The 57,671-nt window shown below is 51.0% G+C and carries 48 protein-coding genes and 1 tRNA gene (1 of these 49 running past the window's edge); 39 read left to right on the top strand and 10 right to left on the bottom strand.

Annotated elements, in window-relative coordinates; all coding sequences use genetic code 11:
* The 4 genes from HMPREF1246_RS08575 to HMPREF1246_RS08555 form a co-directional block, all read right to left on the bottom strand.
* Positions 1 to 821, bottom strand: partial view of an MATE family efflux transporter gene (locus HMPREF1246_RS08575; RefSeq protein WP_021737247.1) — the 5' portion only. The gene continues 574 nt to the left of window position 1, outside the view; 821 of the gene's 1,395 nt are visible here — the first part of the coding sequence; the start codon lies at positions 819 to 821; the stop codon falls past the left edge of the window.
* Positions 822 to 1,352: 531 nt separating this feature from the next.
* The gene (locus HMPREF1246_RS08565) at positions 1,353 to 4,409 is read right to left on the bottom strand and encodes an efflux RND transporter permease subunit (RefSeq protein ID WP_021737249.1); all 3,057 of its coding nucleotides are present in this window, start codon (positions 4,407 to 4,409) and stop codon (positions 1,353 to 1,355) included.
* Entirely contained in the window at positions 4,409 to 5,521 is a 1,113-nt protein-coding gene (locus tag HMPREF1246_RS08560) for an efflux RND transporter periplasmic adaptor subunit (protein WP_009015335.1), read from the bottom strand. The genes HMPREF1246_RS08565 and HMPREF1246_RS08560 overlap by 1 nt, the downstream gene beginning before the upstream one ends.
* Positions 5,518 to 6,147: a TetR/AcrR family transcriptional regulator gene (locus tag HMPREF1246_RS08555; protein WP_021737246.1), complete on the bottom strand. Its 630-nt coding sequence runs from the start codon at positions 6,145 to 6,147 to the stop codon at positions 5,518 to 5,520. The genes HMPREF1246_RS08560 and HMPREF1246_RS08555 overlap by 4 nt, the downstream gene beginning before the upstream one ends.
* Before the next feature lie 167 nt (positions 6,148 to 6,314).
* On the opposite strand from HMPREF1246_RS08555, the gene HMPREF1246_RS08550 reads away from it, so the two are divergent.
* The 3 genes from HMPREF1246_RS08550 to serA all read left to right on the top strand — a co-directional run bounded on the left by HMPREF1246_RS08550 (position 6,315) and on the right by serA (position 9,963).
* Positions 6,315 to 7,085: a C39 family peptidase gene (locus HMPREF1246_RS08550; RefSeq protein WP_021737274.1), complete on the top strand. Its 771-nt coding sequence runs from the start codon at positions 6,315 to 6,317 to the stop codon at positions 7,083 to 7,085.
* Between the two features lies 1 nt (position 7,086).
* Positions 7,087 to 8,070 (top strand): DNA recombination protein RmuC, encoded by a 984-nt coding sequence (locus HMPREF1246_RS08545; RefSeq protein ID WP_009015332.1) that lies wholly within the window; start codon positions 7,087 to 7,089, stop codon positions 8,068 to 8,070.
* 303 nt (positions 8,071 to 8,373) lie between these two features.
* A complete protein-coding gene (gene serA / locus HMPREF1246_RS08540; protein WP_009015331.1) occupies positions 8,374 to 9,963 on the top strand; it encodes a phosphoglycerate dehydrogenase in 1,590 nt (529 codons plus the stop codon).
* A gap of 63 nt (positions 9,964 to 10,026) precedes the next feature.
* Here serA and HMPREF1246_RS08535 read toward each other — a convergent pair whose 3' ends face one another.
* The gene (locus HMPREF1246_RS08535) at positions 10,027 to 10,974 is read right to left on the bottom strand and encodes a LysR family transcriptional regulator (RefSeq protein ID WP_021737263.1); all 948 of its coding nucleotides are present in this window, start codon (positions 10,972 to 10,974) and stop codon (positions 10,027 to 10,029) included.
* Between the two features lie 206 nt (positions 10,975 to 11,180).
* On the opposite strand from HMPREF1246_RS08535, the gene HMPREF1246_RS08530 reads away from it, so the two are divergent.
* Positions 11,181 to 12,587 carry a sodium:alanine symporter family protein gene (locus HMPREF1246_RS08530; RefSeq protein WP_009015329.1) on the top strand — a complete coding sequence of 469 codons (1,407 nt, stop codon included), beginning with the start codon at positions 11,181 to 11,183 and terminating at the stop codon, positions 12,585 to 12,587.
* 26 nt (positions 12,588 to 12,613) lie between these two features.
* On the top strand, positions 12,614 to 13,546 hold the full coding sequence (gene glsA / locus HMPREF1246_RS08525) for a glutaminase A (RefSeq protein WP_009015328.1): 933 nt from the start codon (positions 12,614 to 12,616) through the stop codon (positions 13,544 to 13,546).
* A gap of 67 nt (positions 13,547 to 13,613) precedes the next feature.
* On the opposite strand, the gene HMPREF1246_RS08520 is transcribed toward glsA, so the two are convergent.
* A complete protein-coding gene (locus HMPREF1246_RS08520) occupies positions 13,614 to 13,847 on the bottom strand; it encodes a helix-turn-helix domain-containing protein (RefSeq protein ID WP_014129168.1) in 234 nt (77 codons plus the stop codon).
* A gap of 318 nt (positions 13,848 to 14,165) precedes the next feature.
* Between HMPREF1246_RS08520 and HMPREF1246_RS08515 the strand changes: the two genes are divergently transcribed.
* The 5 genes from HMPREF1246_RS08515 to HMPREF1246_RS08490 all read left to right on the top strand — a co-directional run bounded on the left by HMPREF1246_RS08515 (position 14,166) and on the right by HMPREF1246_RS08490 (position 20,063).
* A complete protein-coding gene (locus HMPREF1246_RS08515) occupies positions 14,166 to 14,768 on the top strand; it encodes a DNA-3-methyladenine glycosylase I (RefSeq protein WP_021737273.1) in 603 nt (200 codons plus the stop codon).
* A gap of 23 nt (positions 14,769 to 14,791) precedes the next feature.
* Positions 14,792 to 15,670 carry a DMT family transporter gene (locus HMPREF1246_RS08510; protein WP_035224678.1) on the top strand — a complete coding sequence of 293 codons (879 nt, stop codon included), beginning with the start codon at positions 14,792 to 14,794 and terminating at the stop codon, positions 15,668 to 15,670.
* Between the two features lie 172 nt (positions 15,671 to 15,842).
* Complete coding sequence (locus tag HMPREF1246_RS08505; protein WP_009015324.1) at positions 15,843 to 17,138, top strand: O-acetylhomoserine aminocarboxypropyltransferase/cysteine synthase family protein; 1,296 nt, start codon at positions 15,843 to 15,845, stop codon at positions 17,136 to 17,138.
* A gap of 707 nt (positions 17,139 to 17,845) precedes the next feature.
* Entirely contained in the window at positions 17,846 to 19,255 is a 1,410-nt protein-coding gene (locus HMPREF1246_RS08495; RefSeq protein ID WP_014129164.1) for a WG repeat-containing protein, read from the top strand.
* A 367-nt stretch (positions 19,256 to 19,622) separates the two neighbouring features.
* A complete protein-coding gene (locus tag HMPREF1246_RS08490; protein ID WP_009015322.1) occupies positions 19,623 to 20,063 on the top strand; it encodes an Hsp20/alpha crystallin family protein in 441 nt (146 codons plus the stop codon).
* A gap of 82 nt (positions 20,064 to 20,145) precedes the next feature.
* Here HMPREF1246_RS08490 and HMPREF1246_RS08485 read toward each other — a convergent pair whose 3' ends face one another.
* A complete protein-coding gene (locus HMPREF1246_RS08485; RefSeq protein ID WP_021737269.1) occupies positions 20,146 to 24,414 on the bottom strand; it encodes an acyl-CoA dehydratase activase-related protein in 4,269 nt (1,422 codons plus the stop codon).
* 303 nt (positions 24,415 to 24,717) lie between these two features.
* Between HMPREF1246_RS08485 and HMPREF1246_RS08480 the strand changes: the two genes are divergently transcribed.
* The 13 genes from HMPREF1246_RS08480 to HMPREF1246_RS08420 all read left to right on the top strand — a co-directional run bounded on the left by HMPREF1246_RS08480 (position 24,718) and on the right by HMPREF1246_RS08420 (position 37,736).
* Positions 24,718 to 26,352 (top strand): polysaccharide biosynthesis protein, encoded by a 1,635-nt coding sequence (locus HMPREF1246_RS08480; protein ID WP_009015320.1) that lies wholly within the window; start codon positions 24,718 to 24,720, stop codon positions 26,350 to 26,352.
* 749 nt (positions 26,353 to 27,101) lie between these two features.
* A complete protein-coding gene (locus HMPREF1246_RS08475; RefSeq protein WP_009015315.1) occupies positions 27,102 to 28,064 on the top strand; it encodes a M23 family metallopeptidase in 963 nt (320 codons plus the stop codon).
* A 124-nt stretch (positions 28,065 to 28,188) separates the two neighbouring features.
* Positions 28,189 to 29,040 (top strand): NAD(P)/FAD-dependent oxidoreductase, encoded by an 852-nt coding sequence (locus HMPREF1246_RS08470; protein ID WP_009015314.1) that lies wholly within the window; start codon positions 28,189 to 28,191, stop codon positions 29,038 to 29,040.
* Positions 29,040 to 30,029, top strand: coding sequence for a hypothetical protein (locus HMPREF1246_RS08465; RefSeq protein WP_021737248.1), 990 nt, complete (start codon positions 29,040 to 29,042; stop codon positions 30,027 to 30,029). Before HMPREF1246_RS08470 ends, HMPREF1246_RS08465 begins: the two co-directional genes overlap by 1 nt.
* Before the next feature lie 51 nt (positions 30,030 to 30,080).
* Complete coding sequence (locus tag HMPREF1246_RS08460) at positions 30,081 to 30,548, top strand: peptidylprolyl isomerase (protein ID WP_009015312.1); 468 nt, start codon at positions 30,081 to 30,083, stop codon at positions 30,546 to 30,548.
* Positions 30,548 to 30,838: a GIY-YIG nuclease family protein gene (locus tag HMPREF1246_RS08455; RefSeq protein WP_009015311.1), complete on the top strand. Its 291-nt coding sequence runs from the start codon at positions 30,548 to 30,550 to the stop codon at positions 30,836 to 30,838. Before HMPREF1246_RS08460 ends, HMPREF1246_RS08455 begins: the two co-directional genes overlap by 1 nt.
* Positions 30,839 to 31,312: 474 nt before the next feature.
* Positions 31,313 to 31,510 carry a cold shock domain-containing protein gene (locus HMPREF1246_RS08450; RefSeq protein ID WP_009015310.1) on the top strand — a complete coding sequence of 66 codons (198 nt, stop codon included), beginning with the start codon at positions 31,313 to 31,315 and terminating at the stop codon, positions 31,508 to 31,510.
* 105 nt (positions 31,511 to 31,615) lie between these two features.
* Positions 31,616 to 32,356, top strand: a complete 741-nt coding sequence (locus tag HMPREF1246_RS08445; protein WP_035224673.1) for an SDR family NAD(P)-dependent oxidoreductase — start codon at positions 31,616 to 31,618, stop codon at positions 32,354 to 32,356.
* 69 nt (positions 32,357 to 32,425) lie between these two features.
* Positions 32,426 to 33,781: a branched-chain amino acid transport system II carrier protein gene (gene brnQ / locus HMPREF1246_RS08440; RefSeq protein ID WP_009015308.1), complete on the top strand. Its 1,356-nt coding sequence runs from the start codon at positions 32,426 to 32,428 to the stop codon at positions 33,779 to 33,781.
* A gap of 155 nt (positions 33,782 to 33,936) precedes the next feature.
* The gene (locus tag HMPREF1246_RS08435) at positions 33,937 to 34,542 is read left to right on the top strand and encodes an outer membrane beta-barrel protein (RefSeq protein WP_014129154.1); all 606 of its coding nucleotides are present in this window, start codon (positions 33,937 to 33,939) and stop codon (positions 34,540 to 34,542) included.
* 121 nt (positions 34,543 to 34,663) lie between these two features.
* Positions 34,664 to 34,987, top strand: a complete 324-nt coding sequence (locus tag HMPREF1246_RS08430) for a helix-turn-helix transcriptional regulator (protein WP_014129153.1) — start codon at positions 34,664 to 34,666, stop codon at positions 34,985 to 34,987.
* A gap of 100 nt (positions 34,988 to 35,087) precedes the next feature.
* Positions 35,088 to 36,452 carry an aldehyde dehydrogenase gene (locus HMPREF1246_RS08425; RefSeq protein WP_014129152.1) on the top strand — a complete coding sequence of 455 codons (1,365 nt, stop codon included), beginning with the start codon at positions 35,088 to 35,090 and terminating at the stop codon, positions 36,450 to 36,452.
* 108 nt (positions 36,453 to 36,560) lie between these two features.
* Complete coding sequence (locus HMPREF1246_RS08420; RefSeq protein WP_009015304.1) at positions 36,561 to 37,736, top strand: iron-containing alcohol dehydrogenase; 1,176 nt, start codon at positions 36,561 to 36,563, stop codon at positions 37,734 to 37,736.
* A 338-nt stretch (positions 37,737 to 38,074) separates the two neighbouring features.
* On the opposite strand, the gene HMPREF1246_RS08415 is transcribed toward HMPREF1246_RS08420, so the two are convergent.
* A tRNA-Arg gene (locus HMPREF1246_RS08415) sits at positions 38,075 to 38,151 on the bottom strand.
* 73 nt (positions 38,152 to 38,224) lie between these two features.
* The gene (locus tag HMPREF1246_RS08410) at positions 38,225 to 38,650 is read right to left on the bottom strand and encodes a flavin reductase family protein (protein WP_021737262.1); all 426 of its coding nucleotides are present in this window, start codon (positions 38,648 to 38,650) and stop codon (positions 38,225 to 38,227) included.
* 211 nt (positions 38,651 to 38,861) lie between these two features.
* Here HMPREF1246_RS08410 and HMPREF1246_RS08405 point away from each other — a divergent pair, with 211 nt between their 5' ends.
* A complete protein-coding gene (locus tag HMPREF1246_RS08405; RefSeq protein WP_021737271.1) occupies positions 38,862 to 39,287 on the top strand; it encodes a hypothetical protein in 426 nt (141 codons plus the stop codon).
* A 14-nt stretch (positions 39,288 to 39,301) separates the two neighbouring features.
* On the top strand, positions 39,302 to 40,258 hold the full coding sequence (locus HMPREF1246_RS08400; RefSeq protein WP_021737261.1) for a CYTH domain-containing protein: 957 nt from the start codon (positions 39,302 to 39,304) through the stop codon (positions 40,256 to 40,258).
* A 138-nt stretch (positions 40,259 to 40,396) separates the two neighbouring features.
* Here the strand turns inward: HMPREF1246_RS08400 and HMPREF1246_RS08395 are convergent, their stop codons facing one another.
* A complete protein-coding gene (locus tag HMPREF1246_RS08395; RefSeq protein ID WP_009015300.1) occupies positions 40,397 to 41,515 on the bottom strand; it encodes a hypothetical protein in 1,119 nt (372 codons plus the stop codon).
* 217 nt (positions 41,516 to 41,732) lie between these two features.
* Here HMPREF1246_RS08395 and clpB point away from each other — a divergent pair, with 217 nt between their 5' ends.
* The 14 genes from clpB to fusA all read left to right on the top strand — a co-directional run bounded on the left by clpB (position 41,733) and on the right by fusA (position 57,606).
* Positions 41,733 to 44,276, top strand: a complete 2,544-nt coding sequence (gene clpB / locus HMPREF1246_RS08390) for an ATP-dependent chaperone ClpB (RefSeq protein WP_035224666.1) — start codon at positions 41,733 to 41,735, stop codon at positions 44,274 to 44,276.
* Between the two features lie 158 nt (positions 44,277 to 44,434).
* Positions 44,435 to 45,001 carry a hypothetical protein gene (locus HMPREF1246_RS08385; RefSeq protein ID WP_009015298.1) on the top strand — a complete coding sequence of 189 codons (567 nt, stop codon included), beginning with the start codon at positions 44,435 to 44,437 and terminating at the stop codon, positions 44,999 to 45,001.
* A gap of 935 nt (positions 45,002 to 45,936) precedes the next feature.
* On the top strand, positions 45,937 to 46,935 hold the full coding sequence (locus tag HMPREF1246_RS08380; protein ID WP_014129146.1) for a hypothetical protein: 999 nt from the start codon (positions 45,937 to 45,939) through the stop codon (positions 46,933 to 46,935).
* A gap of 15 nt (positions 46,936 to 46,950) precedes the next feature.
* Positions 46,951 to 48,315 carry a phosphomannomutase/phosphoglucomutase gene (locus HMPREF1246_RS08375; RefSeq protein ID WP_009016323.1) on the top strand — a complete coding sequence of 455 codons (1,365 nt, stop codon included), beginning with the start codon at positions 46,951 to 46,953 and terminating at the stop codon, positions 48,313 to 48,315.
* Positions 48,316 to 48,327: 12 nt separating this feature from the next.
* Positions 48,328 to 49,314 (top strand): UDP-glucose 4-epimerase GalE, encoded by a 987-nt coding sequence (gene galE / locus HMPREF1246_RS08370; protein WP_021737258.1) that lies wholly within the window; start codon positions 48,328 to 48,330, stop codon positions 49,312 to 49,314.
* A 5-nt stretch (positions 49,315 to 49,319) separates the two neighbouring features.
* Positions 49,320 to 51,254 (top strand): ABC-F family ATP-binding cassette domain-containing protein, encoded by a 1,935-nt coding sequence (locus HMPREF1246_RS08365; protein WP_009016325.1) that lies wholly within the window; start codon positions 49,320 to 49,322, stop codon positions 51,252 to 51,254.
* Entirely contained in the window at positions 51,251 to 51,952 is a 702-nt protein-coding gene (locus HMPREF1246_RS08360; protein ID WP_009016326.1) for a uracil-DNA glycosylase, read from the top strand. Before HMPREF1246_RS08365 ends, HMPREF1246_RS08360 begins: the two co-directional genes overlap by 4 nt.
* A gap of 17 nt (positions 51,953 to 51,969) precedes the next feature.
* On the top strand, positions 51,970 to 52,734 hold the full coding sequence (locus HMPREF1246_RS08355; protein WP_009016327.1) for a threonine/serine exporter ThrE family protein: 765 nt from the start codon (positions 51,970 to 51,972) through the stop codon (positions 52,732 to 52,734).
* Between the two features lie 11 nt (positions 52,735 to 52,745).
* Complete coding sequence (locus tag HMPREF1246_RS08350; RefSeq protein ID WP_009016328.1) at positions 52,746 to 53,231, top strand: threonine/serine exporter family protein; 486 nt, start codon at positions 52,746 to 52,748, stop codon at positions 53,229 to 53,231.
* A 255-nt stretch (positions 53,232 to 53,486) separates the two neighbouring features.
* Positions 53,487 to 53,831, top strand: coding sequence for a cupin domain-containing protein (locus HMPREF1246_RS08345; RefSeq protein ID WP_009016329.1), 345 nt, complete (start codon positions 53,487 to 53,489; stop codon positions 53,829 to 53,831).
* Positions 53,832 to 54,274: 443 nt separating this feature from the next.
* Complete coding sequence (locus tag HMPREF1246_RS08340) at positions 54,275 to 54,529, top strand: ribosomal L7Ae/L30e/S12e/Gadd45 family protein (protein WP_009016330.1); 255 nt, start codon at positions 54,275 to 54,277, stop codon at positions 54,527 to 54,529.
* Between the two features lie 61 nt (positions 54,530 to 54,590).
* Complete coding sequence (gene rpsL / locus HMPREF1246_RS08335; protein ID WP_009016331.1) at positions 54,591 to 54,974, top strand: 30S ribosomal protein S12; 384 nt, start codon at positions 54,591 to 54,593, stop codon at positions 54,972 to 54,974.
* A gap of 41 nt (positions 54,975 to 55,015) precedes the next feature.
* Positions 55,016 to 55,486: a 30S ribosomal protein S7 gene (gene rpsG / locus HMPREF1246_RS08330; RefSeq protein WP_009016332.1), complete on the top strand. Its 471-nt coding sequence runs from the start codon at positions 55,016 to 55,018 to the stop codon at positions 55,484 to 55,486.
* Between the two features lie 35 nt (positions 55,487 to 55,521).
* A complete protein-coding gene (gene fusA / locus HMPREF1246_RS08325) occupies positions 55,522 to 57,606 on the top strand; it encodes an elongation factor G (protein WP_009016333.1) in 2,085 nt (694 codons plus the stop codon).
* Positions 57,607 to 57,671 lie beyond the last annotated feature (65 nt).

Genomic DNA, 57,671 nt, shown 5'->3' with positions numbered 1-57,671 from the left:
GCCATGAGGTGGTTTAAAAAGAGGTTTGATGTATCAAAAAGCAGGTTCGTAAGGGCTGAAGGAAAACCCACGGAAAGGACGGAACGAATCTTCTCCTTGCTGGGCAATCCTTCAGGAAAGGTATAGGCAAGAGAGCTTTTCTTTGCAGTTTTTACGAGAGATAAGAGAAAGTAGCCTAGGGAAATCAGGTTTGAAAGGAGGGTGGCAAGGGCCGCCCCTGTCAGTTCCTCTCCTTGAGGAAGGAGAACGAACATGAAGAGGGGGTCAAGGATAATATTGAGGATGGCTCCTAGGGAAAGGCCAAAACTTGCTTTTTTGGCAAAGCCGACGCTTCGGAAAAGCTGGGCCAAGGTGCCTGATAGGACGGTCGGAAGGGTACCTAAGGTGACGACAAGAAAAAGGTAGGTCTCCGTATAGGCGTAGGTGGCAGGGGATGCCCCTAAAAGAACCAAGATGGGGCGGCGCAGGAAATAGAGGGTGAGGGAAAAAACAAGGGCCCCTGCAAGGCTTCCATAAAGGGAAAAGGCGCTTACCTGACGGGCACTTTTTTCGTCTCCTTCCCCAAGACAGCGGGACATGAGGCTGCCTCCGCCGACACCAAAAAGGTTGCTCAAGGCGACTGTAATGGCAAAGACGGGAAAAACCAGAGATACGGCGGCAATCATATACGGATTGCCTGTACGGCCGACAAAAAAGGCATCGGCGAGATTATAGATAAGGGTAATAAGCTGACTGATAATGGTTGGAATGGCCATGGCCGCAAGGGCTTTTGGCACCGAGGCTTCTTCAAAAAGGGCCTGGTTTTGGTCACGAAGAGACATAGGGAACGCTCCTTTCAGGTTCAGCTCCTATTGTAGCATGGAAAAAAGAAAAGAGACTGCGGAAAAAATGAGCGGTTCATTCCTTCGCAGTCTCTTTTTGTGCCGTCTTAGGCTTCGCCAAAATACTCCTTGAGTGTTTCCATGCCCGTCCGGTAGGTCGGAATGCCGCCTATGGCCATGCGGGCGTGGGTCTTGATTGCCCAAGGGATAAAGGAGCGCCCTCTCTATGAAAAAAGAGCCTGCGAGAATAGGGGGAACATTTCTTCGCAGGCTCGCGTTTGTTTATTCATTATGGGTTTATTACGTTATTGGCAAGAACCGTGACTTTGATAACATAATGGTTATACAGCCTCAAGGTTTTTATTCCATTAGCTTCTTGCCTGATAGCTGGGCGCTGGAGGTGACGACACGTGGTTAGGAGGGGAAGCGCCCAGGCGTCAACTATCGTAAATCGTGAGACGGGCTATCGTACGATACGGCATGAGCCCCTTGCCTCATATCGATCCTTTTTTAAAGCAAGGGGCTCACGTGCTACATCAAATCGGAGCGATTTTTGCTTCGAGTGGATTTAATCCTAAAGACTGTGCAGTAAAGCGTCGGCAAAAAGAGCAGGGTGAGGGCCGTAGCTCCCGTAAGGCCGCAGGCCATGGCAATGGCCATGGCGTTCCAGAAGGGACTGGCAAACATGGGGACAAGACCCAGGATGGTTGTGAGCGCGGCCAGCATGATGGGACGGAAGCGCACCAGGGAGGCCTCGACAACGGCTTCGTAAGGTGTCATGCCAGCTTCTTCATGGAGGTCAATCTGCTGGATGATGACCATGGAGTTGCGGATGACCGTGCCAATAAGGGCAAAGGAACCTACTTCTGCCATAACACCCATGGGTGCATTGAAAAGGAGCAGTCCCAGGGCAATCCCGGTAATGCACAGGGGCGCCGTTGCAAGGATGACAAAGAGCTTGCGGATGTCTTTCATTTGGAACATGAGAAGGATCAGCATCAGCACGAGCATGCCCGGGATTGGTCCCAGAAGGTACTGGGTGGCCTGCGTGCTGCTTTCCAGTGGCCCATCGATGGCAATGGTAACGCCTGGCGGGAGGCTTTCCCGAAGGCCTTCCATATCTTTCCAGATGGTTTTTGCCACGTCATTTCCTGTAACCCCTTTGCCGACATCTGCACCGATGGTAATGGTGGGCTGCAGATTGCGGCGCCAAATCATGTTGTTTTCCATAGTCGGGGTGATACGGGCTACCTGCGAGAGCGGAATGGAGCCCGATGCGGTGGGAATGGTGATGGCCTCCATGTCGCTTAAGGAATTGCGGTCCTTTTTGTCAAGCTGGAAGACCAAGGGTCGGATTTGGTCGCCGTCATAATACTGGGCGAAGGAATATCCGGAGACATTGGCGTATAGGACACTAGCTACCGTACTTCTTGTCAGGCCCAATTGCTTGAGACGGTCATTATCGATTTCAATCTTGACCGCCGGGGCCTTTTCCATCCAGTCGAAGATGGTCATGGTGACATTGGGATTCTTTTCCATTTCATCCCGAACCTTAGCTGCATAGGTACGGCATAGATCCGCTGTCGGGGCGGAAACACGGAACATGACGGGATAATCCTTCGGCGGTCCGAGAGGAATCGACTTGGAATAGGCTGTTACTTCCGGCAGCTCCATTTTGATGATCTTATCAATCTTTTTGGCAACGCGTTCCCGGGCCTTAACGTCCTTTGCAACCGTGACGAGCTGGGCATAGTTGTCACGGGGCTGGACGGGATTTAGAACGAGAATGAAACGAGGGGAACTTTTGCCGATATAGGCCGAATAGTGATCGACATCAGGGTCACCGTCGATCGCCTTCATGAGGGTATTCATTGCACGGTCACTTTCCTTGATGCCGGCGCCTTCGGGGAGGTGAAGCTCTGTAATGACCTCAGGACGCACCGATTCGGGAAAGAACTCCTGTTTGACGAGGGAGAGAAGGCCTATGGACCCCAGCAGGCAGGTGAGGGAGCCGGCGATGACCGTCTTGCGGTGGGCCAGGCACCAATCGATGATACGGCGGAACTTATTGTAAAAAGGTGTGTCATAACTTTCCTGTTCAATCACTTTAGGCCTGATCCATTCATAGCCCAAGGTGGGGGCAACGGTTTGGGAAACAAACCAGGAGAACATGAGGGTCATGGTGATGACCGGGAAAAGGGAGCCCGCAAATTCCGATACATTTGAATTCGCAAAGGCAATAGGAAGAAAACTGGCACAGGTGATCATGGTCCCAAAGCAAAGGGTCATGCCGTTTGTCTTAAAGGCGTAGGTGGCTGCTTCAAGGCGGTCCATGCCTTCGCTCATCTTGACTTCCATGAGCTCGACAACGACAATCGCGTCATCAACGAGCATTCCAAGGGAGATGATCAGGGCCCCTAGGGAAATCTTGTGCAGATCGATTCCCATGAGGTACATCCCTACAAAGGAGCCCATAAGGACAAGGGGAATACAGACGGAAATGACATAGCCGCATTGGCGCCCCATGGAAAAAAGGCTCACAACAAGGACGATGAGGATGGCTTCATAGAGCCCTTCCGTAAATTCACTGATGGAGTCCTCAACAACCTTGGGTTGGTTAGCTACTTGGGAAAGATCCAATCCCAAGGGCAGTTCTGCCTGCATTTTTGCTGTCAGTTTTTCTAAATTATGGCCCAAGGTAATATTATTGCCGCCATCTTTCATGGAAATGGCGATGCCGATAGCTTCTTTGCCGTTGGCATACATCTTGGGTTCAGGCGGGTCGGGGTATTCCTGGGTTACGCTGGCAATATCCCCCAAACGGAAGGTCCGTCCGCCTTGTGTAATCAGGATGCTGCGGATTTCATCAAGGGCCTTTGTCATGCCTGTAACCCGAATCTGGACGTTGTCCCCTTTGGCATCGACAGTTCCTGTGGCCGCCATGGCCGTTTCACCGCGGATGGCGCTGGTGACGCTGTCAAGGGAAAGTCCCAGCTCGGCGAGTTTGGTATTGGACATGCGGATGTAGATGTTCATGGGCTGCTCACCAATGAGTTCCACTTTGGATACATCGGGAACGGTGTAAAACTGGCGCTTTAGCTCTTCAGCCTTGGCGCGCAGGTCTTCCTTGGAGAAGCTGTCAGATGTGAGAGCATAGATATTGCCGTAGACATCATCAAAACGATCATCGAAGTAAGGCCCATAGATGCCGTCCGGCAGTTCTGACTGATGATCGATGACATAATTGCGAACTTCCAGCCAATGTTTGCGAACCTCGCTGTTGGGGACCTGTTCTTTTAGGATGACGTTTACGACTGAAACGCCGGGGCGGGAATAGCTCGTAATATAGTCGATGTCCGGTGTGGCTTGGACCATCTTGTCCAGCTTGCTGGTCACAAGTTCCTGCATTTCATCCGCCGTGGCCCCGGGCCAGGCCGCGGAAATGACCATCTGGCGGACGACAAAGTTTGGGTCTTCACTGCGGCCCAAACTGTGGAAGGAAAAGATGCCGGCGATGAAAATGAGAACCGTAAAGAAATAGACGACTTGCCGGTGCTTGACGCACCAACGGGATAAATTGAAGTTCATCAGGTGTCACTTCCTTCCACTTTGACCTCCATCCCTTCCTTGAGTTTGCTGATGCCGCCCGTGACGATGCAGTCGCCTTCTGTCAGGCCATCGGTAATCGTAACCGTGTCATCTTCGTAACTGCCCAAGGTAACAGGATGCAGAAAGACGCGGCCATCCGTGACAACCCAGATGCCAGTTTTCCCGGCAGCTTCATAGAGGGCGGAACGAGGAACCATGAGGGCGGCTGTGCCTTTTTTCATTAAAGCCACTTTTGCGGTCATACCAAGCTGCGCCCCTTGAGGCATTTCCGTGAGGGAAACCCGGACCTTGTAGGTCTTTGTAGCAGGGTCTGCCATGGGGGAGATGTAACGGACCGTACCTGCTGCTTCTTCGTTATGAAGGGCCCAGAAAGTTACCGTGACGGGAGTTCCTGGTGCAATGGACGCAAGTCGGCTTTCGGGAACGAAAATCTCCACTTCCCGCTGTCCGTCCTGAATGACGGTTGCCATGGGGCTTCCCGCTGTGGCTACTTGTCCCACTTCGCCGGAAAGGGCGGCTACGACGCCGTCATGATCGGCCGTAAGTTCTGTATAGCTGAGCTGGTTCTGGGCCGTTTGGAGACTGGCTGATGCCTGGGAAAGGGCGGCACTGGCGGCTTCTTCCTCGGTCCGATACTGGTCCCACAAGGAGGCGCTGACGGCTCCCTCTTCATAGAGGGCTTCGTAGCGGCTGGCATTGTCGCGGGCAAGCTTGGCTCGGCTGGCGGCGGCATTTACGGCTGCTTCAGCGTTCCTGACCTGTTCCCTTACATCCTTTGGATCAATGGTCATGAGGACGTCGCCGGCTTTTACCGTATCGCCGAGGTTTACGAGGCGTTTGGTGATGCGCCCGTTTACCTGGAAGGAAAGGACGGATTCATATTTGCCTCGGACTGTGCCAGGATAGGTGTAGGTCCCACTCGTTTCATCCGTACCGACCGTTATGGTCCTTACATAAGGAATGGTCTTGGCGGTCTTGGGTGGGAAAAGGATCTGGTAGAGAGCGCGCCCCAAAAGGATGAGGAAGAAGAACGCGGCAATCAGGGCAATCCGTTTTTTATGATGGGCCATATAGGCTTTGATTTGATTCATGGCTTGGGACTCCTTTCTGCTCTTTTCATGGGTGTCATGACAAAATCGATGAGTTCATCGAGGACTTCTTCTGTTGGTCTTTGATCGGGGTTAAGGGGAGTTGCCCGGTCCTTGACAAGGTAGAGGGTTTCCGTAATGGATTCCACCGTAAAGACGATATGGGAAAGCGCCCTCTCATCGGGAAATGGGTTCAGGAGACCTTCTTCGGCAGCCTTTTGGAAAAGGGATTTCAAATAGTTCCCCATGGAAAGGATCCGCTGCCAAACCGTATCATCAAGAAGGCCCGAGGGCATGATGAGTTCCTTGTAGCAAAGATCGAGATGGCCTGACGGATCAAGCTGGGTACGGAGCAGGGCCTTTAGGAAATAATGAATTTTTTGCAGGGAATCAAGAGGGGTCTCTTTCGTTTCCTGCTTGAGGTCATCAATGATCGAGAGCTGTCGGTCCACGACAGCGCGGTATAGGTCTTTCTTGCCTCCAAAGTAATAGGAAATAAGGGCGGGACTGCAGCCGGCCTTTTCTCCTAGTTCCTTGATGGTGACGGGATAATACCCTTTTTGTGTAAACAGCGCTTCCGCCGCTGTAATAAGGGCCCTGATCGTAAGGCTGGGATCCCTTTTTTTCATGGCAATCTTCCTTTCTATTAATTGATTAATTAATTAATAGTATACCACTCCTTTTTTGTTTTGTAGAGTAGGAAAGAGGCTAGGGGCTACCAAAAATGAAAAAACTTGTTATAATAAAAAGGAATTTACAAACAAAAGTTTGAATAATGGAAAGAAGGCGACCTATCATGAAGTTACTACATCCAGCAGCGCTGTTTTTGACCTTTGTCCTTACTGCGGGAAGCGCGGTGGCTTTTGCAGCCCCGGATCTTACGGAAGCCCTAAAAAAAGACGGTGGCGGTCCAGCTGCCTATCTTCATCAATTCGATCAAAAGGATTCCCCCTATTATGTCCATCCTGATTTTTACCGGATGAAGTCTCACGGCTCATTGCTTCTCCTTTCCCACTACCGGACGCATCAGCAGGAGACGGAATATACCTGCGGCCCGGCAGCGGCACTTACGGTCGCTGACTATTATCTTGGCAAATCGCCTCATAGTGAAATGGAAATCGCCCGCATCATGGAAACGCATCCGTGGGGAATGGAAGATGTAGGAACAAATACAAGGGGAATGGTGCGTTATTTTACCGGTATGGGCTGGACGGTCCATTCTTCCCTCACGGATGGTTCCCCGGAAACCTATGAGGCCTTTGTGGCCTTTGTGAAGCAGAACCTTTCCCAAGGCATTCCTATTATGGTTGAAAATGTGGATTGGGGCGGTCATTGGCGCGTTATTATCGGGTTTGATTCCCTTGGAGATGACAAGGGGGCCAATGATGTCCTGATCATGGCCGATCCCTATGACACAACCGATCATTTGCAGGATGGCTACGGCATTGTCCCCAGCCAGCGCTTTTATTATACGTGGTTTGATGCTAAGCTTTTTCGCCCTGATGAAGCGGATCGGCAGTGGCTGACAGCTGTCCCGCCCCAAAAACTGAAGAAAGGAACGCATTGATATGGAATTGCTCCTTCTTGCCCTCTTGTTGGGGGCCCTCCTTTTTACCATCATCCTGCTCTTCCAGATGCAGCGTTCGCTCCGGGAACGGGATGCCTACGAGGCCGAGGTAGCCCGGCAGAATGCAGAACAGCTGCGTTCGAGCCTTGATCAGAAGGTGACCTTGTCCATGAGCGTTGTCAGCGACCGACTTCAGCAGGTGAGCCGCAGCTTGGGAACGCTCCAGAGCCTTTCCCAGAATGTAGGGGATCTTAAGAAGGTGATGGGGAATGTCAAAAATCGCGGCATTTGGGGTGAAATGCAGTTGGCGCGCCTGCTTAGCGATATGCTGGCCCCTGATCAGTATGGAACGAATGTAGCCATCCGGCCAAGAAGTCAGGAACGGGTGGAATTTGCCATCTGTCTTCCCGGGAAGGATGGAAAGACGCCTGTCTGGCTTCCTATTGATGCAAAACTGCCCCAAGAAGATTACCTGCGTCTTCTGGAAGCCCGTGAAACGGATGATGAAGATGCCGCGCAGCAGGCCTTAAAAGGATTGGCGGCCCGGGTAAAGCAGGAAGCCCGGGATATTCGGGATAAATATATTGCCCCGCCGTACTCAACGGATTTTGGCATCCTCTATCTGCCCCTTGAAGGGCTCTTTGCGGAAGTGACCTCTGTGCCCGGCCTTTTGTCGGAACTGCAGCAGAAATATCGCGTGACCGTGGCCGGTCCAACAACGCTTGCTGCACTCATCAACAGCCTGCTCATGGGATTTAGGACCCTGATGGTGGAGAAAAAGACGAGTGAAGTCTGGCGTTTTGTTGTCAGGATCCAGCAGGATATGGAAAGCTTTGATCTTGCTGTGGACCGGGCCCAGAAAAAAATAGACGATGCGGCTTCTGCCTTGGAGGCCGTATCCCAGCGTTCCAAAATCCTGAAGGACCATCTTGCCCGAGCCGAAAAATTTTCAAATGCTCTTGACAAACAAAACGAAAGAAACTAAAATACAGAACATAAAGTTTAAAACATTTAATTAATATCATTAAAATTATTGATGAAGGAGAATAGTACAGGTCTCCCATCCTCCAAGAGAGCCGCGATAAGGTGGAACGCGGCAGGGTGGGTCTTGGAATCCGCTCCGGAAATGATAGGGAAAGAACCTATCCGGGCAGTGCGGCCGTTACCCCGTTTGAAGGCCCATTGGGTAAAACAAGGTGGCACCACGTGAGAGCTTCTCCCGTCCTTGGCGACTGTTGTCGCAGGGATGGGAGTTTTCTTTTTACGGGCGCCGAGAGGAGGAAGCATCATGGAAAAACAAAAAGTGCTTGTCGCGGAACGGATCTCGGATAAGGGGGTGGTCTGCCTAAAGGCTGAGAAGGCCCTTGATGTGACCGTTGATTTTGACATCAAGCGGGAGGATCTCTTACAGGTCATTGGGAATTATGATGCCCTCATTGTCCGCAGCGTGACAAAGGTCAACGAGGAGCTGTATGATGCGGCAAAAAAACTCAAGGTGATTGGCCGGGCTGGCAATGGTGTGGATAATATCGATCTTGACGGTGCCACCAAACGGGGCATCATTGTGGTCAATACGCCGGAAGCCAATATCATTTCGGCCGCTGAACATACCATCGGTCTCCTGCTTGCAAGCTGCCGCAATACGGTCCGGGCCAACAAGATGCTCGAAGAAGGCATCTGGGAACGCAAGGACCTCAAAGGCAGCGAGCTCTATCATAAAACGCTTGGCATCATTGGGCTTGGCCGCATTGGGGCTCTTGTTACAAAGCGCATGCATGCCTTTGATATGCGCGTCATTGCCTATGATCCTTATATCCCTGATTCCCGTTTTCAGCGCCTTGGTGTGGAAAAATGTGAGACCTTGGATGATTTGCTGAAAGAAGCGGATGTCATTACCATCCACACGCCTAAGACGGAAGAGACGGTCAATATGCTGGGCGCGGCTGAATGGAAGAAGTGCAAGAAAGGTGTTCGCGTCGTCAACTGTGCCCGCGGCGGGCTTTACAATGAACAGGACCTTGCCGAAGCAGTGAAGGAAGGAATCGTAGCAAGCGTCGGGCTTGACGTTGTGGTGGATGAACCCAATCCCATCTCTCCCCTCATCGGGATGCCTCAATGCGTTGTGACGCCCCACCTTGGGGCCAGCACTTTTGAGGCTCAGGATAAGGTGGGCCTTGCCATAGCCGAGGAAGTCATCAATGTCCTTGGCGGCAAGATGGTTCCCAACGCCGTGAACCTTCCTGCCATTGCGGCAACGGAACTGGAAGATCTGCGGGGCTACCTTGCACTGGGGGATGCCTTGGGAAAACTTTACTATCAATTGAAAAAAGCACCGGTGGACCGGCTGGAGATTGTTTATGAAGGGGCCGCGGCCCAGCAGGAGACGCAGATGGTGACCCGCAGCATCCTTCAAGGTCTCTTGTCACCGGTCCTGCGGGAACGGGTCAATATGGTCAATGCTGAACTGGCCGCTGAAACGCGGGGCATTACTGTGACAGAAGGTAAGGTCAAGGGGGAGGGCCGCATGAACCGAGTGGCTGTCCGCATTGGGGCTGGTAAGGAGAGCTTTACGGCAGCTGGCATGGTGACGCCGGATAATCAGCCTCATATTACGGAAGTCGAGGGCTATCAGTTCGATACGATTCCGGCGCCTTACATGATTTTTGCCCGCAATGATGATAAACCGGGGATGATTGGTCAGATTGGGACCCTTTTGGGCGCCGGACACGTCAACATTGCGACCATGCAGGTCAGCCGTAAGAAAAAAGAAGGGACTGCCATGATGGTACTCACCGTCGACAGCGCGGTCGATGGGGCTACCCTTGAGATTGTACGGAACCTTGACGGTATCAGTGATGCCCAGTTGGTCCGCCTCTGATCGGAACTGCAAAAAAGGACTGGAAGAGAAGGAAAATCCTTCTTTTCCAGTCCTTTTTCAAGGTTAGTCGATATCCGCCATCTCCATTCTTTTGAAGCGGGTGGACACAAGGTCGAGGAAATCCCGCTCCATCTGGGAAGGTTTGGTCTCTTTTTTTCGAATGGCGCCAAAGCGGAACCGTTCCTCGCAGCCAAGGAGCGGTACGGAGATGACACCGTAGAGGGAATCTTGGTCCCGGAATTCCATGATGCCCACAGTAAAGAAATTGGTTCGCGACAGGAGGCGCATCTGTTCCTGACGGTCATTGACGTAGATGATCTTGCGGGCGTTGTTCAGGTCGATGGGGCCTGATTCCGTCGTCAGATGATAGATAAAATCCTCATACTGGCCAATGTAGCGGACAAAGCCGTAGTCGACAAGTTCTCGGATGTCGATACCATGGCGTCCAACGGTGCGGATGAGTTCATGTTCCGAGGAAAGGCATACATAAGGCCGAAAGGTGGCAAGGGGTTCATAGATAAGGCCCTGCTCCTCAAAGTTCCTAGCAAGATCGTCCGCCTCTTTTCCGGCCATATGAAGGATGCCGATGTTGGAGCGGTTTTCCTTTACATCTTGGACGACATCGAGGGTGGCTCCTTCACAGAGCCGGCCCGTAAAACTGTCAATGTCCTGATAGCGTCGGCAAATCTCGTTGTAGCACTCTGCTGTATGGGAAAATCGGGTCATGCTTACATTGAGGCAGCTTTTTTCGATGCGGTGGGCATTCACCATGTTCTGGAGGCGGTCCATTTCCTTGAGGATGACCTGACAGTGGAGGAGGATGCGCTGACCGTCGACAGTGAGTTTTGTCCCGTGGCTGGTTCGGCGGAAGAGGGTAAGCCCCATTTCCTTTTCCAGCTGGCGGATGATGTGGCTCAGCTGGGGTTGGGAAATATAGGCGGCTTTGGCTGCTTGGGTAATGGAGCCGTATTTGGCGACGGCAGCAAAATAGCGTAAATTATTTGTATCCATGGTGATTTCCTTTACTCATTGGTTCCGATGCTGTGATATGGCTATTATATCATAGGAATGAGGGGGAAAGAGATTTTCATGAGGGCCATTTATAAATGCAATACCCCACATGCAGCATTCCAATTATCGCTGATGCCCCCGTTTTCATTATAATAGAAATGAAAATATTCGAACTATTGTTAAAACAGTGAAAAGGAAGTGCGAACATGGTAGAAATCCTTGATGCAATCGACAGTGTCCTCTATTATCCCATCCTGCTTGTGGTCATGGCCGCGGCCGGTCTTTATTTCAGCCTCCGCATGGGATTTGTACAGATTCACCGGCTCCCCGAGGGGATGCGTCTTGTCATGGCAAAACCGACGGATGAAAAGGGGACGAGCCCTTTTCAGGCGCTGATGGTCTCTTCGGCTGCCTGCGTTGGAACGGGCAACATTATCGGAATCTCTACGGCAATCTGCCTCGGCGGTCCTGGCGCCGTCTTCTGGATGACCGTCATGGCCCTTATTGGGGCCGCATCATCTTTTGTGGAGTGCACCTTGGCGCAGATCTATAAGCGGAAAAATTCCGATGGGACAAGCTATGGCGGACCGGCTTATTACATCGAAGATGCCCTCCACAACAAGACCCTTGCCACGGCTTTTGTTGTCTTTCTGCTTCTGACCTATTCTTTTGGTTTTAACCTTGTCTGCTCCTACAATGTACAGTCTACTTTCTCTGTCTACAGTTTCTATGATCCCAGCGTGACGCCCGCCATCATCGGGGCCATCCTTGCCATCTTGTGTGGGGCCTGTGTCATGGGTGGTGCCAAACGAATCGAAAAAGCGGCCAGTATCCTTGTGCCCTTCATGGGTGTGGCTTATGTCATTGTAACGGCCATCGTCCTTGTCATGAATCTTGGCATGATCCCCTATGTCATTTCCATGATCCTCGAAGACGCATTCAATTTCAAGGCTATCCTTAGCGGTGTAGCAGGCAGCTGCCTTGTCATGGGCATCAAACGCGGCCTGTATTCCAATGAATCAGGGGTCGGATCTGCACCAAACGCCGCCGCTTCAGCCATCGTATCCCATCCGGTCAAGCAGGGCCTCGTGCAGATGCTTACGGTCTATATCGATACGATCATCCTCTGCAATGCCACGGCCTTCATGTGCTTTGTTTCCGGTGTGGTCCCTACCAAGGAAGCCGCTGGTGCGGTTTGGGTACAAAACTCCCTTTTCAGCGAGCTGGGGCATTTTGGACCGCTCTTTATTACTGTGGCTATGTTGATTTTCTCCTTTACGACCCTCATCGGCAATATCTATTATTGTGAAAATGGACTTGCGTACCTGAATGGTAAGAAGATGCCGAGCCCGTCCTTCATGAGAGGATTCCACATCTATGCCATCCTTATTGTCTTTATTGGGGCCATCATTCCCATGACGGCAGCTTGGAGTCTTGCCGATATCACCATGGGCGGCATGACTCTCATCAATCTGCCGGCCTGTGTTGCCCTATCCGGCGTTGTCATCAAGGCCTACAAAGACTACGAAAAGCAAAAAGCACAGGGCCTTGATCCGGTCTTTAAAGCGGAATCCATCGGGATGGACCCCGAGGAACTTGATTTCTGGAAATAATTTCATTGAGAAAGGGGTTACACACTATGGCAGTTGACGTACAATCCATCTTGGAAATGGCTCTCGAAAAAGGACGCAACGTCCTTTATGAAGGTAAGGTGGCAAGCTACATCCCAGAACTTGCCAAGGCCGATTCGTCCAACCTTGGCGTCTGTCTCATGAAAAAAGATGGGACCATCTATAAGGCCGGGGATTACAACATTCCCTTCACCATGCAGAGCATTTCCAAGACTTTTTCCCTTATCTTGGCGCTTCAGACGGCGGGTTACGATAAAGTCTTCAGTAAAATTGGCATGGAGCCAACTGGTGATCGCTTTGACAGCATCCTGCAGCTGGAATTAAAGGATTGGCGTCCTTTTAATCCCATGATCAATGCGGGTGCCATCGTTACGGCAAGCTGTGTAGAAACGGAAGATCCCTTCGGCAGTTTCCTGGAACTTGTCCGTAAAGTCTGCAATAATCCTCGCATCAGTCTCAATGAAGAAGTCTATCAGTCTGAAAAACGAACGGGGACGCGGAATCGTTCCATTGCTTTTCTCCTAAAGAGCGACAATGTCCTTGATGGAGAACCGGAAGATATCCTCGATATTTACTTCCGCATGTGCTCTGTCATGGTAACGGCCAAGGATCTTGCCCGTTATGGTATGGTCCTTTCCAACCACGGCATCGATCCTGATACAGGTGAGCAGCTAATCGATCCCACCATTGTACGGATTGTGACGACCCTCATGATGCTCTGCGGCATGTATGATGAATCGGGCGAATATGCAGTTAAGGTCGGACTGCCTAGTAAAAGTGGTGTCGGCGGCGGCATCGTGGCCATTTCCCGTAAAGGGGTGGGCATTGGTACCTTTGGGCCGATGCTCAACAAAAAGGGAAACTCCGTCGGCGGTGAAAAGATTCTGCAGGTCCTTTCCCGGGAACTGGGGCTTCACGTTTTTGACCTGGCAACCTTCTGATGCTGAAAGGGCTCAGGACTTTCGAATAAAAAAGATGACCAGCTCCTTTGGGAACCGGTCATCTTTTTTATTCTTCCTCTTTGTCAGAACCGAATTGGCTGCCTCCGCTGGTGACCCATTTTTCAAGGTCAGAAAGCCGGAATTTCCACTGCTTTCCAATTTTGACTGCTGGAATGCCACGCTTTTCACGCAGCCAGGAACGAACCGTAACCACACTGACCCCTAGGTAATTTGCTGCCTGTTCAATAGAGACCCATTTATCCATGGGATCGACTTGATGCGTACTGTTTTCTTTGGGCATATGATTTCTCCCTCCCCATAAGTGCGTCTACTCTTCTGCCAGGCAAATCTTGGGCCTGACACGCTAAAATGGAACGATAGCTTCCAGGAGCTCCATCATCCCGGATGATAGCCATGATTTTTCTCATCAATAACGAAAGCTATCAAAGAATAGAGTCGTTTTTCATTCGCTATTATTATATACTGAAAGCCTAGTAAAAAACAATTATTATTTCGGAAAAAACTTGAACAAATAGTCTAAAAGGACACTTCTCGGGAAGCGGTTTTCTTTCCTGCCGACTCATGGTACAATGCGAAGAGAATCTTTTGGGAGGGCAACATGAGCTGTCACGCTTGGTGTACGATCAATCCGTTGATGAAGGCCTATCATGATCAGGAATGGGGCGTTCCGCTCCATGATGATCGGGCCCTTTTTGAATTCTTGATGCTTGAGGCCCTGCAGTGCGGACTGAGTTGGGATCTTATCCTCAAAAAACGGGAGGCCTTGAAAGAGGCATTTAGGGGGTTTGACCCTCTGACCATTGCCACTTTTGGGGAACGCGACGTGACCCGTATCATGGCCACGGACGGTGTCATCCATTCGGAACGCAAGATTCGTGCCGTCATCAAAAATGCCCGGGCCTATCTTGCCGTTGCCAAGGAATATGGCAGTTTTGACCGCTATCTTTGGGGGTATACAAAGGGAAAGACCCTCTTTTACAAAGGGCATGGGACAGGGACCCTCCCGACCGCCAATGGCCTATCCAGGGCTATCAGCCGGGACCTTAAGAAGCGGGGCTTTTCCTTTGTCGGACCTGTCACCATTTATTCCTATCTTGAAGCTGTCGGCGTCATCAACGATCATGATGAATCATGTCCTCGCTATCAAGCGCTCTTTAGCCTCAGCGATGCGGTCTGGGCCGATCCCTTTGAAGAAAGCTGACCTTTTTGGAAAGGACCACGATTATGAAAAAAACACATCAATATGGGGTGATGCTTGTTCTTGTTGGGGCAACGCTATGGGGAAGCAGCAGCAACAGTTTGGAATACCTCATGACTTATCAACATTTTTCCTGGGATACGGTCCTTGCAATCCGCATGGTTGTCACGGCCGCGGTCTTTCTTTTGATCAGCGGCCTGTGTGGGGAAAAGCTCCTGGAACCTGTCAAAAAGGATTTTTTGAGGCTCCTTCGCTTTACGGTCCTGGGTCTTTATACCATGCAGGTTCCTTTTACGATTGCCATCCATTACAGCAATGCAGCAACAGGAACGGTCCTGCAGTATCTCATGCCCGTTATCCTGCTGGGTTATTACCTTATTTTGGAACGACGGCGTCCTCGTCGGCGGGAAGCAGTGGCCGCTTTCCTTGCCATTGTCGGAACCTTCCTCATTGCGACAAAAGGGGAGGGAGCAGCGCTTGCCATCTCTCGGGAAGCCCTTTTCTGGGGCATCCTGAGCGCCTTTGGTATGGCATTTTATACGGCTTTCGCCGCCGATCTCCTGCACCGCTATCCGACCTTTCTGATTATCGGCTGGGGGAGCCTGGGCAACGCCCTGCTCCTTATGGCCCTCAATCATCCAACCCTTGAAGGGACCCTGTGGACGGCAGGTACCCTTGCCGCCTTTGGTATCATCATTGTCCTGGGAACCCTCATTGCCTATACGGTGTACCTTGAAAGCACGAAATATATCCCCGCCTCGGAAACCGGTGCCCTTGCGGCTTTTGAACCGCTGTCCGCTTATGCGGTATCCATCCTCTTTATGGGAAACCGCGTGGGTTTTGTGGAAATGGCGGGTGCCCTGTGCATCATGGTCATGGTATGGATGCTTTCCAAAAAGGCTTGATCAGATGAATCATCATACGACTCATCATACGAACGTCCAAGCAAACTGTAACATTTGGAATAGTCGAATCTTCCTTGGTGGAGAACTTGCCTAACTAGTTGACAGGTCATTTTGTACCCCCTATAATCAATTCATATTTTAAGACTATGAATTGACTATAGGGGGTATTGTGATGAGTGAAGGAAAAGCGTATCATTTTGAAACACTGCAGCTCCATGTAGGGCAGGAACAGCCGGACCCATCGACCGGGGCCCGTGCCGTACCGATTTACATGAGTACATCCTACGTCTTTAAGGATTCTGCCCAAGCATCGGACCGTTTTGCCTTGAAGGATGCTGGTTTCATTTACAGCCGGCTGGGGGATCCAACAAGCGATGTCCTTGAAAAACGCCTTGCTGCACTGGAAGGCGGCGTGGGAGCACTTGTGACCGCAACGGGGGCGGCGGCCATCAGCTATACCATCCAGGCCCTTTGCCATAAGGATGACCACATTGTGGCCGCAACAACCATCTATGGCGGGACCTATAACCTTTTTGCCCATACCTTGCCTGACTTTGGCATTGAAACGACCTTTGTCGATCCGACAAAGGGTTCATCCGTTTTTGAAGGGGCCATCCGGGAAAATACGCAGCTCCTTTACATTGAGACCGTAGGCAATCCGAATGCCAACCTCATTGACATCGGCGCCGTGGCGGAGATTGCCCATAAACATGGAATCCCCCTTGTGGTGGATAATACCTTTGCTACGCCTTATCTCGTCCGCCCTTTTGAGTTTGGTGCCGACATCGTTGTCCACTCGGCGACAAAATTCATTGGCGGTCATGGTACGACCCTGGGCGGGGTTATTGTGGACAGCGGCAAATTTGATTGGGCTGCATCGGGTAAATTCCCTTGGCTTGTGGAGGCAAATCCCAGCTATCATGGTCTGAGCTTTACGCGTGATGTGGGAGCGGCTGCTTTTGTTACTTATGTTCGGGCTGTCATTCTCCGCGACTTGGGAGCTACCCTGTCTCCTTTTGCGGCTTTTATGCTCCTTCAGGGAACGGAGACCCTTTCCCTGCGTGTAGAGCGGCAAGTGGAAAATGCCCTTAAGGTTGTCGACTTCCTTGCCCATGATCCCCATGTAGCCAAGGTGAATCATCCTTCCCTTGACAATCATCCCGATCATGAACTCTATCGGAGATATTTCCCCCATGGCGGGATCAGCATCTTTACTTTTGAAATCAAGGGCGGTCCAGAAGCGGCCCGTACCTTCATCGATCATCTGAAGGTCTTCTCCCTTCTGGCAAATGTAGCAGATGTGAAGAGCCTTGTAATCCATCCGGCCTCAACAACCCATTCACAGATGACGGAAGAAGAACTCCTTAGTTCAGGGATTACGCCGTCAACAATCCGTCTTTCCATTGGGGCGGAACATATTGATGATATCTTGGAAGATCTCAAAACAGGCTTTGCTGCCTTAGACTAAGAGTTTCTTGTTCGTCGTACAAATCGCGCCGATTCTTCAGATTACGGTGCCTTCATTGCTTACTTCTTATTTTAGGGACGCAATCGAGGATGACGATTCGTACGACGATACGTTCCTGATTGGGGGATACCTTACGCCTGGGCGCTCCCCCTCCTAACCACGTGTCGTCACCTCCCGCACCCAGCTTATCAAAGCGGAAGATTTTTTCAATCTTCGGCCCATATGGCCCCATCTACTTTGTCGCCCGCGACCTCAATCTCCTCGACGTACCGGCCTCTGGCCGCAAGGAAACTCACGCGTCGCCGCTTTGTTTTTGGAGGCACCGCTTCGGAGAACCTTTGCGCAACAGCTCCCGCGTCGCTGCGCTATCAGATTGCTGACGTCTCAGGTCCGCCGTCGTCGCTGAGGCCGGGAGCTCCTCGTATCTGGACCCATCTGATCCGAATTTGTAAAAAGCAAATGGAAAAAGACCATAAGTGGAAAACTAACAACTGCTTCCTAAATGAATCATAGCTGGGGGAAGATTGCTGCTGTACAGCAGTTGCGTTGTCTTTGTAAATAGCAAAACCATAGGAAAAGAGACTGCGAAGAAATGAACCGCTCATTTTTTTACCGTCTCTTTTTTTCTTGTCTGGCACGGGGCCTATCCTTCGTGATACAATAGGCGCAGAAGGAAGCCGTTTTTTGCATCGGAGGTGTTATATATTATGAAAAATAAAATCAAACGAGGGTTCCTGCTCCTTGTGGGACTCATGGCATGCGCTCATGCTGTGCTTGCAGCGGACCATTTGGCCATTGTGACCCAAAAGGGCAGGGCAGGCGTCATTGACCTGCAGGGACGAGTGGTTCTGCCCTTGGAATATAAAAAAATCGAAGTGGAACAAGGAGAAACAGATGCTGTCATCCTTGTTGAAAAGGATGGAAAATACGGAATGTATGACCGACAGGGCAAGGTCATCATCGCTCCAACCTTTAAGAAGGTGGGACCCTTCAGCGATGGAATGCTTGCGGCCCGGGACCGGGAAGGATGGACATTTTATGACCGTCAGGGCAAGGCCCTTGCTTCCCATTATGATGAGGTGGGTCCTTTTTCCGAAGGCCTTGCGGCTGTGAAAACGGATGGAAAATGGGGCTATATCGATAAACAGGGAGCTTATATCCTTAAGCCCCAGTATAGGAAGGCCCAGCCTTTTAAAGAAGGGTATGCAGCCGTCAAGCTTCAAGACCGCTGGATGTATGTTAAAAAAGACGGAACCGCCCTTCTTGTTGGAAAGGCAAAGACTGTCAGTGACATGAGCCAGGGCGTGGGCATTATCGATGGCAGCTGGCTTATGGACACAACGGGTGCCCGCTACGCCAAATTGAAGGCCTATGACTATGTTGGCTCTTTTGATGAAGGTGGATTGGCCCGTGTTGGGGTGAGGCGCCGTCACCGCTCTGTCTTTGACTATGTTTCCATTGGCTGGGGCTGGGGCGGACACTGGGGTGTCGGCTTCCCGGGCTGGGGCTGGGGTCCCTTTGATTTTGGCTGGGGCTGGAGCGATGCAGGATACCATCATCATGGATGGGGCGGCGGCATTTCTATCATTCCAGGGGAAGTCATCCATCCGTCGAACCTTTATATGGGTGCCATCAATAAGCAGGGGCAGGAAGTCATTCCCGCAAATTACCGGGCCCTATCACCTTTCCGTGAAGGCCGCGCTTTGATTGTTGACCGTGAAGGCCGCTTTGGGATGATTGACCGCAGCGGAAAAGTGGTCATCCCAGCTTCCTATGATGAATTGGGACCCTTTGAAAAAGACCGTGCTCCCTTTGCCTATGATAAGCACTGGGGATTTATCGACGAAACCAACAAGATCGTCATTGAAAACCGCTTTACGAAGGTGACCCCTTTTGTCTCTGATGCTGCAGCCGTTCTTGAAGGCGGGAAGGCTGCCCTTATTGACCGCAGCGGTGCAAATCTTGTCGCGCCCCAGGAGGCGTACAGTGACGTAGGGACCTATGCCCAGGATCGCTTTCCAGTTATGGATAAGAAGAGCGGGAAATGGGGATATATGGACGGAAAAGGAAATCTTGTCATTCCTTCAATGTATGATGAAGCTGGAATTTTTGACTAAGCATTACAAAAAAATAGAAATTATGTTGACATAAATGTGATATTGTGCCATAATAGTGCACAGCCATTCAAATGAGCTCGGCAGCATGCGGATACCGGGGAAACAAGGGACCTCGGATTCGCTGGCGCCCTGCATCGTACGATATTTTTCCCGGAACGGATTGGTTCCGGGTTCTTTTTTTTCGAAAAAAGTCAAAAAGATTAAAATAATTAGCACTCAACTATTGACAGTGCTAAAAAAGCGTGCTATGATAATCCCAGAACGAAGGAAAGGAAGCCCCCCCAGAAGGAGCAGGGTTCCTTTCCACCGTTCCAAGAAATGAAAAGACCTGTGTGAAGGCCGTAATATTTGATTGGAGGAATGACTTATGTTACTGCCGAGCATTTTTAATGACAATGTGTTTGATGATTTTATGGATGGCTTTGATTCCTTTATGGACCGCAGCGCCCTTTATGGAAAACATGGTAAGAACCTCATGAAGACCGATGTCCGTGATGTGGGTGACCATTATGAACTCGATATGGATCTGCCGGGCTTCAAGAAGGATGAAATCCATGCAGAACTCGAAAATGGCTATCTGACCATTTCTGCCGAAAAGAGCCTTGATAAGGACGAAAAGGACAAGGCAGGCCATTATATCCGCCGCGAACGGAGCTTCGGCCGTTCGAGCCGTACTTTCTTCGTCGGTGACGGTGTGAAGGAAAGCGACATCAAGGCAAAATATGCTGACGGGATCCTGAAGCTGTCGATTCCCAAGAAGGAGTTGCCGCAGTCTGAAAACAAAAAAATGATTGCCATTGAAGGCTGATCAAGAACGCTGGGAATTTTTTCCCAGCGTTCTTTTATGCAAAAAAATCGTGGGACCGGAGTTCCGGTTCCACGATTTTTATTTACAGCATAATCTCACCTTGGAAGGCTTCTTCTTTTTGTGCCTCTTTTCTTGGGGTGGGTGCCTTGCTGGTCTTGATATTTTCAACAAAAAGCAGGAGACGGTTCGTGACATTGACATCGCTGACGCCGCTATCAAAATCCAGACTCAGGAGGTTCATTTCCGGATAAAGGGTCTTGACCTTTTTTTCAATGCCCTTGGCGATGATGTGGTTGGCAATGCAGCCAAAGGGTTGGAGACTGATGACATTGGGAATGCCTCTTTTGGCAAATCCAATAACTTCAGCCGGCAGCAGCCAGCCTTCTCCAAACTGGGCAGCCATGTTGATAATGCCCTTGCCGTCATTGGCCATCTCGTAGATGTCTTCAAAAGGAGTGAAATAGGGGAAAGCACGGCCAATCTTGTTGACTTTATCGATGATCTTGACAATTTGGAGATAGATAAAATCCACCAGGAGATGGGGAATCCGGTCATGCTTGAGGTCAAACTTATCATTGGTCAGCCGATTGACGAAGGCCTGCATGAAAAAGGGCGTCATAAGGGGCGGCATCACCTCAATATGATGGTCCATGAGCCAGCCTGTGATATTCTTGTGGGCAAAGGCGTTGAACTTGAGGTAGATTTCTCCAACAATCCCGACTTGAGGCAGTTTTACATTGGGTTTGACGGCATCCGTAAATTCCTGGGCCGCTTCCTTGAGCAGTTTCAAAAGCCCCTTGGAATGGTTCTTTTCGATTTGCACCTTGGCGAGGTCGAGGTACTTGCTGCGCAGTTTTTCTGCCAATCCCTTCTTTTTTTCACGGACGACTGCAGCATTATAGAATTTTGACAGGCAGTCCGAGAAGAGGATGGTTGTAACCGTGATCTTAGCAATCTTCAGCCAGTTGATATGGAATCCAGGCTGATCGTTTTGGATACTGCTGCTCGTTGCAAGGGAAATGACAGGAACATCCTTGAACCCTGCAGAAACGAGGGCATGCTTGATCAGACCGAAATAGTTTGAAGCTCGGCACTGACCGCCCGTCTGGGTAATGGCAACGGCCGTCTTTTGAAGATCATATTTCCCTGATTTCAAAGCTTCCACGAAATCCCCCACAACAAGGGTTGCCGGATAGCAGACCTCGTTGTTGGCAAAGCGCAGGCCCATGTCGGCGGATAGCCCCGTGCTCTGGGGCAGGGTCTCTACGTGATAGCCCAAAACCTTCATGACAGACGGAATGAGCGGTGACAAGGTGGGGGTAAAGTATGGCGTCAGGATGGTGTAGTCCTTCATGCTCTTTTCAAAGCGCGGCGTGTCGATAAAAGGCTCGGCCCGACGTTTGCTGTCTTCATTGTAGCGAATGCTTTCCACAACGGACCGGACGCGGAGTTTCAGGGAGCCGATGTTCGATACATCATCAATCTTGAGGAGCGTCAGGGCTTTTCCATGGCGCTGCAAAAGACCGCGAATCTCATCTTGGAGGAAGGCGTCAGGTCCACAGCCAAAGCTTGTCATTTCCATGAAGTGGATGGTGTTGTCCTGACGGGCTACCCAGTCAGCGGATTTTAGGATGCGGTTGATATAGGCCCACTGCTTGATGAGGTACGTGTCGCTGATATCGATGGATTCGTTGCCTCGTACCAGGTCTTCGTTGATGACGTTGATGCCCATGGCGGCAATGGTGTCGCTGAGTTTATGTTGGACCAGGGGATCGGCATGGTAAGGCCGGCCTGCAAGGAGAATGGTGAGTTTTCCTTGTCGGCGGCTTTTTTCGAGAATCTCCTCGTTCTTTTCCTGGATCTTTCGGCGGTACTCTTCTTGGGCCTTGAGGGCGCTGGCAATGGCCTTATCGGCCGTGAAACGGTCAAAGCCAATATAGGAGAGGTATTTTCGGAGCTGCTTTTTGAGCAGCTTTTCGTCTTGGAAGTTGATGGGCGGAGCGTCGATGGGGATCTGTGTTTCCGTGACACTTTTGATGACGTCGGAGTACCCCGAAACAACTGGGCAGTTATAGCTGTTGATTTGCCGCTTATCATCCTGCTGTTCATAGATGACGTAGGGCATGAAGATCCGATTGACCCGCTTTTGGATGAGGTTCAGGATATGGCCATGGACAAGTTTGGCGGGAAAACAGATGTTGTCGCTCATCACGTCATGAAGCCCTGTCTCATAAAGGTGCAGGGTGGACGGGTCAGAAAGCTGGACCTTTAGGCCGCAGGACGTAAATAGGGCATGCCAGAAAGGATAGTCCTCATACATATTAAGGGTCCGCGGCAGCCCAATGGTGCGTTCCGCCTCCTCGTTGATGGGCCGGTTAAAGAGCAGATCGTACTTATAGGTGTAGATATTCTCACCAGGGGTCACATCATCGCCATTATTGGTAAAGTATTTTTCGCATTTGTTGCCCGAATAATAGATGGATCCATTATCGAATTGATACTTCTTGATGAGGCAGTTGTTTTCGCAGCCGTGACAGGTCAGCTGGGCATCCTTGAAGGAAGCAACATGGATCATATCATCTACGGTCGCCTGACCATGGCCCTTGGTTTTGGCATAAAGGGCACAGCCATAGGCTCCCATGATTTCAGGGATGTTGCTGCGATGGACCTTGGTCCCTGTGAGGATTTCAAAGGCCCGGACTACGGCATCGTTTTTCATGGTGCCCCCTTGGAGCACAATCTCATTGCCCAGTTCCTGTGGGCTCTTGAGTTTAAGGACCTTATACAGGCAGTTCTTCACAACTGAATAGGCAAGACCGGCCGCAATGTCTGCGCTGGTGACCCCTTCGCGAAGGCTTTGCTTGACTTTGGAGTTCATAAAGACCGTGCAGCGCGTTCCCAAATCGCAGGGATGATGGGCCTTGCAGGCGAGGTCCGCAAATTCACTGACGCTGTAGTTGAGGCCCTTGGCAAAAGTCTGGAGAAAGGTCCCGCAGCCGGACGAACAGGATTCATTCAGCTCCATGCGGTTCAGTACGCCGTGATCGACAAAGATGGCTTTCATGTCCTGACCGCCAATATCGAGGATGAAGGAAACCTTGTCGTTGATTTTCTTGGCTGCCAAATAGTGGGCAATGGTTTCGATGATGCCCGTGTTGAGGCTGAAGGCTGCCTTGATAAGGTCTTCGCCATAGCCTGTAGAGCAGCTTCCCATGATGCGGGGATTGGCCCCAACGGCCAGGCATTTTGTATAAAAATCGGCAAAAGCCTCACGCACCGCTCCCACGGGGTTGCCGTTATTGGGGCCGTAGTGGGTATAAAGGATGCGGTCGTTTTCGTCGGTCACGACAAGTTTCGTCGTGGTCGAACCGGAATCGATGCCGACAAAGACTTTGTCCGTATCTTTGGTCAGGGGCGACAGAATAATCTGGTCCGCTTCCTTTTCCTTTTTCCAGTCGGCATATTCTTTTTCATCATGGAAGATGGGTGGCACCGTATCGGTGACCCGGACAGCGTCCTTAGGAGCAGAAGCAATCCGGTCGCGGAGTTTCTGCAAGCTCGTTGACGGGGCGTCCTCTGCACTGAGGGCAGTCCCGTAAGCCGGGATAAGGTTTGCCTTATCGGGAACAATGAACTCTACATAGGGGACGTGAAGCGCATCCATCAAAGCTTTGCGGAGGCTCGGCATGAAGGTGAGCGGTCCGCCGCACAGAAGGATTTTCGGCTTGATTGTGCAGCCATGGGAAAGGGTCGTAATGACCTGTACAGCGACGGCATGATAGATTGACGCCGCAATGTCCTCACGGCTTACACCTTTACTGAGGAGGTTTTGGATATCCGTCTTGGCAAAAACGCCGCAGCGGGAAGCAATATAGTGGACGTGTTCCGCTTTTTCGGCAAGCTCGTTCAGTTTGTCAATGGGCACGTCAAGGAGTACGGCCATTTGGTCAAGAAAAGCCCCTGTCCCGCCGGCACAGTTCCCGTTCATGCGCAGGTCACACGTGCCATCGGGTTTGATGTAGACAATCTTGGCGTCTTCCCCACCAATATCGATGAGGGTGGCCACTTCAGGGTATTTTTCCTTGACAAATTTGGTCGCGGCGATGACTTCCTGCTCGAAAGCAAGCTTGAATTTTTCCGCAATCCCCATGCCAACGGAGCCCGTCACTTTGATTTTGACGGCCGCCTCTCCGATGGCTGCGGTAAGTTCGGACAGCTCTTCCTTGAGGACTCCCATGATATTGGCTTGGTGCCTCTTGTAACGGGAGAAAACAACTTGTTTGCTGCCATCCAGAACGACCATTTTAGCAGTAGTGGAACCAATGTCCAACCCTACTTGATAAGTACTCATGATACACCTCTAAAACAATAGGTCTTAACAGCTAATTATACCATATTTCCTAGCGTGGAATGATGGATTTCCCCTATTTTTCTATATTTTCTTCCTAAAATAAATGGAAATAAAAAATATACAGTTGAAGGTATATCAATGGTACATCAAAAAAGGGTCTTTGTCTATAGGAATCAAAGGGAAAAAGAGCTTGGTCCGTGTTCAAAAACGCGGGGAAGTCCCTGTGCGATTGCACTTTTTCTCTTAAATATGATAGAATGATGTGCTATACGCTATGCAATGGATACAAGCCTTTGGCTTATCATGACAAAGAAGGATGGTCGCGGCATGAGTGAAGAAGTGACAAAGTCCCAGGGCAATAACAAGTTCCTCAAAGGGACGTTGATCCTTACCATTTCCAGTATTGTTGTCAAGGTCATAGGAGCCCTCAATTGGGTTATCCTTTCCCGAATCATGGGTGGGGAGGGCATTGGACTCTATCAGATGGGATTTCCTATCTATTTGATGGCCATTACGGTCTCTTCGGCAGGAATCCCAGTGGCCATTTCCATCATTACGGCAGAAAAGGTGGCTATGGAAGACTATGGAGGCGCGCAGCGCGTCTTTCATGTTTCCCTGAAGATGCTGTTTTGCACGGGTCTCCTTTTTTCCCTGCTCCTTGTGGTGCTGGCCCACTGGCTTGTGGAAACGGTCCTTCCTGATGCACGGGCCTATTATTCCATCATCGCCCTGGCTCCGGCCGTTTTTTTCGTTACGTTTCTCGCCAGTTTCCGCGGTTATTTCCAGGGCTGGCAGATCATGACGCCGACCGCCTGCTCGGAAATCACGGAACAGGTTGTACGGGTTGGAACCATGATTGTCTTTTCTGCCCTGCTCTTGCCTTACGGTCTTACTTACGCCGCTGCCGGCGCCAGCATGGGGGCGGGAGCAGGCGCTTTCTGCGGGCTCCTTGTTTTGATGGGCTTTTATCTAAAGCTCAAGAAGAAGTTTTTCCCCAAAGGGGTGGACAGGACGCCCAAGACGCAGGAGTCAGCGGGCTATATTATGAAGCGTCTCATTGCCCTAGCCCTGCCGGTTTCCATGTCAAGCCTCATGCTTCCCATAGTGTCTAACCTTGACATGATGATTGTGCCAACCCGGCTGAAGATCGGCGGTTGGGACGCCCCGGGCGAGGCAACGACCCTTTTCGGCTACCTTTCTGGCATGGCCGTGCCGCTTATCAACATGTCAACAATCCTTACGGCTGCTCTTTCCATCAGCCTTGTGCCGGCTATCAGTGAGTCCCGGACCCTTTCTGATGAAGCGGGCATTCGCAGCAAGGTGGCAACGGCTTTTACGGTGGCCTCGGTCATCACCATTCCCTGCAGCGTCGGCCTTCACGTTTTGGGCGGACGGGTGGCTGCCCTCATCTATAACGCACCGGCAGCAGGACCGGCCATTGAAATCATGAGCTGGGCCATCTTCCTTTTGGGCCTCCATCAGGTGTCGACGGGCATCCTTCAGGGCCTTGGCAAGACCCGCATCCCTGTCATCAATATGATCATCGCAGCCATCGTCAAGGTCTTCCTCAACTGGAACCTGACGGCGATGCCAACCCTCGGAATCAAGGGATCGAGTTGGGCAACCGTTGCCGATATTGGGATTGCAGCCCTTCTTAACCTCTTTTTCATTAAGAAGTATACAGCCTTTACCTTTGAAGGGCGGCAGCTTCTTAAGACTGCCCTTTGTGCAGCGGTCATGGGAGGCGCTGTAATGCTCGTCCTTTCCCTTGTCAGCCGCGGCGGGCTGGCGCTTTTCCTCAGCATCTTGGTTGCAGTGCCCGTCTATATCCTGATGCTCCTCTTGCTAAAGACTTTGACAGAAGAAGAACTGCTGGAAATCCCTTTCCTCGGCCGACGCATGGCGTGGCTGGGTCATAAATTGGGACTTTTGAAATAGGCCGCAGGAAGGTTCCACAGAAAACAAAACATGGCTGTTCCTTATTCGTTTACGGCAAAAGGCCGGGGATCCATTGTCTCTATGGATCTCCGGCCTTTTTTGTATTTTCATGATATTCCACTAAGGAATACCATGACCTTCTCATTTCGAAGTTCATATCAAAACGGATTGAGTTCCGTAACTGTTTCCTGACAGCAAGGGCACCGGAAGCGGTGCCCCTCGAAGAGGACAGTGCGCCTGGCATTCGGCTGCATAGGCACCGTTCTTAGGCGAGTTCGGTACGTGCCATAGACATGCATTGGCTTTACGCAGCAAGGGCAGAGAAGATCGATATGACGCTTCTGGCTGGTGACCACCCATGCCGTGGAATCATCCAAAGGATCTTCAGGGAAGAAAACAAGGTAATCTGGGTCTTGACAAAACAGGTCTGCTTGAATAATGTACTAAATAGAGGACATCTCAATTCTCCTTTATTTTGGTTTGGTCACCTTACATTTTGGAGAATTTGATGTCCTTTTTCAATATTTATTTGTCTATGACCCCACAAATTTTAGTGAAGAACCAATAAAATGCCTCCCAGATCCTTTCCCTAAGGACCCTTGGTCAGCGTTTTTCATCTGTACGCAGTGCGAAAAACGCCGACCGGGAGCTTTTTTTGTGATAATTTTGGGGCAACCCTTGTCTTTTGGAAAGGTTTATGATATAAAACATTACGAAATTTCAATGAAAGAAGCGTAGGGCAAAGAGCCATGATGGATAAACATGCAATAAAAGAAAAAGGAAAGCAGCTGATTGATCACCTCCCGGGATGGGGCGACATCCATGGGGCGTTTACTTGGCAGGACCGGCAGGGAAAGCGTCACCAGCTTTCAGTGGGACCCAAGCTGGTGACGCTTGCCGCCTTAAGCACCGCCTTTTGTGCAGTCGCCCTTGCCGTCTGTGCAGGCCTGCTTTCCCGGGCCTGGGCCGAACAGGAAGAACTCCAGCATTACCGGGCCGATTACGGGGTCTATACGGAACGCCTGGCCAAGCTTATGGATAACAATGAAAAACTTCAGCGGGAACTTTCCCAAGTGGCTAAATTGGAAGCGGCTGTCCGAGAAAAACTGAAAGCAGACGGCGTGAAGATTGGCGAAGAATCGGTGGACCAAAAGTCCCAGGAACTGGACCAGGGAGGCAAAGGCGGCCCCTCAACGGACGATCAGCTCCAGGTCCTTGAAGTACAGGACGAAATCAACTGGAAACGCCTTGCCTACAAAAAAGAAAACCTCACCAATATGCTTCTTGCCCTTTCAAGTACGGGTGACGGGACCTATGGCTGGCCCCTTGACGGCGGAGAAATCAGTTCCTTTTATGGGCTGCGGGCCGATCCCTTTGGCGGTGGCTCCGAGTACCATTCCGGTCTTGATATTGCAGCGGACTTTGGCGCACCTGTAAAGGCTGCCGCGGCAGGCACCGTGACAGCGGCCGGACTCAATGGCGGCTACGGGCGTTTTATCAGTATTGACCATGGGTCCGGGATGTCGACAGCCTATGGCCACATGAGTGCCCTTGCCGTTACAGTGGGGCAGCAGGTGTCCCGCGGACAGGTCATTGGCTACGTGGGCAGCAGCGGCTACAGTACAGGCCCGCATCTGCATTTTGAAGTCCGGGAAAACGGGCAGACGGAAAATCCCCTGCAGTTTGCCGTACCGCCCAGGACCCGTTCATAAGCGTTTTTTTAGGCTGCCCTCTGGGCGGCCTATTTTTCTGTCCCCTCCATATGATATAATGAAAAGCGATGCAGGCAGTTTCAGCTCCTGCAGATCCAACTCGCACAACCCAAGGAGAATCCCTATGATTTATGATCTTGCTATCGTTGGCGGCGGACCGGCTGGCCTCAGTGCCGCGGTCACGGCGAAAAACCGCAATTTATCGACTGTTCTGTTTGATCCGGGCAGTTTTGGCCTTGCGTTGCAAAAGGCTTCCCACATCACAAATTACCTTGGCTTTCCCGACATTTCAGGCAAGGCGCTCATGCAAGCCTTCTTGGACCATGCCAAAAAAGCCGGAACGGAAATCGTATCTGAAAAAATCCTTAGCATCATGAACCTGGACGGCCATTTTTATCTTGCCACGCCAAGCGGCGTAACCGAGGCAAAGACTGTTATCCTCGCCTTGGGCATTCCCCGTTCAGCCCAGCTTATGGGAGAAGCAGACCTTGTGGGGACAGGAATCAGTTACTGCGCGACCTGCGACGGGAACTTTTATCGGAACCGTCCCATTGGCGTCATCTGTACCGTTCCTGCCCAGTGGCACGAAGTGGAATTTTTGGCAGGTCTTGCAAGTCAGGTGACAGCCTATGTGACGTTTGATGTGGAAGGCCCTGTTCCGGGCAATGTGACCGTACGGAAGGACCGCCCCAAGAGTGTTGCAAAGGACGGGCAGGAGCTTGTACTGCAGGCTGATGATGCCCAGCGGATGGACGGCCTTTTCATCCTTCGGGAAAGTGACCCTGTAACCCGCCTTTTGCCAGAACTTGCCATGGAAGGAAACACCATCAAGGTGAATAAACGTCTGGAAACGAATATTCCCGGTGTCTATGCTGCCGGTGACTGCATTGGACAGCCCCTGCAGATCAGTAAAGCCACGGGCGACGGTCTTGTCGCTGTCTTTGGCGCGGCAGATTACTTGAGGAAAAAGGGCTGATGAAAGGCTCGGCTTTTCTTTCCTTGATCCTTGCCGCCCTGCTGACCGCTGGTTGCAGTGGGGAAAAGAAAGATCAAAAGACTCCCGATGTCGTGCCTGCTGAAAATACCCAGCGGGAAACCAAGACCACGACAACCGGTGAAAACGATCATGGTGCCCGAATCGAATTTGTAACGCGGGAACATAAGATGGAACGGGTCCTGTTTTCCGGCGGCTATCTCCGCAGTTTGCCTGAAGAAAGCCCGACAGCCATCGTCCGGGAAGTCCCGCAAGGCAGTGAAGGCATGATTTACGGAAAACGTGTCTTAGGAAAAAAGGAATGGGCCAAAGTTACGACGCGCGATGGCGTGACCGGTTGGTATACCATTCCGGAGACGGCGCTTAAGGCAGGTCAGCAGGCAACCCTTGAAGAAATCAGCAAGGTCCATCGCAGCACCTATCCTCAGATTATCGGAGGGGTGGCATCTGATGTCGCACTTGCCATCAATCGGGAAATCGGCCGTTATCTCGATGTGTACCGCTTTGTGACGGGACCTGTGGGCAGTGATCTTTCCTGCTATGTAACCTATAACCGGCGGAACATCCTGAGCTTTTATTTTTCCGGACCGCCTATCCGCTACCGGGCTTACAGTGTGAAATCCATCAATGATGGTCCTAGCTGGAAGGAAGTGGAGCGCTATGCGTTCGTGTCCCCCCTGTGGGGAGGCGCCGACCCACGCATCATGACCAGCGCTGTGACAGACATCCAGTACGCCATGACTTTTGATCTTGCAAGCGGCCGCCGTCTGACCCTTAGTGATTTTATTGGGAAGGAGAACCTAGCTAAGGCACGTGCCCTTGTCGAAGCCTTTGGCGGCGACGCGGCCTTTGAAGAAGATAACTTCTATGTCGACGATAAGGGACAGCTTTTCCTCTTCGCCGAAAGAACCCAGCCCCAGCCGGGACGGGAAGCCCTGAATCTTTCCCGCCTTGTCGTGCGGGATTATTGACAGCAGTTTGGCCGCTCTTTGAGTCGGCCCAGAATATAATCAAAGAGGTGCATGATGAACAAGAAAGTTAGATTTTCAACAACCTTGGGCGATTTTACAGCTGAACTTTTTGAGGACAAAGCGCCCAAGACGGCCCAGAATTTCATTGATCTTGCAGAAAAAGGGTTCTATGACGGTGTTATTTTCCACCGGGTCATTGATGATTTCATGATCCAGGGCGGAGATCCAACCGGTACAGGCATGGGCGGCCCAGGCTATCAGATCGACGATGAATTTGGACCAGGACTCAAACATGACGGGGAAGGCATTCTTTCCATGGCCAATGCTGGGCCCAATACAGGCGGCAGCCAGTTCTTCATTACCCTTGTGCCAACGCCGTGGCTCGATGGCCATCACGCCATTTTCGGCAAGATCGTGGAAGGCATGGACATTGTCCATAAGATCGGGTCCACACCGACGGATTTCCAGGACCGTCCGCTTGAAGACGTGGTCATGAATAAGGTGGAAATCCTGAAATAATGGCAGCTTACGTGTACATGGTTCGCTGTGCCAATGGCTCCCTATATACGGGGTGGACCACGGACCTATCAGCACGGCTGAAGGCCCATGTATCAGGAAAAGGAGCCAAGTTTACGCATGCTTTCCATGCCCTTTCCATGGTTTACTATGAAGAGCTCCCCGGAAAAAGTGAAGCCTTGAAACGGGAATGCGCTATCAAGAAACTGACGAAAAAGGAAAAGGAAGCCCTTGTCAAAACTTTTGCGGCTGGCTCCCTACCCCTTTCTGCTTGCAAGGCAAAGAACCCCTAAGCGGCACTCCTGCTGACAAGATCTCGAGAAAATGGATTACGCATTTTTTCGAGGTCTTTCTTTTTGTCTCATCTGAGCGGCCTTTTTGCCCGTAAGAAAGGGACTGGACAGGTTCCTTTTTCGTCAGCGGCAATCTTCTATGAGGCTATCAGCGCAGTGAAAACATTCTTAAAGACAGAGGGACACCTCCATCATGAAAGGAGGGACGTTTGCGTCTCAGATAAACAAGACGAAAATTGTTTCGAAAGTTCTGAAAACAGGAGCTTTTTTTATGCCCTATTGCTCTTATGCCCATGGAAACCATAGGAAGTACGGGAACTGTTTTGAAAAAATCACTGGACAATCTTCTTGTAAAAGCGTGGGGAGTATGATAGAATGAACCTCAGAAAAAGCGGACTTAATGAATGTTACGACAATGAGTTTTGACATACGTTTGGTGTGGTTTTTCGCAATATTTTTTAGGAGGCCAAGTAGATGACTGGCAAAGTTAAATGGTTTAATGCTGAAAAGGGTTATGGCTTTATTGAACGTGAAGACGGCGGCGACGTATTCGTTCATTTCTCCGCAATTCAGGGCGAAGGCTTCAAGACCCTGGAAGAAGGCCAGGCTGTTGAATTCGACGTTGTCGAAGGCAACCGCGGTGAACAAGCTGCAAACGTTGTTAAGCTGTAAGATATAAATCGTATCTGAAGGAAACAACAAGAAGCGGAAGGCGTTTCACTTAGGTGAAACGCCTTTTTTGATATGGAAAGGAGAATCGCCGTGTACGCATACGGAATGGAAGAAAAACGGGGCATCATCACAGGCGGTACGTCCGGGATTGGTCTTGCGGCAGCCAAAATGCTTGTCCGTGACGGAGCCCATGTCTTTATTGTGGGTCGGGACGCGGAAAAGGGCAAGGCCGCCCTTACGGCCCTTTCTGATGGCAAGGGTAAGGCCACCTACGTTGAAGCGGATGTAAGTACCCTTGAGGGCTGTCAAAAAGTAGTGGAGGCTGCAGGGGAAGGGAATGCTAAAGTGGATTTCCTTGTTAACTGTGCCGGCATGTACCAGGAAGAAGCCCTTCAGGATATTACGGAGGCATCCTACAGTAAGATGATGGATGAAAATGTAAAGAGTACAATCTTCCTTACAAAGGCGGTTCTTTCCCTGCTCAGTGACGACAGTCCTTCCATCCTCAACATTGCATCCGATGCTGCCCTTGAAGGCAATTATGGCTGCGCCGTTTATGCTGCAAGTAAAGGGGCTGTCGTCGCCTTTACCCGTTCCGCGGCGCTTGATCTTTCGCCTTGGGTCCGCGTTAACTGCCTCTGCCCCGGTGATGTCAATACGCCCCTTGTAAAAAAACAGCTGGAAGAAGGGGGCTATACGGTCGAGAGCATGGCCTCCATTTATCCTGTGGGACGCATTGGCGAACCCGAAGAAGTGGCCCACATGATCTGCGCCGTCCTTTCTCCGCTAAATGGCTTTATGACAGGCGCCATTCTTTCCGTCGATGGGGGCCTGACGGCAAAATAACCAGCCCCGCTTTCTCTAACAATTTTGCTTATCCTTGATTTTTCAATTGCGATCCATAAGGAGAACTTCATGAAACAACTGACCCGTGCTCAATATTTCTTTTTGGGATCCATGCTCTTTGGCATGATGTTTGGTGCAGGGAACCTGATTTTCCCGGTCCATCTGGGACAGCTTGCCGGGAGCCATTTTTGGCTTGCAAACTGGGGCTTTATTTCGACAGGTGTCTTTATGCCCTTCATTGGTCTCATTGCTCTGGGAATTTCTGGCGCCACAAGCGTCGAAGACCTGGCAAACCGCATCCATCCCACCTTTTCCAAGATCTTTACCGTGTTGCTCTATCTCACCATTGGTCCATGTTTTGCGCTTCCTCGAACGGCTTCTGTATCCTTCCAGATCGGGGTGGCTCCTTTTGTGCCTCCCGGTTCAGAAACCCTGATTATGGCACTTTTTACGGGAGTCTTCATGGCCCTTGCACTTCTTATGGGACTGAAACCATCTAAGCTTATTGTTTACATTGGCAAGTTCCTGAATCCCGCGTTCCTTCTTTTTCTGGCACTTCTTGTGGCTGTGGCCCTTATCCATCCCATGGGCTCCTACAGTGCCATGATGCCGCATGGAGCCTATGTATCCCAGCCTTATCTTACGGGGTTCAAGGAAGGCTATAACACCATGGATGTTCTTGCCGTCCTTGCTTTTGCCATTGTTGTCATCAATACCCTGCAGAGTCTGGGCATGACGGACCGCACGGCCATGACAGGCGATATCTTTAAGGTTGGCGTGATCGTAACGGTCCTCATGACAGTCATCTATACGGCAATCACCTGGCTTGGTGTTTCAAGTATGGGGGCTTTGACCCTTTCTGATAATGGCGGCATTGCCCTTGCGGAAATTGCGGCCTATTACTTTGGCCCCTTGGGACAGCTGCTCCAGGCCATCATCGTGACCCTTGCCTGTTTCAAGACGGCGATTGGGCTCATTACGAGTTGTTCTGAAGCTTTCCATACCCTGTTTCCCAAAGGACCGGGTTATCGGACCTACTGCTATATCATGGCGGGATTTTCCTTTGTTGTGGCAAACGTGGGCCTTACCCAGATCATTAGCTTAGCCATTCCCGTCCTCATGTTCATCTATCCCCTTGCCATTGCCCTCATTCTGTCGACCTATGCGGCGTATTTCTTTCACCATGATACGCGTTTTTATAAATGGCCGGCTGCCTTTACAATCCTTGCTGCCTTGGGGGATGCCCTAAGCGTCCTTTCCCCGGCGATCAAGGAAACCGGTTTTGTAAAAACGATTCTTTCGTTCCACGCCATGCTGCCTTTTTCTGCAGATGGCATGGCCTGGGTCGTGCCGACCTTCCTCGGGTTGGTCGTGGCCCTGATCCACGTCAAACTGACGGGTGAAAAGCCTCTTTCCCTAGGCTGACTGCATTGCGCCTGATCCTTTTTGGGTCAGGCTTTTTTTGTTTAGATGGGTCTTCTGTAACACCGCAGCCCCCCTTCCTTCACAAAAGACCATTTTTTTGTTATAATAAAGTGTCAATAAAATCGTCAACTCATTGGATAAGGAGGGATTTCCCTATGAAGAAGAACATCATGCTGGCCCTTGTATTAGGCCTGATCCCTGCCAGCCTCGCGGCTGCTTCCCCGCTTGCTGAAATTGCACCGGGCCGTGCACAGATCGATGCCAATGTGACCCTCGGCAGTTCCCTTAAAGGAGAACGGGACGGGCATACAATCGACTTTGACGGCGATACCCGCTATCGTGTTGGAGCGACTGTAGGCATCAGCGATGGACTTGGCTTGGACTATACCTATGCTTCTCATGAAGGCGATGATAACGCTTCAGTCCAGAGTCATCAGGTTAATCTGGTCTACCAGTTCAACCCCTATCTTTACGGTTTTGGTGGCTACGTCCGCAATCGTGCCCATCATCGTGGCTATACGGATAATACCAATGGCTTCCAGGTTGGTGCAACAGGCCGTCTGCCCCTTGGCAAGACCACGCCGTGGGCTAAGTTTGGCATTGGCAATACGATTACCCAATATGAAGTCGGTGTTGGCTATGCCATTACGGATAACTGGGAAGCCAATGTTTCCTATAATGACAGTAAGTACAAGGATTTCAGCGGCGATACGGACGTAAAGACTCATGGCGTCAATGTCGGCGTTTCCTACAAATTCTAATAAAGAGTATAGAGCCGTGCCTTTGGCATGGCTCTTTTTTCGTTGACAAGAAATTGGCTTCAGCCTATTATGTTTATGTGATTAAACGAATAAACGGATAGGCGGAAAGGAGCCCTCGCTCATGAAAGAGAAAGACCTTGCCATTATGGAACAGTTTCGGAAATGTATCCCCATCTTTTCTGTTCTCAATGATGCCAAACGGCAGGAAATCATCCTTATCCTTACGGATTTTCCTGGGGAAGGGCTGACCGTAAACGGGATTACGGAACGAATTGACCTTTCAAGACCGGCGGTTTCCCATCACCTGAAAGTCCTCAAACAAGCAGGAGTCATTGGTGTTAGAAGCTGCGGCGTTGAAAATCATTATTACCTCACGTTCAAGGCCGCCCTTAGGAACCTAAAAATCCTTGTTGCCCAGGTTGAAGCAAGCTGCGACCTTCGCTGAAAAAGCCGGATAGGCACCATCTCCTACTTTTTGCTATGTTGCCCCAGCAAATCATAGCACCGTCACAATCTGACGGCATTGCTTCAGAGGAGTAAAGCACATGGAATTTCATGACATCGTGATTCAGCAAAAGTCTTATTTTGACTCGAATTCAACAAAAAGTATAGCCTTTCGCAAGATTATGTTGAAAAAATTGATGGATGCCCTTGATGAACGGGAAGATCTTCTTTTGGAAGCTCTGCACAAGGATCTTGGTAAATCACGGGGCGAAGGGTATATGACAGAAGTTGGCATGGTCCGTAGCGAAATCAAGGAAGCCCTGATCAATGTCGAGGCTTGGAGCCATCCTAAAAAGGCAGATGGCTCGTTCCTGACTTTCTTTCCCGCGACGAATCATATTTATACCGAACCGTATGGCGTGGTGCTCATCATCGCGCCTTGGAACTATCCCCTGAATCTTACGCTGATGCCCCTTGTGGGAGCGATTGCGGCAGGAAACTGTGCCATTGTGAAGTGTTCCCCGGAAAGTGTCCATACGAGCCGTGCCATCAAAGATCTTCTTGCGGACCTTTTCCCACCGGAATATATCTATTGTCCGGAGGCAGACTTGCCCTTTGAGACCCTTTGGCAGGAAAGGTACGACATGATTTTTTTCACCGGCAGTCCAGCAGCAGGCAGGATCGTCATGAAGGCTGCCAGCGAGCATTTGACGCCCGTCATCTTGGAATTGGGTGGCAAGAGTCCCTGCCTTGTCGATGCCTCGGCGAACATCGATCTTGCGGCACGGCGCATCGTCTGGGGAAAATTCATGAATGCCGGTCAAACCTGCATTGCCGTGGACTACGTTGTCGTACAGGAAAGTGTAAAGGACGCGCTTCTTGCTGCCATGACAAAAGAGATTGGAAAGCGCTATCCCCATGCTGAAAAAAGTGATGCTTATCCGTCCATCATCAATCAGCGGCATTACGACCGGCTTATTGGCCTCATGAAAACAGAATCCAGCCTTATTGGCGGTGCTGTGAACGCGGAAAAACGCAGGATTGCGCCTACCTTGATGCCTGAGGCGGATTTTGATCATCCCATCATGGAAGATGAAATCTTTGGGCCCTTGCTTCCCATAATTGCTGTAAAAGACATGCAAAATGCCGTAGCGCACATCAAAACGCTGCCTAACCCCTTGGCTTGTTATGTGTTCACAGAAAACAAGGCGGTTGCAGAAGCGGTCATTGCCAATCTTTCTTTTGGCGGCGGCTGCATCAACGATACCCTTCTTCACGTGACAAACCCAAACCTACCCTTTGGCGGGGTGGGAAATAGCGGCATGGGAAGTTATCATGGAAAGGCAAGCTTTGATGCTTTTTCCCATAAAAAAAGCATCGTCAAGAACACGACACGCTTTGACATTTCCTTGCGCTATGCCCCGTTTACGGAAAGAAAAGTAAAATGGCTGAAACGCTTTTTCTAGGCTGCAAGCATGCGCCAAAGGCATGAAAGAGAATAAAAAAGAAGCATTGGAAAGGGCCCAGCCCATCCGATACAATAAAATCAATGCTAGAACAAAGGAGGAATCCCCATGCTTGGAGAATTCATGTATCATAATCCAACAACGCTCTATTTTGGCTCACAGTCCTTGGAAAACCTGGACCGTGAACTGCCCCTTTATGGACCGAATGTCCTTTTGGTCTATGGCGGCGGTTCCATCAAGAAAAATGGCATCTATGATGCCGTTCTCTCCTACCTAAAAAAGAACCATAAGGTGGTTACGGAAGTTCCCGGCGTCATGCCGAATCCAACGGCTGAAAAGCTTCGGGAAGGCGCCAAAGCGGCCAAAGACAGCAAGGCGGACCTGATCCTTGCCGTTGGCGGCGGATCTTGCTGCGATTTTGCCAAAGGAGTTGCCGTTTCCGCCTATGCTGATGATGATCCCTGGGAAAAGTTCTATGTCCGTTTTGAAGAACCGAAAAAGGAAGACCGGATCGTCCCTGTTGCCTGTATACTGACCATGGTGGGAACCGGGTCTGAGATGAACGCTGGTTCCGTCATTACAAACCATGAAGAAAAGCGTAAAGTAGGGCACGTTTTTGCTGACGCACGCGTTTTCCCCCGTTTTTCCATCCTGAACCCTGAATTTACGTTTACCCTCCCAAAGAGGCAGATGGTAGCTGGGATCTATGATATGTTCAACCATATCTGCGAACAGTATTTTTCTGGCTATGATGATAATACCTCTGATTACCTTGCCGAAGGCCTCATGCGTTCTGTTATTGCCGCCTCCCGCATTGCCATTCAAAACCCCAAGGATTACGAAGCCCGCAGCAACCTCATGTGGACGGCAACGTGGGCCCTTAATACGCTCATTGGTATGGGAAAGACCCAGGACTGGATGGTCCATATGCTGGGACAGGCTGTCGGTGCCTATACGGACGCTACTCATGGCATGACCCTTTCAGCCGTTTCTCTTGCCTATTACCGTTTCCTCCTGCCCTATGGCCTCAGTAAGTTCAAACGTTTTGCTGTGAACGTGTGGCAGATCTGCCCCGACGGCAAGTCGGATGAAACCATTGCCAAAGAGGGGCTTGCCGCTATGGAGGCGTGGATGAAGGAAATTGGTGTCGCCTTGAAGCTTGGCGAAGTGGGCGCCACGGAAGCGATGATTGACGGCATTGCTGATGCGACCTTTATTTTGAAGGGCGGTTATAAAGTCCTGACCAAGGATGAAGTCAAAGCCATTCTCAAAGCAAGTTTTTAAGGAAAAAATGAACTGGGAGCCGTGTCCCTGACATAGAAGAAAGGCGTCAACTTGCGTTTATTTTCAAGTTGACGCCTTTTTCGTTTGCTGCCATTTTTCCAGGGCCTTGCTGCAAAGCATCGTTTTGCGGGCCCTGAAACGGTATGGAAAGGCCGTAGCCGAAGGCAGATATAGGGCTCGGCTTAGGGTGGAGTCTTCCCACCGTTTTTTTGATGGAGAATGCAAAAACAAGGGACAATCGATTCCACAAGCAGTTTCCCGTCCCTATAGGGGTACGTTCACAGGAAGCCCCATATAAAAAAGAACGCCCTTGTTGGACGTTCCCTACGTTATACAATTGGTGCGATTGGCGCGAGTCGAACGCGCGACCCTCTGCTTAGGAGGCAGATGCTCTATCCATCTGAGCTACAACCGCATAACAGTATTATTATACCAGATAGTCCCTAAAAAAACAAAGGCGGGGACACATCATGTGTTCCCGCTGCACCTTATTTCACGATATAGGCACTCGTGATTTCCGCGATGTACTGGATATGACGGTCTTTGTTGCCGTTTTGATCTGCTGGATACCATTTGCCTTCCTGTTGAGCCAGGTTTTCCAGGGCTTCGACCTGGCGGAAGAGAACCTTGCATTCAAAGGTTAGGGGCAGTTCCTTGAATGCCGGTGCCTTGACAGTTTCACCTTGCTGTACCGTCAGGCTGAGGGTCTTGATTTTATCAAGGTCACGCCCCGATTTTGATCCGCAGACCTTGATGATTTCAGGATCAACGGCGCCCAGGGGGACATTCACCGTAAATTCTCCTGACGCATCGAGATAGTCCCGGGTCAAGCGGCTTTCCCGTACATAGACCGTGAGGACGGGCTTTCCCCAGTTGGTGCCCAGGGCGCCCCAGCCGATGACCATCGTGTTCATGGCGCCTTTTTTTTCGGTTGAAAGGAGAACGCCTTTGGGAGGGCCTTCATCAAGGCTTCAGCATAGGAAAAAGGTTCAATGTGTTCATTCATGGGAATGTACCTTCTTTCTTATCATTCTTACGTTTTCATTATAACAAAAGCTGTCAATGGTGCTTGCAAGGCCGGAAGGCCTTCGCTATACTGAAAGAGAAAATGAAAGGAGGATTCCTATGAAAAAGACTGTTATTTCCTTCCTGATGGCTGGCTTGCTTCTTATAGGCATGCCCGCCCTTGCTCAGGAAGGAGATTTGCCTGATCCCGAGTGGCAGGCTGTTGTCACGGAACAGGGCGGCACCCGCTGGGATCTTGATACAGCGACCATCATGAAGCGCGGTGAGGGCCGCGTGGCAGGCTTCCGCAAGACCCAGCCCGATGGTTCGTATGCGCTTACCCTCGGCCTTTTTACGAAGGATCGCCGTATGGCGCCCATTATGAAGCTTTCTGTAACGAAGGATCATGAGATCAAGGAGCGGTGGCGCGCGGAAAAAGAGGAGTGGGTGACCATTGAACCAGGTTCCGTCTTGGAGAAGATTTATGATGCTGTCTGGAAAGCCCCTGTTTCTGAACCCCTTTCAAAAGATTCGGATCACGCCTAAGGAAAGGAACTGAAATGGGAAAGGAAATCGAAATGAAGCTCCTGACGACCCGGGCGGGATGCCACAGGCTCTTTGCCGCTAGGACCGTCACGAAAACCGCTCTTCCGGTAACGGAAAAGCGTCTTAGCCTCAAAAATATATATTATGATACAAAAGATGGTGCCTTGAACCGGGAACGCATGGCCTACCGCGTGCGTGTCACCAATGGCAGCGCTTATGAAGCGACCATCAAAACAAAAGGTACATCCACAGGAGGCTTTTCTGTCCGCGGTGAATATACCGTGCCCCTAAAGGACGAAACGCCTGTGACGGAAGGTTTTCCTCCCGAAGTGACGAGGCGCCTGAAGGACCTGCTTCATGGGGAATCACTTGTTCCAACCGTGACGATCACTTTTGCGCGCCACGCCATGGACCTTGCGGCAGGAAAAAGCCGTGTCGAGCTCTCCCTTGATGAAGGCATCATAGAAAGCGGCGACCGTTCCCAATCCCTTAGGGAGGTGGAATTTGAACTCAAAGAAGGGGACCCTGCTGCCCTTTTTGAGCTTGTCAGCCATCTTGCAGGTGAAATCCCCCTCTATCCGGAAGACCGGAGTAAGCTCGAACGAGGTCTTTTCCTTCTTGCAGGAAAGACACCCCAAGAGTCCTGCGACGATGCTGTTAAAGTGCCCAAGACCTTTGCAGATGCTGCGCGTTTCCTTAGGGAAATCCTTCATGACCTAGGTGGTTTCTTTAACGGCACTGGAAAGAAAGCACCTATTGCTGACCGCCTGATCCTTTTTGCCGATTTTTGGGAAGAAAAGGCCTTGGGCGGGGACGAGGCGGCGCGCCTTCGGGAAGCGGCAGCCCATTTTGAAACGGATGACGCTGCCTATCTGGAAGAAGATCTTGAAGAGGGACGGATTGCCGCGCTGCTTTGGCAGTGCCTTGCGAAGGTCTACACCAAATCCCATGAGGAAGAAAGCTATTTTTAGCGGGAACTTCCACGGGCAAAAAAATAAAAGTCAAAAAATCAAAAAAAGTATTTGACATTTTGACTTTTGGTGAGTACAATAAACCCAGGAAGTGCGAAATGACTTCCTGGGTCTTTTCCTTTGAAAGATCCTGTTTTCTTAGAAGGGATGGGGCGATGTAACCCAAGTCAAGATCGTGATGAGCTTTATGATGGCCTCTGGCAGGGCCCACATGGCAGCGGCTGCCGCAAGAACGGCCAGAAGTCCGATGATGAGATGCAGTTTCTTTGAGAAGCGGTCCATCAGGACTTCCGTATTGAGCAGTTCGTAGCAGCGCTGGAGCACCTTTAGTTTGGTGTTGATATTTTCCCGCCATACGTCAGCCCGCAAAAGATACATGTACCGGGCGTAGACGCGGGCGTTGAAGACATCCTCTGTGACTTGGAGGGCGTTATCAACATTGCTCGTAAGGACGCTCATGTCGGCCATGACTTCCATGAGCTCATTGCGGACCTTGCGGAAGGTCTTGGCCTTACCGCGGGATCCGGGTTCGGTTGCTTTGTCGATTTCGTCGTATGTGCTGTCGATGGCTTTCCGGAGGGCATCATCGTAGTAGCGCAGTTCGAGGAACTGGGCATTGGCAAATTCAAGGAGGTCCGGCAGGTCCGTGCTTCCCGTCCGATCCAGCATAATCGCTGTATCCCACGTCAGGTAGATGACATCGTCCTTGCTGTAGGAGAAGCGGTTTACGAGGGCATCCTTCCTCGTTTCTTCGCTAAGCGGCGTCTTGTCCTTCATGATAAGGGCCGCCAGGTCCCAATCGGGGAGCTTGTCCTTGAAATAGTAGACGACAAAATCCTCATCAAAGTCGGAAATGCGCATCTTCGTGCACGCCGGCCGGATCGTATCCGTGATGGCATCGATGTATTCGCGGACCACGTTTTCTGGCAAGGAGTCGACGGCAATGGTCAGGTTTTGGTATTTTTCATAGGAAATGTCTTCCGGGACTTCCAAATGAAAGATAAGACTGACGACGCCAATGTCAAAGATGCGGGCCTTGATGACCGCTGTGTATTGGTCCCCGGCAAATTCCATATCATGGGTTCCCAATTCAACAAGGACCGGGGGATTCTGAAAACTGATGGAGTTTGGTGCACTCTTTTCAAATCGCAGACGGGATGCAATCTTGTTCCGGCTGGTCCAGATGGCTTCCACGACATTGAGGTCGATTTCATCGGCGACGTCGAAAAGGTGGTAAAGGATAATGGATGAATTCATAAAAGCCTCCTTAACTAGGCAGCAAAAAAAGCAAAGTTCCTATCATCCTTTTTCGACAGCAGCCTTGTTTTTCCTTCCTATCAGGAAGATTACATAAAGGCGTTTTGCACGCCTTCCCCTTTGGGGGATTGGTAACAGGGGTATTTCCCCATTTTCGTGGCCCTTGGGCCCTTATCCATAGAATAAAAATTTTAGGCAGCATGCGGAGGTGTTTATGATGCAGTCAGAACGTTTCAGTGAAGAAGTCAAAAGTTTATTGGAAGCCAGTCAGCAGCAAGCTGTCATGAACTATAACCAAGAGGTGGGAACCGTCCATCTCCTGTCAGCCATGATGAGCGAACCTGATAGTTTCCTCCATTATGTCTTAAAGAGCCTTCATATCGAGGAAAACGACTTCAGTCGTGACCTTGACCATTTGGTGAAGGCCGTCCCGTCTGTGAAGGGAACGGACCAGCTTAGTATGTCCACGGGGATGGCAAGGGTCTTTGCCCTCGCGGAAAAAGCAGCCGGCCAAAATAAGATTACCGGAGCCCATCTGCTGGCTGCCCTCTGTGAAGATGGCGATAGCGATGTGGTTTCCCTCTGCCGCAAGTACGGCATTACCCGTTCGGCCATCCGTGGTCTCGTCGACCGCTATGAAGGCGGCAAGGACAGTGACGAAAACCGCAAGACCTTGGAAAAATATGGGCAGGATCTGACGGCTAAGGCCCGCAAGGGAGCCCTTGATCCGGTCATTGGTCGTGACGATGAGATCCGCCGTACCGTTGAGATCCTGTCTCGTCGGAAAAAGAACAACCCTGTCCTCATTGGGGAACCGGGTGTTGGCAAGACGGCTATTGTAGAAGGCCTTGCCCGCCGGATCGTGGCAGGCGACGTGCCTGAATCCTTAAAGAACAAGACCCTCTATGCCCTGGATCTTGCGTCCCTTGTTGCTGGGGCCAAGTACCGCGGTGAATTTGAAGAACGCTTGAAGAAAGTCCTCAAGATTGTTGCCGATTCGGCTGGACAGATCATCATGTTCATCGATGAACTCCATACCGTCGTTGGAGCCGGTGCCTCCGAAGGGTCCATGGATGCCGGAAATATCCTGAAACCGATGCTGGCCCGCGGTGAACTCCGCTGTATTGGGGCCACGACCCTTAATGAGTATCGAAAGTATATTGAAAAAGACAGTGCCTTGGAACGCCGGTTCCAGCCTGTCCTTGTCAAGGAACCAAGTGTCGAGGATACGGTTTCCATCCTGCGTGGCTTGAAGGAACGGTACGAAGTCCATCATGGGGTCCGCATCAAGGATTCTGCCCTTGTAGCTGCGGCTGCGCTTTCAAACCGCTATATCAGTGAACGCTTCCTGCCGGATAAGGCTATCGACCTCGTCGATGAAGCGGCAGCCCGTCTGCGTACGGAAATTGATTCCATGCCGACGGAACTGGATGAAAGCCGCCGCCGTATGCTTCAGCTCCAGATTGAGGAACAGGCCCTTTCCAAAGAAGAAGATAAGCAGTCGGCTGACCGTCTCGAAAAGATCCGTGAGGAACTGAAAGAGATGAAAGCAAAGAACGATAAGATGACAGCTCGCTGGCAGGAAGAAAAGGCTGGCATTGCCAAGGTTCGCCAGGTCAAAAAAGCCATTGACCAGGTGAAGAAGGACATGGAAACGGCCGAGCACGACTATGATCTCAACAAGCTTGCCGAACTCAAGTATGGCCGTCTGCCGGAACTGCAGAAACAGCTCCAGAAACTGGAAAAAGAAGAGCATGCAGAAGACCGTCTTCTCAAGGAAGAAGTCGACGAAGACGATATCGCCAAAGTCGTCAGCACCTGGACGGGGATCCCTGTGAGCCGCCTTATGGAAGGCGAAAAGAAGAAACTGGCTCACCTGGATGAAATCCTCCATCAGCGGGTCATCGGTCAGGATGAAGCTGTGAAGGCTGTCTCCGAAGCCGTTATCCGCGCTCGTGCTGGTATCAAGGATCCCAATAAGCCCATTGGTTCCTTTATCTTCCTGGGCCCAACGGGCGTCGGCAAGACGGAACTTGCCAAGAGCCTTGCCGAAGTGCTCTTCAACGATGAAAAGAGCATCATCCGCATCGATATGAGTGAATATATGGAAAAGCATACCGTAAGCCGCTTGATTGGTGCGCCTCCGGGATATGTAGGCTATGAAGAAGGGGGTCAGCTCACGGAAGCCGTGCGCCGTCATCCTTATTCGGTTATCCTTTTTGATGAAATCGAAAAAGCTCATGCCGACGTCTTCAACGTGCTCCTCCAGGTCCTTGATGATGGCCGCCTGACCGATGGCCAGGGCCGTGTCATCGACTTCAAGAATACCCTCATCATCATGACGAGCAACCTTGGATCCCATGAAATCATGGAACATAAAGGTGAAATCAGCCATGAAGAAGTGCGCAGTATGCTGATGAAGTTCTTCCGTCCGGAATTCCTGAACCGTGTGGATGACATTGTTGTCTTCAAACCGCTCGGCGAGGATCAGATCCGCAGCATTGTCCGCCTCATTCTGGGTCAGCTGGGCAAACGCCTGCAAAGTCAGATGGAACTCACCCTTGAGGCCACTGATGAAGCTGTCGATGCCCTTGCCAAGGAAGGCTTCGATCCTGCCTTTGGCGCTCGTCCGTTAAAGCGCCTCATCGTTCATAGTGTGGAAACCATCGTCAGCCAGAAGATTGTCCAAGGAGACATTGTAAGCGGCGATCATCTGAAAGTCGTCTTGAAAAACGGTAAAATTGACGTGGTAAAGGCGTAAGCCTTGACTGCTGGGAAGGACCCCTTCTTCCCAGCATTTTTACGTTTATTGGGATTTTTTGGGAAAAACCTTTGTGAACTCGTCGTAAATGAGTTCACAGAGTAGGGGTTCCGTTGTATAATAAGAAGGAATTTGATGAATCGCCAAGGAGGATTTCCATGAAAAAATTACTCACCCTTGTCACGCTTCTTATGACGCTCCTTGCCGTTCCTTTTACGGCAAGTGCTGAGCGCAGCGGCGCCAAAGCAAGCGGCGTTCCTTTCAATAAGACCAAGGTTGTCTATCTAAAAAGTCTCGAAAAGACTGATGGGGAATTTGTTAAGAATAACCCCCAATTCAGACGCGATGAGGATGCGGTCCGCCTCACCTATCTTGGGCTCCAGAAATCCTTGAAGGATGAAGGGGTGACGCTTTATAACAATCCAGTCATGCTGCCCGACCGTTACCTGAGAAAGACCCTGACCATGCAGGTCGTTGTCAATTTTGCAGGGACTGTGCCCCTCGAAGGAGAAGCGGCTCAGGAAGCCATCAAGGACAAACGGGAACCGGTGGAATCCCTTGTCTCCCTTTCCTTCCTTGTCACCAAAGGAGAGGCACCGGTCTACCGTATGACCGACGTGCGTACGAGTAAGGAAAAGAACTTGGAAAAACTCATCCGGGATATGACAAAAGATGTAGCAAATGAAATCACGAATAATCGTATGAAACTAAAAGATGTAAAATAAGAACGCCGAGAGGCTGTGAGAAATGAGTACATCATTTCTCACAGCCTCTTTTTGTATGGCTTGGGAGTGGGGGATTATGATGTTCAGGTGGTGTGATGCTGTGATGCAGGGCCGCACTGCTGTTCTGCCACTAAAATCGGTGCAGCCGAATCTTTTGTCTTTGGAATTTGAATCCATCAAAAGACTGTACAGCCGACCCTAAACCGTTCCTTCTTTAAAGGGGGAGGGACCGAATCCATTCGCCCGGAAACATGGCCCTGCGCCCTTGTGCTTTGCCCCAATGCGGGCTTGGGACTCGGGCATATTTGCCTTGCTAGCTGCTTGCAAGGAAACGTCGCTGCGGTTTCTCATCCACCACCGAAATCGGGAAATCCGAATTGGATAACCGTATGGATATTTCCCACACAACATGAGTGCTAATAAATTATATTATCGGCCCCGTCGTACACGAAAACGGTTCCTTTACCTCCGCAGCTGCAATGGATTTATCCTGGTGCGGCTGTCAAAGGCGGGGTATCGTTTTCGAGTCAATGCGGAAGATGGCTATAGAGGATCAGCCGTATCATGTTCCGTCTTTTTGACTACGCAGATGGGCCGATATGGGCTTCAGGCGAATCATGTTTCCTTTAAAAACCGAAAAAATTCCAAGAAGTGGCCCATCCGCCGAAGGCATTTTTTTGGGCGTCTTAAAAATGAGATTGTGGTACGTACCTTCTTGCGACGGGGCATGTCATCATCGGCATCAGATCAATCTTTTTAAAGCCAATGACGACACGTAGCCGCATCGAATCGGCGCGATTTCCGCGCCGAGTAAAACTACAGACCTCTACCCTTGCGACAAACCCATTTAAAAGATATAATTCTATGAGTATCATCGTGAGACCAGCCCGGTTATCCGCCCTGTGTCCCCCTTGAGGAAAGGATGGACGATATCTATGCCGATACCTCTTGCTCTTTGGGCTGCTGCCGGAATCGGAGCAGCGGGCATGAAGCTCTACATGAACCTGAACAGTCCTGAAACCGTCGTGCGCAATGCAACGGAGCGTTATAACGAAGAACGCTATAAATTCTATAAACAAATGGAAAGGCTCGTTCCCCTCATCGAGGAATTGGGCCGTTTGAAGTTATCTACGTGGTCCAAGTATACCGCGATGTTTGACACGCTGGATAAGCTCATCAACCTCCCCGGTCATTATACCTATAAGAGCCACAAGAACCTCCACATGCTGCCCCAGGATGTGCGCAAGCTGCGGAAGGTGGCAGACGTCGTAAAACGAATCCATACGGATCATCTTGATATTGAAGGGACAGGGATGCTGACTATTGTTGCTCTTCAAGGCGGGGCGGCCAGTGATTACAGCCAGACGGCCCTGGCCGAAGGGGAGTCGCGCCTCATTCTCGAACAAATCATGGAGCAGCCCCTTTATACGTCAGAATGCGGCGTCCTTGACGAAGAGCAGGTCCTGTGCGCCGTCATGGATTTTCCCAAAGTCATGCCCCGTGGTTATTTCAAGGACCGTCATGGCAGAAAGCGGGAACGCAAGGTTTCCAAACGGGCGGCCCGCCGCTACAAGGAATTGACGGATAAGGAATCGGTCCGTCTTGCTGACGCGACGGCGCGGGCTGATCGCCTTTTTCATGTTGTGACCCATGTCCTGGGCTATATGAAGCCGCTCAAAAAGGAACATGATGAACAGCTTGATTTTTTTACGGCCCTCATCAAGAAAAACAACGATTACGATCAGTTTACGCTCGAACAGAAGGATCGTCTCAATTTTGGCGTTACCTTAGGATTTGTCCTGCGTGAACTGGCCCGGACCGATATCATCATCAAGAACGGGAATGTTCCCATCATCAATACTTCGGCCCTGCGGGCGGTTTATGCCCGGGCCAAAGATTTGATGCCTGCGGAAGAAATGCCCTATCAGATATAAGAAAGGAAGAATTCTATGATCAGTACAAAAGGTTTCAAAGCCTATGATATCCGCGGCGTCGTTCCCAGCGACGTCAATGAGGAACTTGCTTACGCCTTGGGCCGCAGTCTTGCCTTTTACCTCAAGGCAAAGACCCTTGTCATAGGTCACGACATCCGTCTGAGCGGGCCCAGCCTGCGCGACGCCGCTGTACGTGGGATGCGTGACATGGGGACACATGTCATCGATCTTGGTCAGTGCGGTACGGAAATGATTTATTTTGCGGTTGCCCATCTTAAGGCTGATGGCGGCATGATGATTACAGCAAGCCATAATCCTGCCGAATATAACGGGATGAAGCTTGTCCGCAGCGAGTCCCGGCCCATTTCGGGAGACACGGGATTAAAGGACCTTGCGGCCATGGTCACAGATCCTGATTTTGAAACAAAATATCCCAAAGCCGCACGGCAGGGAAGCTATGAGCAGGTGGACATTGTCCCAAGTTATGTGGATCATCTCCTTAGCTATATCGACACTAAAGAGATTGCTCCCCTAAACATCGTGGCTAACCCCGGAAATGGCGGAGCCGGTCCCATTGTAAAGGAACTGGCAAAACACCTGCCCTGTCACTTTACGTATCTTAATGACACGCCGGACGGACATTTCCCCAATGGAGTTCCTAATCCGCTCCTTGTTGAAAACCGTGATGCCACCAGCGACGCTGTCCGCCGGGAAGGGGCCGATCTTGGCATTGCCTGGGACGGGGATTTTGACCGCTGCTTCTTCTTTGATGAAAATGGACGCTTCATCGAAGGGTATTATCTTGTCGGTCTTTTTGCCTCTTACTTCCTCAAGAAGCATCCCGGTGCCAAGATCCTCTTTGACCCGCGCTTGATCTGGAATACAGAGGACATCATTGCCCGTGAAGGGGGCTATCCTGTCCGCTGCAAGAGCGGTCATGCCTTCATCAAGGAATGTATGCGTCGGGAACATGTTCTTTATGGCGGAGAAATGAGTGCCCATCACTATTTCGCCGATTTTTCCTACTGCGACAGCGGGATGATTCCTTGGCTTCTTGTCATTTCTCTCATGTCGACATCAGGCCTTAGTCTTGCTGAAATGGTGGACGCTCGCATCCGCGAATATCCCTGCAGCGGAGAAATCAACCGCAAAGTGGGGAATGCCGATGCCATCATGGAATCCCTGTCGACGCGCTTTAAATCCGGCATCCAGGACCGTATGGACGGGCTTAGCGTCGTCTATGATGAATGGCGCTTCAACCTTCGTAAATCCAATACGGAACCTGTGGTGCGTCTCAATGTTGAAACAAGAGGAGATCGGGAACTTCTCGAACAAAAGACCCGTGAACTTCTGGACCTTATCCAGGGCGAGAAAGCATAAGGAGGCAGCAGTATGAACGTTCTTGTTACGGGCGGGGCCGGTTACATCGGTTCCCATGTCATTGATGATCTCATCAAATCTGGTTATACACCGATTGTTTATGATAATTTCAGTACCGGTCATGCCGAAGCGGTTCCCGAAACGGTACAGCTTATCCAAGGGGACCTTCACGATTTCACCTTCTTGAAGCATATCATGGGCCAATATGAAATCGATGCCGTCCTGCACTTTGCTGCAAGTTCCCAGGTCGGCGAGTCCATGGTCGATCCGGGAAAATATTACTATAACAATGTGGCTGGTACTTTGGGTCTTCTTGACGCCATGCGGGAAAGCGGCGTCGAGTATATCGTCTTTTCGTCGACGGCGGCCGTTTACGGGGAACCGGACCAGGTTCCTATTACGGAAGACATGCCCCTTCATCCAACGAATGTCTATGGCCGGACAAAACTCATGATTGAAAACATGCTGCGTGACTACAGCATGGCCTACGGCCTTCATTATGTAGCCCTGCGCTACTTCAATGCTGCTGGCGCGTCCCTTTTGGGAAATATCGGGGAAGACCATAATCCGGAAACCCATCTCATTCCCCTGACCATCCAAGCCGCTCTGGGTAAGCGCGATGCTATTTCCATCTTTGGTACGGACTACGACACCCCTGACGGCACGTGCCTCAGGGACTACATCCATGTGAAGGACCTGGCCTCCGCTCATATCCTTGCCCTGAACCATCTTGTCAAGGGCGGTGCAAGTCGGGTCTATAATCTGGGAACCAAGACGGGACTTTCTGTCCGGGAAATCATCAATGCCGTCAAGGAAGTAACGGGCCGTGACTTCATGGTAAAGGAAGAAAAACGCCGTGCTGGCGATCCTGCGCGGCTCATTGCCTCCAGCGAAAAAATTGCAAAGGAACTCCATTGGAAGCCCGAACACAGCAGCGTCAAGGAAATTGTGGAGACGGCATGGCGCTGGCATAGCGGCCACCCCAATGGATATCGCTGAGCCTTATGGATATCCTGGTAACCGTCGATCATCTCGCCAAAAGCTTTGGCGCTCATGATATCTTTGACAAGGTGAGCTTTACCATTCGCCAAGGGGAAAAGCTAGGCCTTGTCGGTGTCAACGGCAGCGGCAAGACGACGCTCCTGCGCTGCCTCATGGATCCCTCCTTTGCCGATAAGGGAACCGTCCAATATGCAGGGGAAATTCGCGTTGGCTATGTGGAACAGGGGTTTGACAATATCGAAGACGAAACCATCTGGGAGTTCATGCTCCGTTCCTGCCCGGATATTCTTTCCCTCCGGGAAACGATGAAGGAACTTGAGCGGGAAAGCGGCGAAAAGACAGGTGATGCCCTAAAGGATGTCCTGGACCGTTATGGTCGGGTGGAAACCCGCTATGCCCACTTGGACGGTTATCACTACGAAAATAACATCAAGCGGGTCCTGATGGGACTGGGCTATCCAGAATCCACCTGGGAGCACAACGCCCTGGCCCTTTCGGGCGGACAGAAAACGCGCCTTCAGCTGGCGGCGGCTCTTGTCAATTCGCCGGATCTGCTCATCCTCGACGAACCGACGAACCACCTGGATATTGTCATGAGTGAATGGCTGGAAAAATATCTTCGTGAGTTCCGCGGTGGTGTCCTCATCATCTCTCATGATCGGGCCTTCCTTGATGCCGTTGTGGAAGGCATCCTTGAAATGGAAGGGGGGACCCTGCACCGCTATAAAGGAAACTATTCCCGCTATGTGGAGCAAAAAGAGCTCCAGGTTCTCTCCCAGACCCGGGCTTATGAAGCGCAGCAGGAAACCATCCGACGCACGGAAGAGTATATCCGGCGCTACAAGGCCGGCATCAAAAGCAAGATGGCTCGGGGACGTCAGTCCCAGCTGGACCGGATGGAACGCATTGACGCACCCGTAAAGGAAGAATCTTTTACGCTGCGTCTGCCCCATGCCGCTGAATCCGCGGAAAAGGTCATCATGTTGGAACACCTTTCCGTTGGCTATGAAGGAAACGCCCTTTTAAGCGACATTGACCTGGTCCTGCGCCGCGGGGAAAAGGTGGCCATCATCGGGCCCAATGGGAGCGGCAAGTCAACCCTCCTAAAAACCATCCTTCAGGAAATCCCGCCCCTTCACGGCGAAGCAAAGATTGGAAACCGCGTGAAGATTGGCTACTTTTCCCAAAGCTATGAGCGCCTTGATTCCCAGCAGACCATTCTTGACAACTTCCTTACGGAGTATGGCATGACGGACGAACAGACGCGCCGTCTATTGGGCAGTATGCTCTTTCGCGGGGAAGACGTCTATAAAACCATCGGGAGCCTTTCCGGCGGTCAGAAAGCTCGTCTGGTCCTCTTGAAACTGGTTCTTGACGGGGCCAATTGCCTCGTTCTTGACGAACCGACGAACCATCTTGATATCATGGCCAAAGAAGCCGTCGAAGCCGCCCTTGAGACCTTTGACGGGACGGTTCTTCTCGTCACTCACGACCGCTATCTCGTTAATGAAGTGGCAGGCCGCATCTGGGCTGTTGAAAAGGGGCACCTCACGAATTATAACGGCAATTACGACTTCTATCTGGAAGAACGGGACAAACGCCAACAGCGGGAAGCGCCGCTTCCGGAATCCTCTCATCGAGCGCCGAAGGAAGAACCGGTAAAACCTGATGGATCAAAGCACCGCCCCCATGAGGAAAAATCCAAAAACCAGCGGATCTATACGCCGGCTGAGGCGGAAAAACTCCTGCCTGAAGTAGAACTGAAAATCCGTGAACACGAGGCTCTGCAAAAGGTCCTAAGTCAGCAGATTGCCGATCCTGAAAACCAGATGGACCTTGAAAAAAGTGCGGCCCTTGCCGCGGAATACGAAAAGGAGCAACAGCTCATTGATGGCTTCATGGAAAAATGGGAAGCTCTTATGGAGGCCCTTGAATGACAGCATTATCCATTGACAGTTTCATAAAAGCCCTGCAGGGCTATCACAGCGATACGGCCTTCAACCCATGGGCCGATTACGACCCCCAGTGTGACATTGGGCCCCAGGCACCCCTCATCCGGGCAGCCAATCTGAAGCGCTATTTGACGCTCCGCCAAAAGGCACGCTTTCTTTTTATTGCCGAAGGACTGGGTTATCAAGGCGGGCACTTTTCAGGCATGGCCATGACGAGTGAGCGCATCCTTTTGGGTCATCACCCTAACGTGCGGCCCCATGTGGTTCTTGGCGAGGATTACCCTTGCCAAAGGACAAGCAATCCCGAGTCGCCCCTGTTAAACCGCATGCAGCGGGAAAAAGGCTTCAATGAACCGACGGCGACCGTCATGTGGGGGGAACTTGCGGCCCAAGAACTGGCCCCTTTCCAGACGATTTTGTGGAATATTTATCCCTTCCATCCCTATAAACCATCGGGCATCCTGACAAACCGCACGCCGACGCCAAAAGAGCTTGACGAAGGCATTGACTTTGCTCGTATGATCCTTGCCCTTGTGCCGGGGATGCGCGTCATTGCCATTGGCCGAAAAAGTGCGGACACGCTCCAGAAGTATGGCGTAGCCTGCGACGCGGTTCCTCATCCTTCCATGGGTGGGGCCACGCGCTTTCGCAGCGCTGTGGACGCCTTGTTTGAATCTGAATAGGTATTTTTGGAGGTAACATGGAAAGCACCATTGCCAGTATGACTAAGGAAGAGGTCCTCAAGATTTCCCTCACGTGCGGGAAACTGCTCCTGACAAGCGGCGCCGAAACCTATCGTGTGGAAGATACGATGACGCGCATCTGCGCCCTCAGGGATATGCAGATTGCTGCCGTCAGCACGCCGTCATGGATCATGGTGGGCGACGAAACCGTGGACGGGACCAGTATGGTCTCCCGCGTTACGCGGCGGGGGACGGATCTCACCCTCATCAGCGAAGTGAACAACATTTCCTATCATATGCCCACGTGGGACCATTCCTTTGCCGAAACCATGGCCATGCTTGATGAATTGAGTGCCCGCCCGTCACCGACCGCACTCTACAGCATGGTTTGGTCCGGTTTTGCCGGCGGCTTTTTTGCCGGCGTCATTGGTGGCAATTTCTGGGATTTTGTGGCAGCCTTCTTGGGCTCCTTCCTTTCTATGGCCTTCATCTGCCTCGTGCGGCCCTTCCGCCCCAGCAGTTTTTGGGAAACGACTATGGCAGGCGTCATCATCTGTTTTGTCACCTATATGTGTCATCTGTTCATTCCTGGTGTCACTATGGAATTTGCCATTGGCGGCGGAATCATGCCCTATTTACCCGGTATGGCTTTTACCAACGGAATCCGGGACTTCATGGCCGGTGACCTCATGAGCGGAACGAGCCGGGCCGGCGAGGCCATTTTCCTTGTTGGCGGCATTGCCATCGGCATTGCGGCCTTCCTTGGCATCGTCTATCTTTAAGGAGGACTGCCATGAACGTCATCCTGACCATCGTCATCAAGACCATCTGCTCCTTTTTCGGAACCGTGGCTTTTGGCAAGATCTTCAACTGTCCTAAACACTGCCTCTATAAAGCGGGCTTTGTCGGCGCTGTGGGTTTTGGCGTCTACATCATTCTCCTCAGCGGTTTTGGCGTCAGTTCCATGCTCAGCAATTTTGCTGGAACCGTAGCCCTTTCTATCTGCAGTGAGCTCTTTGCCCGCTGGTACAAGGAACCTGTGCCTGTTTTTTCCATTCCTGGCGTCATTCCTCTTGTGCCGGGGCTGCCCCTTTATCGGGCCATGAACTATACGATGCAAAACGGCTACAGCATGGGTATGCATACCTTTGTCTCGGCGGCCCTTGACGCAACGGCCATCGCCATGGGTATTCTCCTTATCTCAGGTCTTGCCAAGGTTTATAAGACCAGTAAACGCCTTGTGTCGAAAAAGGTCCATCATCATTCCGAACGCTTGTAAAAAAACGATGGCTTATAAACCACGGGAGTCCTTCCTTGGAAGGACTCTTTTTGATTGGGCGCCTTACGATCTTTTGCCTTACAGTCTTTTAGCATCACAGCATCTTAGTTTCCTTCCATTTTTTCGCCCGACAGCCAGAACTGAAGGCTCGTGACAGCCCTTTAGAACAGGCCTCGAAGAAAACAGCTTGACAGCTTTCCCCTTTGCGCCCCGCCAGAAAAAAGATTATAATATCCCCAAAAGGAGGAATGCCCCATGGCCATCTATCATACGCTTACAAGAACAGTAAAGGAAAACCCCCAGACGGGAAGCATCATCAGTGATGCCATCATGGATCCAGAGACCCTCGGCAAGGGGGTCAAGATGTTTGCCCAAGTTACGCTGAAGCCGGGCTGTGCCGTTCCTATTCATCAGCATGTCGGCAACAATGAAACGTATTATCTGATTCAAGGCAGCGGCGAGTATACGGACGAAGACAAAAAATTCACCGTCAAAGCAGGCGACGTGACCTTCTGCGCTGATGGCGGCACCCATGGTCTCTTGAACACGGGAAAGGAAGACCTCGTCTTCGTCGCCCTTATTGCCAATACCATCGCCTAAGGCATTTTTGGGAAGGCGGCCTGGCAGGCTGCTATCTCTAAAAAATCGGAGCCAGCTACGCCTTATCAAAGGGCTGCGGGCAGCAAAGCATAAAAAGAGAAGCGGAGGAAGAAATGAGCGAATCCTTTCTTTCCCCGTCTTTTTTTAAAATAGTTAATGAAAGTTTTAAATAAATAAGATGAAATATATTCAAAACATTAATAAGGAAGCGTAACATTTTTCTTTCATTCTTACCTAAAAATCCTCAAAAATGCACAGAAAAACCCTTTCTTTGCCCTTCTTTCCAGTCCGCGGTGGGGATATATGACACACTAGGAACCGTGTAAACAAAGAATGGCATAAAATAAGGCGTACAGCGCCCAAAATTTTCTTGACAGGGTACGCGAGGAATGCTAGAATAGCATGGTGTCACAGGAGAAACTATGTCTTGACGGAGGTGCGCAATGTTTTTGGAAGAAGTAAAAAACGGCGCTCCGACTGTGGTGGGAGTAAAACAGACCCAGAAGGCCCTCGTCAAGGAAACTGCCCGCGGCGTCATCGTGGCGATGGATGCCAGCGATCACATCACAGGCCCCGTCAGGGCCTTGTGCGGGATTCATCAGGTTCCTGTGGAAACGGTCCCGACCATGCAGGAATTGGGCAAGGCCTGTGGGATCCACGTGGGAGCAGCCGTGGCGGCTGTTCTTGAAACTCGGTAAAATCTTCCGCTTGGGAGATTTTAATACATTAAATCTTATTCTTGAGAAAGGAGGTGCCGGAATGCCTACAATCAATCAGTTGATTCGTAAAGGTAGACAAGTTGTTACTCAAAAATCCACGGCGCCAGCATTGAAAAATTCACCGCAAAAACGCGGTGTCTGCACGAGAGTGTACACCACCACTCCGAAGAAACCTAACTCTGCTCTTCGTAAGGTTGCTCGTGTCCGCTTGACCAATGGTATCGAAGTTACTGCTTACATTCCTGGTATTGGCCATAACCTGCAGGAGCACAGCGTAGTCCTCATCAGAGGCGGAAGAGTCAAGGACCTTCCTGGTGTTCGTTATCATATCATTCGTGGCGCATTGGATACTGCCGGTGTTGCTGATCGCGCACAGGCTCGTTCCAAATACGGCGCTAAACGCCCGAAAGCAGCTAAGAAATAAGCACAATGCGTGAATGATTCATAACGAAGGAGGAATTACAGATGCCGAGAAAAGGTCCTGTAACGAAAAGAGACGTATTACCGGATCCAGTATATGGTTCCAAATTATTAACCAGATTCATCAACAAGATTATGCTCGACGGCAAAAAAGGTGTCGCTGAACGCATTGTCTATGATGCATTTGATCTGATCCATTCCAAAACGGGCAAAGACCCCATGGAAGTTTTCGACGCTGCCATGAAGAACGTCATGCCTACGCTGGAAGTTAAAGCTCGCCGCGTCGGCGGTGCCAACTACCAGGTTCCTGTTGAAGTCCGCGCTGACCGCAAGACCACTCTGGGGATTCGCTGGCTCGTCAACTATTCCCGCCTGCGTGGTGAAAAGACGATGTACGAACGTGTTGCCGGCGAACTGATGGACGCTGCCAACAACACCGGTGCTTCCGTCAAAAAGCGTGAAGATACGCACAAGATGGCCGAAGCCAACAGAGCGTTTGCACATTATCGTTGGTAATCTTTACAACCAATCATTACAAGGAGGAGTAATCTGTGGGCAGAGAGTTTCCCTTAGATAAAATCAGAAATATCGGCATCATGGCACACATTGATGCCGGTAAAACGACCACCACGGAACGTATCCTGTTCTATACCGGTAAGACCCATAAGATCGGCGAAGTCCACGACGGCGCCGCTACCATGGACTGGATGGTTCAGGAACAGGAACGTGGGATCACGATTACTTCTGCTGCAACGACCTGTACCTGGAAAGGACATTCCATCAACATCATTGATACCCCGGGCCACGTTGACTTCACGGTTGAAGTTGAACGTTCCCTGCGTGTACTCGACGGCTCCGTTGCCGTATTCAGTGCCAAGGGCGGTGTTGAACCCCAGTCCGAAACCGTATGGCGTCAGGCAGAAGAATACAATGTACCGCGTATCGCGTACATGAACAAGATGGATACGACGGGCGCTGACTTCTTCAACGCTGTCCAGATGATGAAAGATCGTCTCGGCGCAAATGCTGTGCCTATCCAGATTCCGATGGGTGCTGAAGATCAGTTCGTCGGCCTCATCGACCTCGTCAAGATGCAGGCTATCGTCTATGGCGATGACCTTGGCAAAGACGAAGAATTCGAGCCGATTCCTGAAGAATACGTTGAAGAAGCCCAGAAATGGCGCCAGAACCTCTTGGAAGCCGTTGCTGAAGGCGACGACGACCTGATGGAAAAATACCTTGAAGGCGAAGACCTTACGGAAGATGAAATCAATGCCACCATCCGTAAGATGACCTGTGCCTGCAAGATGTTCCCTGTCACCTGCGGTTCTTCCTATAAGAACAAAGGCGTGCAGCCCCTTCTGGATGCCATCATTGCTTACATGCCGGCTCCGACCGATGTGGCTGACATCAAGGGCGTGGATCCTGAAACGGGCGAAGAAACAACTCGTCCTTCCAGCGATGATGCTCCCTTTGCTGCCCTTGCCTTCAAGATCGCAACCGACCCCTATGTTGGCCGCCTGGCTTTCTTCCGTGTCTACTCCGGTAAACTGACGGCTGGCTCCTACGTCTACAACTCTTCCAAAGGCAAGAGAGAACGTATCGGCCGTATCCTGCGCATGCACTCCAACCATAGAACGGAAATCGAAGAAGTCTATGCTGGTGATATCGCAGCTGCCGTTGGCCTGAAAGATACGGGCACGGGCGATACGCTCTGCGATGAAAAGGCTCCGGTCATTCTCGAATCCATGGTCTTCCCTGAACCGGTTATTTCTGTAGCCATCGAACCGAAGACCAAGGCCGACCAGGAAAAGATGGGCATTGCCCTTGGCAAACTTGCTGAAGAAGACCCGACCTTCCGTGTCCGCACGGATCCCGAATCTTCCCAGACCATCATCTCCGGTATGGGTGAACTCCACCTTGATATCATCGTCGACCGTCTGAAGAGAGAATTCCACGTTGACTGCACTGTAGGCAATCCCCAGGTTGCCTATCGTGAAACCATCCGCAAGGCTGTTAAGAGCGAAGGTAAATTCGTTCGTCAGTCCGGTGGTAAAGGTCAGTATGGTCATTGCTGGCTTGAACTGACTCCGCTCAAACCGGGCGAAGGCTTCAAATTTGAAAACAAGATTGTTGGCGGTGCCATTCCTAAGGAATACATTGCACCTGTTCAGGCTGGTGTTGAAGAAGCCATGGAAAACGGTGTTGTGGCTGGCTATCCGATGGTTGATATCGGTGTTACCGTTTACGACGGTTCCTACCACGAAGTCGACTCTTCTGAAATGGCATTTAAGATTGCTGGTTCCATGGGCTTTAAGTCCGGTGCCGCCAAAGCTGACCCTGTTCTGCTCGAACCGTACATGAAAGTTGAAGTGACGGTCCCTGAAGAATACATGGGCGACGTTATCGGCGACCTGAACTCCCGCCGTGGCCGCATCGAAGGCATGGAAGCAAGAAACGGCGCCCAAATCATTTCCGCTTTCGTTCCCCTGTCTGAAATGTTCGGGTATGCAACGGACCTTCGTTCCAAGACCCAGGGCCGTGGCAACTACTCCATGGAAGTCGACCATTACGAAGAAGTTCCTAAGAACATCGCGGAAGCGATTGTTGCCAAAAATAAGGGAACGGCTGAATAAGCCCCAATTTTAGGAGGATTAGTACAATGGCTAAAGAGAAATTTGAAAGAACTAAACCCCATGTT

This window comes from Acidaminococcus sp. BV3L6 (genome assembly GCF_000468835.1).
In the GTDB taxonomy this organism is placed as follows: domain Bacteria; phylum Bacillota; class Negativicutes; order Acidaminococcales; family Acidaminococcaceae; genus Acidaminococcus; species Acidaminococcus intestini.
Note: the sequence above shows the minus strand (reverse complement) of the source record. Positions and strands in the feature narration are given on the sequence as shown.

Excerpts from the sequence above, each read along its gene's own strand:
- HMPREF1246_RS08565 (WP_021737249.1), bottom strand. The coding sequence starts at position 4,409 with ATGAACTTCAATTTATCCCGTTGGTGCGTCAAGCACCGGCAAGTCGTC.
- HMPREF1246_RS08560 (WP_009015335.1), bottom strand. The coding sequence starts at position 5,521 with ATGAATCAAATCAAAGCCTATATGGCCCATCATAAAAAACGGATTGCC.
- HMPREF1246_RS08555 (WP_021737246.1), bottom strand. The coding sequence starts at position 6,147 with ATGAAAAAAAGGGATCCCAGCCTTACGATCAGGGCCCTTATTACAGCG.
- HMPREF1246_RS08550 (WP_021737274.1), top strand. The coding sequence starts at position 6,315 with ATGAAGTTACTACATCCAGCAGCGCTGTTTTTGACCTTTGTCCTTACT.
- HMPREF1246_RS08545 (WP_009015332.1), top strand. The coding sequence starts at position 7,087 with ATGGAATTGCTCCTTCTTGCCCTCTTGTTGGGGGCCCTCCTTTTTACC.
- serA (WP_009015331.1), top strand. The coding sequence starts at position 8,374 with ATGGAAAAACAAAAAGTGCTTGTCGCGGAACGGATCTCGGATAAGGGG.
- HMPREF1246_RS08535 (WP_021737263.1), bottom strand. The coding sequence starts at position 10,974 with ATGGATACAAATAATTTACGCTATTTTGCTGCCGTCGCCAAATACGGC.
- HMPREF1246_RS08530 (WP_009015329.1), top strand. The coding sequence starts at position 11,181 with ATGGTAGAAATCCTTGATGCAATCGACAGTGTCCTCTATTATCCCATC.
- glsA (WP_009015328.1), top strand. The coding sequence starts at position 12,614 with ATGGCAGTTGACGTACAATCCATCTTGGAAATGGCTCTCGAAAAAGGA.
- HMPREF1246_RS08520 (WP_014129168.1), bottom strand. The coding sequence starts at position 13,847 with ATGCCCAAAGAAAACAGTACGCATCAAGTCGATCCCATGGATAAATGG.
- HMPREF1246_RS08515 (WP_021737273.1), top strand. The coding sequence starts at position 14,166 with ATGAGCTGTCACGCTTGGTGTACGATCAATCCGTTGATGAAGGCCTAT.
- HMPREF1246_RS08510 (WP_035224678.1), top strand. The coding sequence starts at position 14,792 with ATGAAAAAAACACATCAATATGGGGTGATGCTTGTTCTTGTTGGGGCA.
- HMPREF1246_RS08505 (WP_009015324.1), top strand. The coding sequence starts at position 15,843 with ATGAGTGAAGGAAAAGCGTATCATTTTGAAACACTGCAGCTCCATGTA.
- HMPREF1246_RS08495 (WP_014129164.1), top strand. The coding sequence starts at position 17,846 with ATGAAAAATAAAATCAAACGAGGGTTCCTGCTCCTTGTGGGACTCATG.
- HMPREF1246_RS08490 (WP_009015322.1), top strand. The coding sequence starts at position 19,623 with ATGTTACTGCCGAGCATTTTTAATGACAATGTGTTTGATGATTTTATG.
- HMPREF1246_RS08485 (WP_021737269.1), bottom strand. The coding sequence starts at position 24,414 with ATGAGTACTTATCAAGTAGGGTTGGACATTGGTTCCACTACTGCTAAA.
- HMPREF1246_RS08480 (WP_009015320.1), top strand. The coding sequence starts at position 24,718 with ATGACAAAGAAGGATGGTCGCGGCATGAGTGAAGAAGTGACAAAGTCC.
- HMPREF1246_RS08475 (WP_009015315.1), top strand. The coding sequence starts at position 27,102 with ATGATGGATAAACATGCAATAAAAGAAAAAGGAAAGCAGCTGATTGAT.
- HMPREF1246_RS08470 (WP_009015314.1), top strand. The coding sequence starts at position 28,189 with ATGATTTATGATCTTGCTATCGTTGGCGGCGGACCGGCTGGCCTCAGT.
- HMPREF1246_RS08465 (WP_021737248.1), top strand. The coding sequence starts at position 29,040 with ATGAAAGGCTCGGCTTTTCTTTCCTTGATCCTTGCCGCCCTGCTGACC.
- HMPREF1246_RS08460 (WP_009015312.1), top strand. The coding sequence starts at position 30,081 with ATGATGAACAAGAAAGTTAGATTTTCAACAACCTTGGGCGATTTTACA.
- HMPREF1246_RS08455 (WP_009015311.1), top strand. The coding sequence starts at position 30,548 with ATGGCAGCTTACGTGTACATGGTTCGCTGTGCCAATGGCTCCCTATAT.
- HMPREF1246_RS08450 (WP_009015310.1), top strand. The coding sequence starts at position 31,313 with ATGACTGGCAAAGTTAAATGGTTTAATGCTGAAAAGGGTTATGGCTTT.
- HMPREF1246_RS08445 (WP_035224673.1), top strand. The coding sequence starts at position 31,616 with ATGGAAGAAAAACGGGGCATCATCACAGGCGGTACGTCCGGGATTGGT.
- brnQ (WP_009015308.1), top strand. The coding sequence starts at position 32,426 with ATGAAACAACTGACCCGTGCTCAATATTTCTTTTTGGGATCCATGCTC.
- HMPREF1246_RS08435 (WP_014129154.1), top strand. The coding sequence starts at position 33,937 with ATGAAGAAGAACATCATGCTGGCCCTTGTATTAGGCCTGATCCCTGCC.
- HMPREF1246_RS08430 (WP_014129153.1), top strand. The coding sequence starts at position 34,664 with ATGAAAGAGAAAGACCTTGCCATTATGGAACAGTTTCGGAAATGTATC.
- HMPREF1246_RS08425 (WP_014129152.1), top strand. The coding sequence starts at position 35,088 with ATGGAATTTCATGACATCGTGATTCAGCAAAAGTCTTATTTTGACTCG.
- HMPREF1246_RS08420 (WP_009015304.1), top strand. The coding sequence starts at position 36,561 with ATGCTTGGAGAATTCATGTATCATAATCCAACAACGCTCTATTTTGGC.
- HMPREF1246_RS08410 (WP_021737262.1), bottom strand. The coding sequence starts at position 38,650 with ATGAACACGATGGTCATCGGCTGGGGCGCCCTGGGCACCAACTGGGGA.
- HMPREF1246_RS08405 (WP_021737271.1), top strand. The coding sequence starts at position 38,862 with ATGAAAAAGACTGTTATTTCCTTCCTGATGGCTGGCTTGCTTCTTATA.
- HMPREF1246_RS08400 (WP_021737261.1), top strand. The coding sequence starts at position 39,302 with ATGGGAAAGGAAATCGAAATGAAGCTCCTGACGACCCGGGCGGGATGC.
- HMPREF1246_RS08395 (WP_009015300.1), bottom strand. The coding sequence starts at position 41,515 with ATGAATTCATCCATTATCCTTTACCACCTTTTCGACGTCGCCGATGAA.
- clpB (WP_035224666.1), top strand. The coding sequence starts at position 41,733 with ATGCAGTCAGAACGTTTCAGTGAAGAAGTCAAAAGTTTATTGGAAGCC.
- HMPREF1246_RS08385 (WP_009015298.1), top strand. The coding sequence starts at position 44,435 with ATGAAAAAATTACTCACCCTTGTCACGCTTCTTATGACGCTCCTTGCC.
- HMPREF1246_RS08380 (WP_014129146.1), top strand. The coding sequence starts at position 45,937 with ATGCCGATACCTCTTGCTCTTTGGGCTGCTGCCGGAATCGGAGCAGCG.
- HMPREF1246_RS08375 (WP_009016323.1), top strand. The coding sequence starts at position 46,951 with ATGATCAGTACAAAAGGTTTCAAAGCCTATGATATCCGCGGCGTCGTT.
- galE (WP_021737258.1), top strand. The coding sequence starts at position 48,328 with ATGAACGTTCTTGTTACGGGCGGGGCCGGTTACATCGGTTCCCATGTC.
- HMPREF1246_RS08365 (WP_009016325.1), top strand. The coding sequence starts at position 49,320 with ATGGATATCCTGGTAACCGTCGATCATCTCGCCAAAAGCTTTGGCGCT.
- HMPREF1246_RS08360 (WP_009016326.1), top strand. The coding sequence starts at position 51,251 with ATGACAGCATTATCCATTGACAGTTTCATAAAAGCCCTGCAGGGCTAT.
- HMPREF1246_RS08355 (WP_009016327.1), top strand. The coding sequence starts at position 51,970 with ATGGAAAGCACCATTGCCAGTATGACTAAGGAAGAGGTCCTCAAGATT.
- HMPREF1246_RS08350 (WP_009016328.1), top strand. The coding sequence starts at position 52,746 with ATGAACGTCATCCTGACCATCGTCATCAAGACCATCTGCTCCTTTTTC.
- HMPREF1246_RS08345 (WP_009016329.1), top strand. The coding sequence starts at position 53,487 with ATGGCCATCTATCATACGCTTACAAGAACAGTAAAGGAAAACCCCCAG.
- HMPREF1246_RS08340 (WP_009016330.1), top strand. The coding sequence starts at position 54,275 with ATGTTTTTGGAAGAAGTAAAAAACGGCGCTCCGACTGTGGTGGGAGTA.
- rpsL (WP_009016331.1), top strand. The coding sequence starts at position 54,591 with ATGCCTACAATCAATCAGTTGATTCGTAAAGGTAGACAAGTTGTTACT.
- rpsG (WP_009016332.1), top strand. The coding sequence starts at position 55,016 with ATGCCGAGAAAAGGTCCTGTAACGAAAAGAGACGTATTACCGGATCCA.